Source organism: Streptococcus sp. CF8-6 (assembly GCF_024295845.1).
In the GTDB taxonomy this organism is placed as follows: Bacteria; Bacillota; Bacilli; order Lactobacillales; family Streptococcaceae; genus Streptococcus; species Streptococcus oralis_BO.
In genome coordinates, this window is record NZ_JANCOF010000002.1 from 113,071 (window position 1) to 170,741 (window position 57,671).

The following is a 57,671-nucleotide window of genomic DNA, read 5'->3' on the forward strand; positions in this document are numbered from 1 at the left end:
GTGATGGCTTGTAACCAAGTCGGTGGCTTGTCAGGTGCTTTTATCCCCGTTTCTGAAGATGAGGGGATGATTGCTGCGGTACAAGATGGCTCTCTGAATTTAGAGAAACTAGAAGCCATGACTGCTATCTGTTCAGTTGGACTGGATATGATTGCCATTCCGGAAGATACTCCTGCTGAAACCATTGCAGCTATGATTGCGGATGAGGCGGCAATCGGTGTTATTAACATGAAAACGACAGCTGTTCGTATTATTCCAAAGGGCAAAGAAGGTGATATGATTGAGTTTGGAGGCTTGCTAGGGACAGCTCCAGTTATGAAGGTCAACGGGGCTTCGTCTGTTGATTTCATCTCTCGCGGTGGGCAAATCCCAGCTCCAATCCATAGTTTTAAAAATTAATAAAAAAGCGAGAGGATTTAAGTTGAGTTTAAGGATGACTGTGTATACTATAATCATTAAATAAAGACCTCCTAACTTTATTTAATAGAAATCCTAAACTTTTTCATAATAATCTCCTAGGGAAGCTACCATGAGGGTAGCTTTTCTTTTGGATAATTTACAAATGTTGGCTTTGCTTTTGAAAGCCGAATATTTCTTTGATCCATGATATAATAGAAGAAAATGGAGGATAGAAAATGTCTAAAGTAAGATTGTATTTGGTCCGTCATGGGAAAACGATGTTTAACACCATTGGACGTGCTCAAGGATGGAGTGATACACCTCTGACTGCAGAAGGTGAGTTGGGAATCCATGAACTGGGAATTGGCTTGAGAGAGTCTGGCTTGCAGTTTGACCGCGCTTATTCCAGTGATTCAGGTCGCACTATTCAAACCATGGGAATTATCCTAGAAGAACTTGGACTGCAGGGGAAAATCCCTTACCGCATGGACAAGCGAATCCGTGAGTGGTGCTTTGGTAGTTTTGATGGGGCCTATGATGGGGACCTCTTTATGGGGTTGATTCCTCGTATTTTTAATGTGGACCATGTTCATCAGTTGTCCTATGCAGAACTAGCAGAAGGTTTGGTAGAGGTTGATACTGCTGGTTGGGCAGAAGGCTGGGAAAAACTCAGTGGTCGAATCAAAGAAGGTTTTGAAACGATTGCCAAAGAAATGGAAGAACAAGGTGGGGGCAATGCTCTCGTCGTCAGCCATGGAATGACCATTGGGACTATTGTGTATCTGATCAATGGTATGCATCCACATGGTCTAGATAATGGTAGCGTGACGATTCTTGAATATGAGGACGGTCAGTTTAGCGTAGAAGTTGTTGGTGACCGTAGCTATCGAGAGCTCGGACGTGAGAAGATGGAAGAGCCCTCTATTCAGTCAAAATAGAACGGCTTGCCATAAACTAGAGATTTGATAACCATATCAAAATAAGAAAAAACAGCCAAGGGATATCCTTTTGGCTGTTTTTGATAGGGGAAAACTAGAGGGTAATGCTATTGTTTTTAGAAATTTTCATAAATAGTAATAATGAAGTAACTGTCAAGACAGTGAGGATAGTTGACAAAGCAGCTGCTACGCCATAATTTCCACGAAGTACTTCAGTGTAGATAGCTACGGTCATAGTTTTTGTTTTGGCATTATATAGCAGGATAGAAGTAGATAGTTCTGAAATCATTGTTACCCATGATAGAATAGATCCAGAAATAATACCGGGTAACATCATTGGAACAGTGATTTTACTGAAAGTATTGAGACGGCTACTTCCTAAACTCTCAGCTGCTTCTTCAATACTAGGTGCTATTTGTTGTAAGCTAGCAACAGATGAGCGGATTGTATAAGGGAGTCTTCTTACAGATAAGGAGATAATCAAGATGAAGGCTGTTCCTGTAATCATAAGGAAGCCACTTCCGAAGATACCTGTATTGAATGAAGAGATAAAGGCAATACCGAGAACTGTTCCTGGTACGATATAAGGTACCATACTAAGGCTATCAATTAAGTTTGTAAACAAATTTCGTTTTCTAACAGCTAGGTAGGAGATAAATGATGCAAATAAAACAACTAGAATCAAAGCAATCAAAGGAATGCGAATCGTATTAAAAATAGTAGCTCCCATGCGATTGAAGGCAATCTTGTAACTGTTTAGAGAATAGCCTTTGACAAATACCATACCTGATGTTTTTAGGAAAGAGGTAAAAATCAAAAATAATTGAGGTAGAACAGAAAATAAGACAATTCCGTAAACTGTTGCATAAATTGCTGCCATTTTTCCTTTTGTAGTTTTTTTCGGCTCAATTGGATGGAGAGAATTCATGCTGAAACTATAGCGATTGGAAATATATTTTTGAATAAGAAAGATTGTTAAAGCAATGATAATCGCCATGATTGCTAAAGCAGATGCAAAAGCAGAATTTCCGCCAACCTCACTAATGAATTGATTATAAATTAAAACAGGGAAAGTTCGATATCCTTCACCAATTAACATAGGAGTTCCGAAGTCGGAGAATGCTCTCATAAATACGAGTAGGGCAGCGGCAAGTAAAGTTGGAACTAAAAGGGGCAAAATAACTGTTATCATACGTTTGAATCCAAATATCCCCATACTTTCAGCGGCTTCAAGAAGGGAATGGTCAATCCTTTTCATTGCTCCAGCCACGTATAGAAAAACTAATGGGAATAGCTGAAGTGTAAACACAAGTACAATTCCTTTGAAGCCATAAATATCAAAAGCAGGCAAATGGAGTGTGTTGGTTAGAAATTTTGTAATAACTCCGTTTCTACCAAGAAGTAGAATCCAAGAATAGGCACCTACAAAGGGAGCTGACATGGATGCTATGATAATCAATATCTGTAAAAATTTCTTTCCTTTGAAGTCATATATAGAAAAGAGGTAAGCTAATAAAGTCCCTAAAACTAGGGAAGTTACAGTAGAAGTAATGGAGACGTTAAAACTGTTTACTAGTGTCTCAGAGTAATAGGATTTACTAAAGAAATCTTCAAAATTAGCGAGTGAGAATTGACCTTCATGTATGAGTGCTTGCTTGAGTACAATAATAATTGGATAAACAAGAAAAATAAGATAGGTAAGAAAGATGAAGAATGAGGAGGCTGTCCAAATATTTAATTTTTTACCTTTCATAGCCAACTCCTGTAATAAGATTTTGGGAACCATCTGCAGAAAAGACATTTAACTTTTGAGTATTGATTCGTAGACGAATTCGATCCCCTTTTTGAAGATCTTCTTCAAAAGTTGATTCTTCGCTGACCTGTATTTTTGAAGAAAATGCAGTCTCTACAAAATATTCAGTGGTGAGTCCAAGATAAACACTATCGGAAATGATTCCTTCAATATCTCCAGATTCATCTTTGATAAACTCTTCGGGACGGATACTCACAAGAACAGCTTGTTCCTTAGCTTGATCAAGAGCTGGCATAGGGAGGGCATAGCCATCTGAGAAGACGATATAAGCACTGTCGCTCTTTTTTTGTAGTTTGGATGGGATGAGATTTGTGCGTCCAATAAAGGTTGCCACAAACTCATTAGCTGGTTTATGATAGAGTTCTTTTGGTCGTCCGACTTGTTGGATGATCCCATCTTTCATAACGGCAATCTGGTCTGAAATAGCCATCGCTTCTTCTTGATCGTGGGTCACATATACAGTTGTAATTCCCACTTCGTGTTGAATTTCTCGAATAACTTGGCGCATATCTAAGCGAAGTTTCGCATCCAGGTTACTAAGTGGCTCGTCCATGAGGAGAACACTTGGATTAACAGCTAATGCACGTGCTAAGGCGACACGTTGTTGTTGTCCACCACTGAGCTTATCGGGCTTTCGATCTGCGTATTGATCAATTTGCATTAGTTCCAGATATTTATTAGTTTGTCGAACTAATTCATCTTTTGGAACCTTTTTTTGTTTAAGACCAAAAGCAACATTATCTCGGACAGTCAAATGTGGGAAAATAGCGTAGTTTTGGAAAACCATGCCGATGTTGCGTTTGCTGGGTTCTATATTATTTATTTTAGTATCATCGAAGTAAAATTCTCCGCCTTCAATACTGTTGAAGCCTGCAATCATTCGAAGAAGGGTCGTTTTTCCACAACCTGAAGGTCCAAGAATGGTGAAAAGACTTCCTTTTGGAATCGTAATGTTTAAATTCTCAATGACAGGAATATCATGGTAGATTTTTTTTGCGTTAATAATTTTGATCTCACTCATAGTGACCCTCTTTTACTGTTTCGATTGAATGTTAGTGAAAATATCATTGTACTTTTTAAGAATAGCTGATTTATTTTGGATGACATAATCTGAATCTTCAGTAGCGATATTGATTTCTGTCATTGCTTTCATATTTTTATTGGTTTTAGCATTTTTTCGAATGGGTCTAATGGTTGTTTCAGTTCCTAGTTTATCCTGAATGTCTTGAGAAAGAAGGAAATCGATAAATTTTTTAGCGTTTTCCATGTGTTTGGCATTTTTGATAATAGCTGCGTTACCAGGCAAAAAGACGGTTCCTTCTTTTGGATAAATGACTTTTACATCAACGCCATCGTTTAAGAGTTTCAATGCAGGATCTTCATAGGTGAGTCCGACAGCCATTTCTCCGTCAGCGACTGATTTGTAGACATTTGAAGAACTAGAAGCAATTTTCCCATCTACTAAGCTAAATAGATTTTTCACATATGTCCAAGCTTGCTCATTTTCATAGCCCCCTTGATCCACAAGCATGTTTGTTAATTGAGCAAAGGCACTAGAAGAATTACTTGGATCAGCAGTAGCGATTTTTCCTTTTAATTTGGGATTGAGTAAATCATTGTAGCCTTCAATTTTAATGTCTTTTGTAAGAGCTGAATTGGCAATGATGACACTGACGTCAAGTGTATAAGGGGTGTAGAATCCGGTTTTATTTTGATATTCAGGGATAATTTGGTCGTTTTCTTGGGAAGTATACGGTTCAAAGAGCTTTTCGTTAGAAGAGAAGAGTGCGTAGGAACCTCCGAAAATGACATCGGCTACAGGAGCTTCTTTCTCAGCCTCAGCTTTCTTGAATAATTCACCAGTACTAGCTTGGACTAAATCAACCTTGATACCATATTTTTCTTCGAAAGCTGGGATTGTTTCTTCAATAAGATCTTCAGGGTTAGGCGAATAAACAACTAAAGTCTTATCCGTATCATTTTCAATGCTAGTTTCAGCTTCTGTTGTTGAAGAACATCCTGACAAAAGTAGAAATATCCAGCTGAAATAGAGAAGTGATAGTGTTTTTTTCATAATTTTTCTCCTTTTTTACGAACGTTATTCTCTGTTTGTTTACCTAATGTTTTCAATTACAGAGTTCTACATCATATAATAAAAACCTTAAAGAAATCTAAAACGAGAAATATGAGTTAAAGAAGTTAGGGGAAGTAGCTACAAGAGACAAATAGTTAATAGAAGTTAGCTCCGATTAGGAGCTAATTTTGAGTTAAAGGATATGATTTAAATCAATATTTCCGAAAAAGTAAAAATTTTTGGGGGATGTGATGTTATGAAAGGAAGGCTAGAATCATTTTGGAGAATAATACCATAAAGGAGATATAAACAGAATGAAATCAAACTAAAAGGATTGAATCTTGCATAACGCAAAGCTCAATCCTTCATTAAAAAAATATTTATCATGTTTAGCAATCAGTCAAACCTAGTTGAAAGATATGTTATATTTGAATGAAATTACCAAATATAAGGGAAAATTCGATAGCGAACCTTTTGACAGTATGTTTCATATGCTTTTCCAAAATGATTGTATAAGGCTTTTTCTTCTACTTTTAATCGAATACTGTAACCAACTACCAATAGAATGAGACAAATAATAATTGTGAGAGGATTTAATGAAACAATTGACAAGCCAAGTATGGATACGATGCTACCAGTATAGGCAGGATTTCTTACTATAGAGTAGGGACCTGCTTCTACCAACTGCTGACTATCTGTTGTTTGAACCGCAAGTGTAAAATTCTTCCCAAGATAATTAACTGCATAGATACGTAATACAAAGCCGGCTAGAGAAAGGAGAATTCCAATATAGATCAAAAAATGTGGCAATTGAGCTATAGAAGGTAGAAGTTGTTCATTCATTAATAGAAGACAACAAACAACACTACCAATAATGATGTAACGACTTCCTTTGTCTTCAGAGTTATTTTCATTGTTTGATTTTGTTTTCCTTTTAATCCACGTTTCTGTGATGATGAAAATGAGAATGAACCCATATGCAAAAATAGTTTGTAAATCCATGATTATTTCCTCCAGCTAGCATTATACAACTTTCAATTTTAGTGGTCAATTAAAAGGAAATAGTTAGAGTATGTTTTGTAATAGGTATCAATGGAAACTTCATGATTTCATCTGTAAAAATCTCTTGAAAATGGTATAATAGTAACATCATAAAATTGGAGAGAGACCATGAGTTTTTACAATCATAAAGAAATTGAGCCTAAGTGGCAGGGCTACTGGGCAGAACATCATACATTTAAGACAGGAACAGATGCATCAAAACCGAAGTTTTATGCTCTCGATATGTTCCCATATCCTTCAGGAGCTGGATTGCACGTAGGACACCCAGAAGGTTATACTGCAACTGATATCCTCAGCCGATACAAACGTGCGCAAGGCTACAATGTCCTTCACCCAATGGGTTGGGATGCCTTTGGTTTGCCTGCTGAGCAATATGCCATGGACACAGGAAATGACCCAGCAGAATTTACAGCTGAAAATATTGCCAACTTCAAACGCCAAATCAATGCGCTTGGCTTCTCTTATGACTGGGATCGTGAAGTCAACACAACAGATCCAAACTACTACAAGTGGACGCAATGGATCTTCACCAAGCTTTACGAAAAAGGCTTGGCCTATGAAGCCGAAGTACCAGTAAACTGGGTTGAGGAATTGGGAACAGCCATTGCAAACGAAGAAGTCCTTCCGGACGGAACTTCTGAACGTGGAGGCTATCCAGTTGTCCGCAAACCGATGCGCCAATGGATGCTTAAAATCACGGCCTATGCAGAGCGCTTGCTTAATGACTTGGATGAGTTGGATTGGCCAGAGTCTATCAAGGACATGCAACGTAACTGGATTGGGAAATCAACTGGTGCCAATGTAACCTTCAAAGTGAAGGGGACTGACAAGGAATTTACCGTCTTTACTACTCGTCCTGATACGCTTTTCGGAGCGACTTTCACAGTCTTGGCTCCTGAGCATGAACTAGTAGATGCCATCACAAGCCCAGAGCAAGCTGATGCAGTTGCGGACTACAAACACCAAGCTAGTCTCAAGTCTGACTTGGCTCGTACCGACCTTGCTAAGGAAAAAACAGGGGTTTGGACGGGTGCTTATGCCATCAACCCTGTCAATGGCAAAGAAATTCCAATCTGGATTGCCGACTATGTTCTTGCTAGCTATGGGACAGGTGCGGTAATGGCTGTACCTGCTCATGACCAACGTGACTGGGAATTTGCTAAACAATTTGACCTTCCAATCGTAGAAGTGCTTGAAGGTGGCAATGTAGCAGAAGCTGCCTACACAGAAGACGGCCTTCACATCAACTCTGACTTCCTAGATGGACTGAACAAAGAAGATGCTATTGCTAAGATTGTGGCTTGGTTGGAAGAAAAAGGCTGTGGTCAGGAGAAGGTTACCTACCGTCTCCGTGACTGGCTCTTTAGTCGTCAACGTTACTGGGGTGAGCCAATCCCAATCATTCATTGGGAAGATGGAACTTCAACAGCTGTTCCTGAAAGTGAATTGCCACTTGTCTTGCCTGTAACTAAGGACATCCGTCCTTCAGGTACTGGTGAAAGTCCACTAGCTAACTTGACAGACTGGCTTGAAGTGACTCGTGAAGATGGTGTTAAAGGTCGTCGTGAAACCAATACCATGCCACAGTGGGCTGGTTCAAGTTGGTACTACCTCCGCTATATTGACCCTCATAACACTGAGAAATTGGCTGATGAGGATCTCCTCAAACAATGGTTGCCAGTGGATATCTACGTGGGTGGTGCAGAGCATGCCGTTCTTCACTTGCTCTACGCTCGTTTCTGGCACAAATTCCTCTATGACCTCGGTGTGGTTCCAACAAAAGAGCCATTCCAAAAACTCTTTAACCAAGGAATGATTTTGGGGACAAGCTACCGTGACCACCGTGGGGCTCTTGTAGCGACTGACAAGGTTGAAAAACGTGACGGTTCCTTCTTCCATGTGGAAACAGGAGAAGAGTTGGAGCAAGCACCAGCCAAGATGTCTAAATCGCTCAAAAACGTTGTCAATCCAGACGACGTAGTGGAACAATACGGTGCTGACACCCTTCGTGTCTATGAAATGTTTATGGGGCCACTTGATGCTTCAATCGCTTGGTCTGAAGAAGGTCTGGAAGGAAGCCGTAAGTTCCTTGACCGTGTTTACCGTCTGATTACAAGTAAAGAAATTGTTGCGGAAAACAATGGCGCTCTTGACAAGGTTTATAACGAAACCGTTAAATCTGTTACTGAGCAAATTGAGTCCATGAAATTTAACACAGCCATTGCCCAACTCATGGTCTTTGTTAACGCTGCCAACAAGGAAGATAAACTCTATGTGGATTACGCCAAAGGCTTTATCCAATTGATCGCACCATTTGCGCCTCACTTGGCAGAAGAACTCTGGCAAACAGTTGCAGCAACAGGTGAGTCCATCTCTTACGTAGCTTGGCCAACATGGGACGAAAGTAAATTAGTTGAAGACGAAATCGAAATAGTCGTCCAAATTAAAGGAAAAGTCCGTGCTAAACTCATGGTCGCGAAAGACTTGTCACGCGAAGAATTGCAAGATATTGCTCTAGCGGATGAAAAAGTCAAAGCTGAAATTGACGGTAAGGAAATCATAAAAGTGATTGCGGTACCTAACAAACTGGTCAATATTGTTGTAAAATAAAAATGAATCCTTCAGAGTAGAATCTGGAGGATTTTTTATTTGACAGGAAGTTTCTATTTTGTTAATGTTATTAACAAAGAAAAGAGAGATTATGGATAAAAAAGAATTTATTACATTTAATAATCGTTTCAATAGATTTATTTCAGCGTTTGACCAGTTAAAAAAAAATCAACATAAAAGTGGTGTTGACAAATCCATTACTTTGAATGAGGTACATTTGATTGTTGTGATTGGGAAAAATCAGCCCTTAAATCTAGTAAAATTATCTGAATTATTAGAAGTTTCGAGAAGTGCAATAACTCAAAGTGTTAGGAGATTAATTCAAAAAAATTTAGTTGTTTTTGATTTTGCTCCGAATAATGGGAAAAATAAATATTTGAGATTATCTGACAAAGGCATCGAAGTTTTTAAAATCCATAAGGAGCAACAAGCATATATTGAAAAATCGGTCTTTTCAGTTTTAAACAACTATAGCGAGGAGGAGCTTCAAACAGTTGTGAAATTGATGGATGATATTGAAAAGGTATGGGAAGAATTACCGTGGTAAAAGTCACGGTAAATTTTAAATTTAGTTGTTAAGTATATTAACAAAAGGAGAAGATATGACTGTAAACATTGAACTGATTTCACAAACTGATTTAGCAGATGAATCTTTTTATATTACTATCAATGGTTTAGAACCAAGGACAAGGTATTGTGTAGAAATGTACCTGTCTGATTATTACTGTATAAATGCTCCCTTACTTTTAGATCATGATGTCGTGTGGAAATCAACCGCAATTTTTTTATCTGATCAGGGCGGTATGATTGATACCTCTCAGACAGCATCTATTTCGGGATCTTATAAAGGGGTTTCAGAAATGGGCTTATTCTTTAATGTGAAGCCGCTGAAGAATAGGAAAAGGAGATTACCCAGTTCTCTTGATAGAATTCCTTTACGAGATTGTTTTGGTGTTGAAATTAAAATCAGGCTGGGGAAAGATGTGGTCGCGGAGCAAAGTTTTGTAAGGCGTTATATGAATTTGGGAATAAGGTATCGAGATATTTATGATAAGCATTTTCAAGGTCGATTATTTTATGATGAAAAGTTAAAAAAGGCGCCAGCCGTGATTACTGTTAGCGGTAGTGAGGGAAGAATTGAAAAAGCTCAGAACATTGCCCAACTTTTATCTTCTAGAGGCTATATTTGCCTTGCGATAGCTTATTTTGGTTTAGAGGGATTGCCCCAAAACTTAGAACGAATTCCGATAGAATGTCTGGAGGAAGCGAAAGATTTTCTATATCATCATCCTCAAGTTGATGATACAAAAATAGGAATATATGGTCGCTCTAAGGGAGCAGAGCTTGTTCTGGCTGGACAAAGTATTTTGGATGAAGTGCAATGTTTGGTACTCAATTCCCCTTCAAATGTAATATTTGAGGGAATAAAGGGAAAACTCAACTCTCATTCATCTTCTTGGACATATTTGCAAAAAGAACTTCCGTATCAAAAATTTCAACTAGGAAATTATTTGTTAAACAAGTTTTTTGGAAAACATATTCCTGAAGATAGTAGGGCTCAGATTGATGTGAGTAAAATTGCCTCTCCTTTGTTATTACTAGGAAGCGATGTTGATGAAATATGGGATGCGTCATCTGCGATAGATGATATTATTTCACATTATAAAGGGAAATCCATTTTGTTTAAAAAATACCATGAAACAGGGCATATGTTGACGGTTGCTTATCAACCGAATCATCGTTATCGAAAAGATTGGCGCTTATTAATGAAAGAAAGTGTAGACTCTTGGTTTGCTACGATAAATTTTTTTGATACACATTTGAAAAATTTGTAGATAGTGCTGAACCGTGCTATAATAGTCCCAACTAAGATAAAAACACAGTTCTGGTTGGTAGTCCAGACATAGGCAAGCCTATCAGTAACCTTCCTCCTTGGTTGTCCATTCTTAGGGATAGATTTAAGGAGGTGCTGTCGTGGAAATCGTTTCAATTGGCTTGACAGTTTATTTTGAAGATGGATTTTGGCATGGGTTGTTTGAACAAGAGTATGAGGGAACTTATCAAGTTTGTCGTGTGACATTTGGTCAGGAACCAAAAGAGGATGAAATTTTGAAACTTTTACAGACTCAGTTTGTTCGGTTATCTTTTAGTCCAGAGGCAACAGTCAAACAGCATGTGAAGATTAAGAATCCGAAGCGTTTGCAGCGAGCTGTAAAGAAACAGGTGAAGCAGAAAGTTTCTTCTAAGTCACAAGAGCTTTTACAGTTGCAGTACGAGGAACGAAAAAAGCATTCAAAACAACAGTCTAGTCTCCAAAAGCAATTGCTCAAGCAAGAGAAATTTGAACGCAAACAGCAAAAACGTAAAGAGAAGCACAAGGGGCACTAGTGATTCTCTTTCATAAAATAGAACAGCTCTTCTTGGATAACAAGAGCTGTTTTTGCTTGTATTGAAGATTTCTTTCCTATTAGATAGACTTATCGTTAATGGCCGTTTCAAATTCAGGACCATACTTGCTTACTTCAAATTCAATCCTGCCCCATTCAGCATTTTCATTTTACTAGAAGGGAGTGTGTGCCATAATTTCTGATTCATTTTTTATTGTTTGGTTTAGCGAGAACAATACTATTGACTCTTGGATTTTTCTGCCGGATGCTATAAAACACCTCTTTTATAGCACATGTTTAAAAATATAATGTGTGGTTGTAAGTGATTTTAAACTTCCTCTAGTGATTAGATAGGAGAAAAGCGAGCCTGCTCTACTTTAATTTAACCCCCATTATTTTACCACTTGTCCTTTCATTTTAACTGCTTATCTCAAAAGTCGATTTTTCTTTCATTCTTTTTGTTAAACTAGTGTGGTTAAGAGGAGGAAAAAAGATGATTTTACAAGCGAAACATTTGACTAAACGGTACGGCAATCATATGGCTGTCGATGATATTCAGTTAGAGTTTGAAAAAGGAAGTTTCAATGCTATTTTGGGACCCAATGGTGCAGGGAAATCAACCACTATTTCCATGTTAATCGGTTTGAAAAAGCCGACACAAGGTCAGATTCGATATGCGCCAAATACGAAAATCGGAGTGGTTTTTCAAGCCAGTGTACTGGATGAGATGTTGACGGTTAGGGAAAATCTCACGATTCGTGCTCAACAGTATAAGGAGATTGCAGCAAGTCGTGTGGATGATTTGATCCATCAACTGGGTTTGACTGCTTTCCAGAAACAACAATATGGGACTTTGTCAGGTGGACAAAAACGTCGGGTTGATATTGCGCGTGCTCTTCTTTCGCGACCAGATATTCTTTTCTTGGATGAACCAACGACAGGTCTTGATATTCAGACGCGCAAATCCATCTGGGATCTACTGTATCGACTACAAAAAGATGAAGGGATGACTATTATCTTAACGACTCATTATCTGGATGAAGCAGATGAAGCGGATCAGATCTATATCGTTGATCATGGGAAAGTGATTGCGCAAGGTTCTGCGACTGCTATTAAAAGTCAGTATGCATCTAATATCCTAAAAATTCGTTTTAAGGAAATGAAGGCTCTAGAAAAATTGCTACAGGCTGGAATGACAGTAGAGGAAGAAAATGAGTTGGAATATCTTTTTTATCCAGGGACGTCACAGGAAGCCATTGAATATTTGGCAAAAGTTCGAGAAGAAATTGATTCTTTTGAGTTTCGTCCGGGTACTATGGATGATGCCTTTATTGCACTTACAGGAAGAGAGGTTCGCTAATGCTAGCTTTATTGAAACGGAATTTTATCTTATATTTTCGTAATCGTTCGGGGGTATTTTTCTCATTATTGGGGGCATTGATTTCCTTCCTCCTTTATATCATTTTTTTGCAGAAGAATTTGACGGACTCTTGGTCCCAACTCCCTAATAGTACGAACCTTTTAAATAACTGGCTGATGGGTGGGACGTTGGCTGTGACTGGGATGACAACCAGTTTTACAGCTCTTAAACAAATGGTTCAGGACCGCGAAAATCAAGTGGATCAAGATCTATACTTGACTGATTTAGGTAACTGGGGCTTACAGGCCTCCTATCTAATCAGTAGTATTGTCATTTCTTTTGTTATGCAGATGTTTATGTATGCTGTTATGAGTTTTTATTTTAAAGAGAGCCCAGTTATCAGTCATTTACCGGAAATCGCTTTGATTATGTTGTTAAGCAGTCTGCTTTCAAGTTTGGTAAATGTTCTCTTGATTTACCGTTTTCAATCTGTAGATAGCCTTGGTAAACTGGCAACGATAGTGGGAACTGCTTCTGGATTTTTAGTAGGAACTTATATCCCCATTGGAGTATTACCTGATTCTGCACAGCTTTTCATGAAATGTACCCCTGCAACTTATATTGCTTCTCTCTATCGACAAGTCTTGATGAAAGAGCGGTTAGAGACCGCATTTTCAGGAAATAGCGGTCTGTTACAGGAATTTCAAGAAAAAATGGGAATCCAAATCAACTGGCAAGAACTATTGACAAAGGAAGAAACATACTTTATAGTGGTTATTATCAGTCTCGTCGCTATTCTTCTTTGGATGTTATTTGTTAAAGTGTTTAGCAAGAGAAAATAAAGATGTATTGGAGAGAAAATGAAGATTCGTTTTGAAATGAAGACAGAGTTTTCAGAAAAAGACCCACACATTTTAATTCAGGCAGCTCAGTTAACCGATCAAGCAAGAGAAGTCATGGAGTATTTAGAACAATTTTCAACGACTAATCAGGTGGTCATTCCTATTCGAACGGATGATCATCTGGTTATGGTGAAAATTGAGGATCTTATTCTAGCAGATATCGATAAGAATTTGTTGACCATTTATACGGTAGATGGGATTTATAAAACTAAGGAAACATTGACAAACTTTCAGAATCGGGTTAACCGGCGTAATTTCATACAGATATCACGTCATTCAGTTATAAACATTGACCATTTAGAGTCATTATCGGATAGCTTTTCAGGGAACATGATGGCTAAGATGACTCGGGGTCTCAAATCGAGTGTGAGTCGGAAATACGTTAAGTCCTTAATGGATTATCTAGGTTTATAGGAGAAAATCATGAAGCGATTGATTGCTTATTTTGTATCAGGAATGCGTACGGCCTCCTTTGTTTATTTGAGTTTGGTGTTATTGGCTCAGTTTTATTCAGGTATTACCTATCCCGCACCAACGACAAAAAATATTCTAGCTTTGTTTTTGATGAGTGGAATTATGGGGGTACTGACTTTAATCCTTGAAAGACTAGAGTTTCTTGCTTATAGTATACGTGTAGGAGTTCATTTGTTAGCGACAGCTACTATTTTAGTATTAACCTACTTATTTTTTGGCTGGGGTTCAGCATTGTTGAGTCCCTTGCTTTGGTTCTTTTTTTTGTTGATTTATGGACTGATATGGTTGTACCAGATCTGGCAAACTCACAAGCTCACCCAACGAATTAATCAAGCCTTAGAAGATAAAAGAAAGAAAACGAATCACTAATGTAGTGTTGAGGATGAAGTTTGGGGAGAGTGCTAGTTTCCATATAGAGCAATTTAGGATATAGTATTTTCAGCGTAAAACAAGGAGAAAACGATGCCAGTAAATGAATATGGTCAGATGATTGGTGAGCCAATGGAAAGTTATACACCAGGTGAATTGCCTTCCATTGATTTCTTAGAAGGGCGCTACGCTCGGATAGAGGCTCTTTCGGTGGAAAAGCATGCGGAGGATTTATTAGCTGTTTATGGTCCAGATACTCCTCGGGAGATGTGGACCTACCTCTTTCAGGAGCCGGTGGCAGATATGGAGGAACTGGTTACCGTCTTAAATCAGATGTTAGCTCGTAAGGACCGTTTTTACTATGCGATTATAGACAAGGCAACTGGTAAGGCTTTGGGAACATTTTCTCTCATGCGCATTGACCAGAATAACCGAGTAATAGAAGTGGGAGCAGTCACTTTTTCTCCAGAGCTCAAGGGAACACGGATAGGAACTGAAGCTCAGTATCTCCTAGCTCGCTATGTTTTTGAGGAGCTTAACTATCGTCGCTATGAGTGGAAATGCGATGCTCTAAATCTGCCATCCAGACGAGCTGCGGAACGTTTGGGATTTGTCTATGAAGGAACATTTCGTCAGGCAGTCGTTTATAAGGGGCGTACTCGTGATACGGATTGGTTATCTATGATTGATAAGGACTGGCCTCAAGTTAAAGCTCGTTTGGAAGCATGGTTGGTTCCTGAAAATTTTGATAAAAAAGGACAGCAGTACAAGAGCTTAAGAGAATTCTGAGAGGTATTGAGATGATAACTATTAGAAAGCAAGAAGTTGTTAAGCTAGAGGATGTTTTGCATCTCTATCAGGCAGTTGGATGGACAAATTATACCCATCAACCTCAGATGTTGGAGAAGGCCTTGTCTCACTCATTAGCGATTTACCTGGCACTTGATGGCGATGCCGTGGTGGGCTTGGTCCGTTTGGTCGGAGATGGTTTCTCATCGATTTTTGTCCAGGATTTGATCGTTTTGCCTAGCTATCAGCGCCAAGGGATTGGTAGCGACTTGATGAAAGAGGCTTTAGGTGACTTCAAAGATGCCTATCAAGTCCAACTAGTGACCGAACAGACAGAAAAAACCTTGGGATTCTATCGATCTCTGGGATTTGAAACTTTATCTACTTATGACTGTACAGGAATGATTTGGGTGGATCGAAAAAGATAAAAAAATTATTTTTTATTAAGTAAAGTTTAAGTCTCCTCGTGTATTATATAGTTATTAGATAAAGACCTCCTAATACTCTTCGAAAATCTCACCAGCCTTCGTTAGAGTAGACTTAGCTAACTATCGTTATGCTTGCGTCTATCTGCCTAGTCTGATTTCGATTTTCATTGAGTACCCTTTATTTAATGAAATCCCAAACTTTTCTTTTTCATCATAATCTCCTAAGGAAGCCACCCAATCAGGTGGCTTTTTTGTTGTTTGAGAAAAAATTCCATTTGGAGAAAATTTTTAAAAAATGATAAATCATAGAAAAAGTTAAGTTAGCTTTAAGATTCATCTTGTATCATATAATCATTAAATAAAGACCTCCTAACTTTATTTAATGAAATCCTAAACTTTTCTTTTTCATAATAATCTCCCTAAAGAAGTCACCCAATCAGGTGGCTTTTTTGTTGTTTGAGAAAGGAAATCCCATTTGGAAAAATTAACAAAAAAAAATTTTAGAAATTAGAAAAAACTTTGCTACTTCTGTATCAGCTTTTTTTAGTTTCTAAAAATAAAGCGTTTACATTTCGATATAAAAGTGTTATACTTAATTGGTAATAAAATATAAATAAAAAAGCTGTAAAATAAAAATTAAATCGCAATAATTAACAAATTATAAACAAAATCAAAAAGAGGTAGAAATATGGTCAAACGATTTATTAGCTCTAATGCATCAGAGATTTTAAGTATGACAGCTAGTGAGCTGAAACAAAGCATCAAAGCTAGCGAGGGACGGATCATCTTATCAGAAAATGTGGCTTTTAAGGAATCTTATATCGGTGATATTACGAATTCTGAGATGGCTAGAGCTTTTGGTGCAGACCTTATTTTGCTAAATGGTATTGATCTCTTCAATCCTTATGTGGATGGTTTGACTGGGAAAGGAAATTTTGTAGAGGAGCTACATCACTTAGTTGGACGTCCTATCGGAGTCAATTTAGAACCGATTGATACGCAGGCGCAAATGGCCGAAGATCGTCAAGAGATTAACGAAGGTAGGCAAGCTAGTGCTGCAACCATTCAGGCAGCAGAACAATATGGTGTTGATTTTATTTGCTTGACAGGAAATCCAGGAACAGGGGTAACCAATCAGGCAATTATCGATACGATTCGAGTAGTGAAAGAGCATTTTTCAGGTTTGCTCATTGCTGGAAAAATGCATGGTGCAGGAGTAGATGAGCCAGTAGCGGACTTGGAGGCTATCGATCAATTTATTGAAGCGGGAGCAGATATTATCCTAGCTCCAGCGGTGGGAAGTGTTCCAGGATTTGATGATGCAGATTTGAAACAAATCGTTCAGTTGGCACATAAAAAAGGGGCTCTCGTAATGAGCGCTATTGGAACGAGTCAAGAGAGTTCGGATACAGATATTGTTAAGCAAATGGCAATCCGCAATAAAATCTGTGGTGTAGACATTCAGCATATTGGAGATTCAGGATATGGTTGTCTTGCCCCAGTGGAGAACATCTTTGCAATGAGCAAAGCGCTTCGTGGCCAGCGCCATACGGTTTCGATGATTGCTCGTTCGATCAATCGTTAAAATATATATATAAAAATTGAGAACCATGTAGGTTCTCAATTTTTTTTATGAAGAAAAGCTTCGTTAATACATAGGCTGATTGCAGCTCTAGCAACATTCAAATGAGAATACGGTTTGATGGTAATCTCGGGTTGTTTTTGATGTGGGAACAGTTGTACCATGTGATGTAAGCGAGAGAGGATCTGCTCTGCAATTATAGGATAAGAGAAGATTTCGCCATCTAAGTAAATGCGTTCTGTGTCAATAAGTTGGCATAGATTGGAAATCGAAATCGTCAAATATTTACAGGCGGTATTGATTAACTCAATACTACCAAGATCTCCCAATTGGTAAGCTGTAAGAAGTGTATTGAGGCTGATATCACCAGAATCGGCCACTAAGGTTCGAAGTAAAGAGACACGGGAAGAGCGATAGAGCAAGCTTGCTTTGTCAATCAGGGCGCTCTCACTGGCATAGACTTGCAGGCAACCATTTTTACCGCAAGGACACCGTTCGCCTTCAGGATTGATGACAGTGTGTCCGACTTCTCCGATCAGGAAATTTTCTTGACTATAGATACTTCCGTTATACATATATGAACAATGAATACCTCTTGCAACATGATAAACGATGAAATTACTATCTGTAGAATGATAGTTAAAGAGTCGCTCTGCCAAGGTGAGGCAGTGAGATTTATTACCAAAGTAAACGGGAACAGCAAAAGCATCCTGTATTGTTTTTAAGTTTATATTTTCCCAAAGTGGGTTTTTAGAGATGATTTGCGGGCTTTCGTCTAATTTAACGTGTCCTGGCAATCCAATCCCAATTGCTGAAATAGAAAAATTCTTATTTTTTTGTAAAAAATGTTGGATAAGTTGAATGATTTCAATATCATTAGGACCGCCTTGATGTTCTAGATGATGTGTATGCCATTCGCTAGCCAAAATATCACCTATATTATCAGCAATCACTAAAGCAAGATACTTTTCAGAAATCTCAAACCCCAAATAAAAGTGTTGGCGAGCAGTGATGTCTAGTAAAGTTTTTTTACGTCCGACACTATCGTCTTCTAATTCTCCTAGTTCGTGCACCAATCCTTCTTTAATGAGTTCGTTGATGATATTGCCTGTCGTAGCAGGAGTGATATGTGTTTCTTTTGAAATATCGATACGAGAAATCGGGCGTTTTGCATAGAGTTGATCTAGAATTGTTGCCCTGATTTCAGCTTGTTTTCGAGTTAATGTCATAATTTTTACCTCAGCTGATATATTATCAAAAAATAATTAAAAACTCAACATGAAAGCGTTGACATTTTCAAAAATTCAGTATATAATATTTATAGAAAATTAACAATAAACTTAAATAAACAAAAAAACAGCTTTTTTATTTACATATTACAAATAATAAGTTTGTTTTAATTTTTAAAATACCAAATTATTTAGGAGGGGAAACATATGGCTACAAAAGAAATCATGCTAGTCTGTGCTGCAGGTATGAGTACAAGTCTCATGGTAACAAGAATGCAAAAAGCAGCAAAAGAAAAAGAGATGCAAGCAAACATTTTTGCAGTTCCAGTTCCAGAAGCAGAAAGCTATCTAGCCGAACACCAAGTTGATGTTGTCTTATTAGGCCCTCAGGTACGCTATCTATTGGATGATTTTAGAGAAAAGTTAGCAACTACTCCAGTAGATGTCATTCCTATGACGGATTACGGCATGATGAAGGGGGACAAAGTGCTAGAGCTAGCTGAGTCTTTGATGCAATAGGAGGATGTATGGACAGACAATCATCTATAGAAGTTGCAATGCAGTTAATTATGTATGGCGGAGAAGCAAAATCTTGTGCTTTAGAGGCCATTGCAGCAGCTAAAAATCAGAAATTTGATGATGCTACAGAAAAACTCTCCCAAGCTCAGGCGGCACTTTTAGAGGCACACCATGCTCAGACAGATATGCTGACTAGAGAGGCGCAAGGAGAAAAAAACGAAATTAATTTATTTATGATTCATGGTCAAGATCACTTAATGACGAGCATCGCTTTTGTTGACTTGGCTAAGGAAATCATTGCTCTCTATCAAAAAATAGAAAAAAAAGGAGAAGACTATTATGAGTAATTTTGTCGATAAATGGCAAGCGCGCCTGATGCCGATTGCCAATAAAATAGGAAATCAAAAGTTCCTCGTTGCTCTTCGTGATTCCTTTATTGGAACCATGCCAGTCATTATGACAGGTTCATTTGCTTTAATGCTGAATGCTTTTCTGTCTGACCTTCCAGGTCAATTTGGTTGGACTTGGATCACAAGTACTTTCCAGTGGTTGATTGACATCAACTGGTTAGTCTTCAAGGGAAGTATTCCAATTGTTGTTCTTTTGTTCTTATTTACCTTCGGTGTAAACATTGCTCGAATCTACAAAACAGATAAGGTGTCAGCTGGACTGGTAGCGGTCGCTTCTTATGTTATTACGATTGGTGGTTCTATCACAAAGACATTTGAATTGGCTTCAAATAGCCAAGCGGTTGGTAAGGCAGTTGAGAAACTACCAGAGTTTAAATTAACTGGTAATAGCCTTGCAGTAACACTTAATAGTGTGATTCCGGGCGACCAAATTAGTGCTCGTGGCTATTTTACAGCAATTTTAATTGGTTTTGTCTCTGTTATCATTTTTTGTAAAGTCATGAATCGTAACTGGACAATCAAGCTTCCAGATTCTGTTCCACCTGCAATCATGAAGCCATTCTTGTCTATCATTCCAGCTGCGATTGCTATGTATGTCATCGGTATTGCGACTTATATCTTCAATACTGTGACTGGTGAATTAATGATTAACTGGATCTATAAAGTCCTTCAAGCACCACTTCTTAGCATGTCACAAAGTTTCTGGGCTGTTTTGTTAATTGTATTTTTGAATAAGATTTTCTGGTTCTTTGGACTTCATGGTGGTAATGTCTTAGCACCGGTCATGGCTAGTCTATTTGGTGTTACCATGCTTGCAAACTTAGAAGCTTTCCAAGCAGGGCAAGCTATTCCATATATGTGGACAGATAACTCATTTGGTGCTTTTGTTTGGTTTGATGCGATTGGTGTCGCAATTGCAATTCTTTGGCAAGCTAAAAATAAACATTATCGCGAAGTAGCAAAATTGGGTATTTACCCAATGATCTTCAATATCGGTGAGCCTGTGATGTACGGTCTGCCAATTGTACTGAATCCAATTATGTTCATTCCGTATGTAGTGACGCCACTTCTGATGGTGACTGTCTCGTACTGGGCAACTGCATGGGGACTTGTTGCACCTGTTACTCAGAACGTAACGTGGGTGATGCCTCCTGTCTTGTACGGATTCTTTGCGACAGCCTTTGACTGGAGAGCGATCGTTCTATCACTCATTAATATCGCTATCTCTACCTTTGTTTACTTGCCATTTGTCAAGATGGCTGACAAACAACAGGAGCAATAATATGATAAATTTTGAAATACGTGATGAATTTTATCTTGATGGGAAGCCTTTTAAAATTTTATCAGGAGCCATTCAATATTTTCGCCTTCATCCTGATCAATGGCGAGAAACACTCCACAACTTAAAAGCACTAGGTTACAACACTGTTGAGACTTATATTCCCTGGAGTTTGCACGAACCTCAAGAAGGGCAATTTGTAAGAGACGGCCTACTTGATTTTGAAGCTTACTTTGATCTTGTACAGGAAATGGGCCTTCATTTGATTGTTCGTCCGACCCCTTATATCTGTGCTGAGTTTGATTTTGGTGGAATGCCACCATGGTTACTCAATTATCCTGGCATGCGTTTCCGCGTAAATGATGCTTTGTTTTTAGAAAAGGTTAGTCGTTTTTATGATTGGCTCTTTCCAAAGCTCTTGCCTTATCAGTTTACAGAGGGCGGTCCTATTCTCATGATGCAAGTGGAGAATGAGTATGGTTCTTATGCGGAAGACAAGGAATATATGCGCAACATTGCGAAAATGATGCGAGATCGTGGAGTCAGTGTTCCACTCTTTACATCAGATGGAACTTGGATCGAAGCTTTGGAATCAGGTACCTTGATTGAAGATGATATCTTTGTAACAGGAAATTTTGGATCGCAAGCGAAGGAAAATACAGATAATTTACGTGCTTTTATGGAGCGTCATGGTAAAAAATGGCCGCTTATGTGTACAGAGTTCTGGGATGGTTGGTTTAGCCGTTGGGGCGAAGAAATTGTCCGCCGAGATGCTGAAGACCTCGCACAGGATGTAAAAGAAATGATGCAGATCGGTAGTATGAATCTCTTCTTGCTACGTGGAGGAACAAACTTTGGATTTATCAGTGGCTGTTCTGCTCGGAAAACAAGAGATTTACCACAAATTACATCCTATGATTTCGATGCACCGGTTACAGAATGGGGTGTGCCAACAGAGAAGTATTATGCTGTCCAACGTGTGACGCATGAACTTTTCCCAGAATTGGAACAAATGGATCCAATTATTCGTAAGGCCAGAACTTATGGAAGCTTTCCTGTTGAAGGAACTGCAGATCTTTTGGATGTAGCTCCACAGATCACAGAGGAAATTATACACGATTATCCACAGTCAATGGAGCGTATTGGGCAGAATCATGGCTACATCCTTTATCGTTCAGATATTAAGAATCAATATCACGAAGAGCGACTGAAAGCATTAGAAACTCACGATCGTTGTCATTTCTATATCAATCAAGAGCACTTAGCTACTCAGTATAGAGAAGAGCTGGGAGATGAAATGCTATTCTCTGCTGATACAGAGCGTATTCAAATTGATGTGTTGGTAGAAAATATGGGACGTGTCAACTATGGGTATAAATTGAATGCTCCTAGCCAGTCTAAAGGTGTAAAAGGTGGTATCATGATCAACCACCAATTCCGTAAAGGTTGGAAACACTATGCCTTGAAGTTTGATGAGGCCATGTTGTCTAAGCTAGAATGTACAAATCCTGTGCCAGATAAGATTGTATCACCCGTTTTTTACAAATTTAATGTAAAATTAGATGAGATAGCAGATACTTTTATCGACTGTTCGCAGTATGGTAAAGGCTGTATCAGTGTCAACGGCTTTAATCTAGGACGCTATTGGAGTCAAGGTCCGATTCAATATCTGTATATTCCGTCAGGATTTCTGAAGGAAGAAAATGAGTTTATCGTCTTTGAGACGGAAAATGTAAAAGTTGAAGAACTGTCCTTGATTGATCAGCCGGTATTTAAAGAAATGGGGTTGTAAAAACAATGAAATATATCCGTGTTGGGAATGAATTGGAACAAGCTAGTCAATTGGTCTTGGGCTGTATGCGGATGGCTGAAAAGTCTTCAGATGAGATTGTAACTGTGTTGAAGACCGCTCAGGAAATCGGTATTAACTTCTACGATCACTCCGATGTTTATGCAGGTGGCGAGTCAGAGGCTAAGTTTGCTAAAGGCTTGCAAGATGCGGGAATTTTACGTGATCAAGTGATCATTCAGTCAAAATGTGGCTTGCGAGATGTGCATACGAATTATCATTTTGATTTTTCAAAAGAATATATCATTGACTCAGTAGAAGCCAGTTTGAAACGCCTACAGACCGATTATATGGATGTCTTGCTTTTGCATCGTCCAGATGCTCTGGTCGAGCCAGATGAAGTAGCAGAAGCATTTGATCGCTTGTATCAAGCGGGGAAAGTGCGTTACTTTGGAGTTAGCAATCAAAATCCTTACCAAATCGAACTTTTGCAAAAGAGCGTCAAGCAGCCACTGATTGTCAATCAGTTGCAGTTTGGCCCAGCTCATACGCCTATGATTGATCAAGGTCTGAATGCTAATATGCACAATTCTTTTGCCATCAATCGTGATGGAGGCGTCTTGGATTATTGCCGATTGAAGGATATTACTATCCAGCCATGGTCGCCATTCCAAGTTGATTTGGCACAGGGATTGTTTATGGATCATCCTAAATATGTAGAATTGACAAAGACACTTAAACAGTTTGCAGAGCAGCATCAAGTTTCCTTTGAAGCGATTGTCCTTGCTTGGATCTTACGGCATCCAGCGAATATGCAACCAATCATCGGAAGTATGAATCCAGAGCGAATCCGCTCAAGTGCAGAAGCATTTAAAGTAGATTTGCCACGTTCTGAATGGTATAAAATTTATAAAAGCGCAGGAAATGCTTTGCCGTAAATATCTATGCCTCCCTATTTCAAGAGGTAAATTGTGAAAACAATTTGCTTCTTTTGTTAAAAAAATAATCAATCATAGAAAAAGTTAAGTTAGCTTTAAGATTCATCTTGTATTATATAATCATTAAATAAAGACCTCCTAATACTCTTCGAAAATCTCACCATACTTCGTCAGAGTCGACTTAGCTAACTACAGTTATGCTTGCGTCTATCTGCCTAGTCTGATTTCGATTTTCATTGAGTACCCTTTATTTAATGAAATCCTAAACTTTTCTTTTTCATAATAATCTCCCTAAAGAAGCCACCCAATCAGGTGGCTTTTTTTGTTTGTAGGCTGGATTTTTGCTATAATAGAAACATGAGTAGAATTTTAGATAATGAAATCATGGGTGATGAGGAGTTGGTAGAACGTACCCTCCGTCCCCAATATTTACGTGAATATATCGGTCAGGACAAGGTCAAGGATCAGCTACAAATATTTATCGAAGCCGCAAAAATGCGTGATGAGGCGCTGGATCATGTTCTTTTGTTTGGTCCTCCAGGTCTCGGGAAAACGACCATGGCCTTTGTCATTGCCAATGAATTGGGAGTCAATCTCAAGCAGACGTCTGGTCCCGTTATCGAAAAAGCAGGTGATTTGGTAGCAATTTTGAATGACTTGGAGCCAGGAGATGTTCTTTTTATTGACGAGATTCATCGCTTGCCCATGGCTGTTGAGGAAGTTTTATATAGTGCCATGGAAGATTTTTACATCGATATTATGATCGGTGCTGGTGAAACTAGTCGCAGTGTTCATCTGGACTTGCCACCTTTTACCTTGATTGGTGCGACGACCCGTGCGGGTATGCTCTCAAATCCTCTGCGAGCACGTTTCGGGATCACAGGTCATATGGAATACTATGCCCACGCTGACTTGACAGAGATTGTTGAGCGGACGGCAGATATCTTTGAGATGGAAATCACTCATGAAGCTGCATCTGAGTTAGCTTTACGCAGTCGTGGAACTCCTCGTATTGCTAATCGTCTCCTCAAGCGCGTGCGTGACTTTGCGCAGATTATGGGCGATGGCTTGATTGATGATGTCATTACGGATAAGGCCTTGACTATGCTGGATGTAGACCATGAAGGTTTGGACTATGTGGACCAGAAAATCCTTCGCACCATGATTGAGATGTATGGCGGCGGCCCTGTCGGTCTAGGCACTCTTTCTGTTAATATTGCTGAGGAGCGTGAGACGGTAGAGGATATGTACGAGCCTTACCTGATTCAGAAAGGATTTATCATGCGGACACGGTCTGGACGGGTTGCAACGGCTAAAGCCTACGAGCATTTGGGCTATGAGTACAATGAAAAATGAACAAGAAATCCTAGATAGTGTTAGAAAAAATCCTGATATGATGACTATTCTGGCCATCATTCGTAACCTTGGTCTAAAAGACTCGTGGTTGGCTGCAGGTTCAGTTAGAAATTTCATCTGGAATCTCTTGTCAGACAAATCGCCTTTTGACCGTGAGACGGATGTGGATGTGATTTTCTTTGATCAAGATGTTTCTTATGAGGAAACAGTATCCCTAGAGAAAAAGCTAAGAGAAGATTATCCTCAGTATCAGTGGGAGTTGAAAAATCAGGTCTATATGCATCTGCACAGTCCTCATACTGTGCCTTACACGAGTTCTCGTGATGCCATGAGTAAGTATCCCGAACGCTGTACGGCGATAGGACTCCGCTTGCATGTCGACGCAACTTTGGAGCTCTTTGCGCCTTATGGTATAGAGGATATTTTAAAGTTTCAAGTTTCTCCGACTCCTCATTTCCTAGATAATGAAGACCGAATGAAGCTCTATCAAGAACGCTTGTCCAAGAAAAATTGGCAAGAAAAATGGAAAAATCTGACTTTCTCAAAAAACTTAAGAAAAATTTAAGTTAGGGACGGTATACTAGGTTCATAAGTTAAGAGGAACTTAACTTAAACTCCTAAAACTTTTTCATAATAATCTCCCTATAAAAATAAGTCGCCCAATCAGGCGGCTTATTTTTTGTCTGTACGGAGAGCTAATAACTTAGCAATAGAAGAAAATAGGGAAATATGGTATAATGAAACGATAGATTTTTGAATAGGAATAAGAACATGTTTGGATTTTTTAAGAAAGATAAAGCTGTAGAAGTTGAGGTTCCAACACAGGTTCCTGCTCATATTGGCATTATCATGGATGGGAATGGCCGCTGGGCTAAAAAACGGATGCAACCACGGGTTTTTGGTCATAAGGCGGGGATGGAAGCCCTCCAAAAAGTGACCAAGGCAGCTAACAAGATGGGAGTTAAGGTCATCACGGTTTATGCCTTTTCAACGGAAAATTGGACGCGTCCAGATCAAGAGGTCAAGTTTATCATGAACTTGCCAGTCGAGTTTTATGATAACTACGTCCCTGAATTGCATGCAAATAACGTTAAGATTCAGATGATTGGGGAGACAGACCGTCTGCCTAAGCCGACTTTTGAAGCTTTGAAAAAAGCAGAGGAGTTGACCAAGAACAATACAGGCTTGATTCTCAATTTTGCGCTCAATTATGGTGGTCGTGCTGAAATTACGCAGGCTCTTAAGGGCTTGGCTCAAGATGTTCTAGATGCTAAAATTAACCCTGGTGACATCACAGAAGATATGATTGGGGACTATCTTTTCACGCAACATTTGCCAAAGGATTTGCGAGATCCTGATTTGATTATCCGCACGAGTGGTGAGTTGCGTTTAAGCAATTTCTTGCCATGGCAAGCAGCCTATAGCGAGCTTTATTTTACGGATACCTTGTGGCCTGATTTTGATGAAGCCGCCTTGCAGGAAGCTATTGCTGCTTTTAACCATCGCAATCGCCGTTTTGGAGGAGTTTAGGAGAAGATATGACCAAGGATTTACAAAAGAGAACATTGTTTGCGGTATTGGCCCTGGCAATTTTCCTTCCAGTCTTGTTTGCGGGAGGGCTCCTGTTGCAGATAGGGATTGGCTTGTTAGCAATGCTAGGCGTCCATGAACTCTTGCACATGAAGGGACTAAAGACTATGACCATTGAGGGCGCTTTGACTCTTTTTGCGACATTCGCTCTCACAGTCCCTTTAGAAAATTACCTAACTTTTTTGCCTGTTGATGGGAATGTGGTTGCCTACAGTGTTTTGATTACAATAATGCTAGGGACGACCGTTTTCAGTAAAAACTATACGATTGAAGATGCCGCTTTCCCAATTGCTGTGAGTTTTTATGTTGGTTTTGGCTTCAATGCCTTACTAGATGCTCGGGTGGCAGGTTTTGACAAGGTGCTTTTGGCCCTTTTTATCGTTTGGGCGACAGATAGCGCAGCCTACTTGACAGGGATGAATTTTGGTAGGCATAAATTGGCTCCGAGAGTTTCTCCTAATAAGAGTATTGAGGGCTTTGTTGGGGGTATTCTAGGTGCGGTACTGATAACAGTGATTTTCATGTTAGTGGACAGCACAGTTGCTCTTCCTTATGGGATTTATAGAATGAGTCTCTTTGCTGCCTTCTTCAGTGTGGCAGGTCAGTTTGGTGACTTGATTGAGAGTGCCATGAAACGCCATTTCGGTGTTAAGGATTCTGGGAAATTTATCCCGGGACATGGCGGTGTGTTGGATCGCTTTGATAGCATGCTGATTGTATTTCCAATGATGCACTTATTTGGCCTGTTTTAAAGAAAGGAATATTGAATGATTGGATTGCTGACCTTTATCCTGGTTTTTGGGATTATTGTGGTGGTGCATGAGTTTGGACATTTTTATTTTGCCAAGAAATCAGGCATTCTAGTTCGTGAATTTGCCATTGGTATGGGGCCCAAGATTTTTTCCCATATCGGTAAGGATGGCACTGCTTATACCATTCGGATCCTTCCTCTAGGAGGCTATGTTCGTATGGCAGGCTGGGGTGATGATGCGACAGAGATCAAGACAGGAACTCCAGTCAGTTTAACACTTGCTGATGATGGTAAGGTCAAACGGATCAACCTCTCAGGGAAGAAACTGGATCAAACGGCTCTTCCTATGCAGGTAACCCAGTTTGACTTTGAAGACAAGCTCTTTATCAAGGGGTTGGTCTTGGAAGAAGAAAAGATTTTTGCAGTAGGTCACGATGCAACGGTTGTTGAAGAAGACGGAACCGAAGTGCGCATCGCTCCTTTGGATGTACAGTATCAAAATGCTTCTATCTGGGGCAAGCTCATCACCAACTTTGCAGGTCCTATGAATAACTTTATCTTAGGTGTTGTTGTTTTTTGGATCTTGATCTTTTTGCAGGGCGGTGTTAGAGATACTCAGACCAATCTCTTTCACGTCATGCCAGAGGGCGCTTTGGCTAAGGTAGGCGTAGCTGAGACAGCTCAAATTACCAAGGTCGGCTCGCATGAGGTTAAGAATTGGCAAGACTTGACCCAGGCTGTGGAAGCAGATACCAAGGACAAGACTGCCCCGACCTTGGATGTGACTATTTCTGAAAATGGTAGCGAAAAACAAGTTACGGTGACTCCAGAAGAGAATCAAGGACGTTACATTCTCGGGGTTCAACCAGGGGTCAAGTCAGACTTTCTATCCATGTTTGTTGGTGGATTTACAACCGCTGCTGATTCAGGGCTTCGTATCCTTTCGGCTCTGAAAAACTTGATTTTCCATCCAGATTTGAACAAACTCGGCGGTCCCGTTGCCATTTTTAAGGCAAGTAGCGATGCTGCTAAAAATGGTCTTGAGAATGTCCTCTATTTCCTAGCCATGATTTCCATCAATATTGGAATTTTTAACTTGATTCCGATCCCGGCTTTGGATGGTGGAAAGATTGTGCTCAATATCCTAGAGGCTATCCGCCGGAAACCCCTTAAACAAGAAATTGAAACCTATGTCACCATGGCTGGTGTAGTTATCATGGTTGTCTTGATGCTAGCTGTAACCTGGAATGACATTATGCGACTCTTCTTTTAGATAATCGAGGAATATTATGAAACAAAGTAAAATGCTAATCCCAACGCTTCGCGAAATGCCAAGCGATGCTCAAGTTATCAGCCACGCCCTTATGTTGCGTGCTGGTTATGTTCGTCAAGTTTCTGCCGGTGTTTACTCTTACCTGCCACTTGCTAACCGTGTGATTGAAAAGGCTAAAAACATTATGCGCCAAGAGTTTGATAAGATTGGTGCGGTGGAAATGTTGGCTCCTGCCCTTCTCAGTGCCGATCTTTGGCGTGAATCAGGTCGTTATGAAACCTATGGTGAAGACCTTTATAAATTGAAAAACCGTGAAAAGTCAGACTTTATCCTAGGTCCGACACACGAAGAAACTTTTACAGCTATTGTTCGTGACTCTGTCAAGTCTTACAAGCAATTACCACTCAACCTTTACCAAATCCAACCGAAATACCGTGATGAAAAACGTCCACGTAACGGACTTCTCCGTACGCGTGAATTTATCATGAAAGACGGCTATAGTTTCCATGCTAATTACGATAGTTTGGATGTGACTTATGACGAGTACAAGGCAGCCTATGAACGTATTTTTACTCGTAGTGGCTTGGACTTCAAGGCCATCATCGGTGATGGTGGCGCTATGGGTGGTAAGGATAGCCAAGAATTTATGGCCATCACACCTGCTCGTACAGACCTTGACCGCTGGGTTGTCTTAGACAAGTCAGTTGCCTCATTTGATGAGATTCCTGCAGAAGTGCAAGAAGAAATCAAGGCAGAATTGCTCAAATGGATGGTTTCTGGTGAAGACACCATTGCCTACTCAAGTGAGTCTAGCTATGCAGCTAACTTAGAAATGGCAACAAACGAGTACAAACCAAGCAACCGTGTCGTTGCGGAAGAAGAAGTAACTCGCGTGGAAACTCCAGGTGTTAAATCCATCGATGAAGTGGCAGCATTCCTTAACGTGCCAGAAGAGCAAACGATCAAAACCCTCTTCTACATGGCAGATGGTGAGCTTGTTGCAGCCCTTCTAGTTGGAAATGACCAACTCAATGAAGTCAAGTTGAAAAACCACTTGGGTGCAGATTTCTTTGACGTTGCTAGCGAGGAAGAAGTTGCAAGTGTCGTCCCAGCAGGCTTTGGTTCACTAGGACCAGTTGGTTTGCCAGAAAATGTGAAAATCATTGCTGACCGCAAGGTGCAAGATGTCCGCAATGCCGTGGCAGGAGCTAACGAAGATGGCTATCACTTGACGGGTGTGAACCCAGGTCGTGATTTTACTGCAGAATACGTGGATATCCGTGAAGTGCGTGAGGGTGAAATTTCACCAGACGGACAAGGTGTTCTAAACTTCGCGCGTGGTATCGAGATCGGTCATATTTTCAAACTCGGAACTCGCTACTCAGCAAGCATGGGTGCAGATGTTTTGGATGAAAATGGTCGTGCTGTGCCAATTATCATGGGATGTTACGGTATCGGTGTTAGTCGTCTTCTCTCAGCAGTTATGGAACAACACGCTCGCCTCTTTATCAATAAAACTCCTAAAGGGGAATACCGTTATGCTTGGGGAGTTAACTTCCCTAAAGAATTGGCACCATTTGATGTGCACTTGATTACTGTCAATGTCAAAGACGAAGAAGCGCAAGCCTTGACAGATAAACTGGAAGCCAACTTGATGGGAGCTGGTTACGAAGTCTTGACGGATGACCGTAACGAACGTGTCGGAGTGAAGTTTAGCGATAGCGACTTGATTGGGTTGCCAATCCGTATCACTGTTGGGAAGAAAGCAGCTGATGGCATCGTAGAAGTTAAAATCAAGGCGACTGGTGACACCATTGAAGTTCACGCAGACAACTTGCTTGAAACACTTGAAATCCTCAGCAAGAAATAAAAACTTTAATCAGAAGAAAAACAAGGCAAAAATGTAACTAGTTTTTACCTTGTTTTTTCTATATAATGGGAAAAATGAGTAAACGAAGAGGTAAAGCTATGCTAAAATTTCCAAAGGATTTTGTCTGGGGTTCCTCCACTTCTGGACCACAGACAGAAGGACGAGTGCTTGGTGATGGTAAAGGAGATAATCTCTGGGATTATTGGTATCAGGTGGAACCCAATCGCTACTATAATGGAATTGGACCTGACAAAACATCGACTTTTTACGAAAACTGGGAAAAGGATATTGAGTTTCTAGTAGAAACAGGCCATACAGCCTTCCGAACTTCTATCCAGTGGTCTCGCATTTTCCCACAAGGTCGTGGAGAGGTCAATCCGCAAGGGGTGGCTTTCTACCGTCAGGTCTTTGAAGCTATTAAGGCCAAGGGGATTCGTCTCTTAGTCAATCTCTATCACTTCGACCTGCCATTCGCCCTCCAAGAAGACGGCGATGGTTGGGAAAATAAGGAAACTGTCAAGGCTTATGAAGACTATGCTCGTTTTTGTTTTGAGACTTACGGTGACTTGGTGGACCAATGGATTACCTTTAACGAGCCCATCGTACCTGTAGAGTTTGGCTATTTTTACGATGCTCACTATCCTCATAAGGTAGATGCCAAAGCAGCGGTTAAGGTTGCCTATCATACGCAACTGGCTAGTAGTCTTGCGGTGAAGGCTTGTCATGAGGTCCTGCCTGATTCTAAGATTGGGATTGTCTTAAACTTGACACCGGCTTATCCACGTAGCCAGCATCCTGCAGATGTCAAGGCTGCTCGCATTGCCGACCTCTTCCAAGCCCAATCTTTCCTAGATCCGTCTGTCTTGGGAGCTTATCCAGAAGAGTTAGTGGAGATTTTAGCAGATTATGACTTGTTACCGGAATACACAGCCGCAGAGTTAGAACTCATTCGCGAGAACACTGTTGATTTTCTAGGAGTGAACTACTATCAGCCTTTGCGTGTTATGGCGCCACGTTTTGCTAAGCATCCTGATAGCCCGCTTTTGCCAGAGCATTTCTATGAGCCTTACGTCATGCCGGGCCGTAAAATCAATCCTCACCGCGGTTGGGAAATCTATGAGCAGGGGATTTATGATATTGCCCAAAATATCAAGGAAAATTATGGTAATATTGAGTGGATGCTGACAGAGAATGGCATGGGTGTTGAAGGTGAGGATAAATTCCGTGAGAATGGCATGATTCAGGACGACTATCGTATCGACTTTGTCAAAGGGCATCTTCGTGAACTCCATCGTGCGATTGAAGACGGAGCCAATTGTAAGGGCTACTTGATTTGGACCTTTATCGACTGTTGGTCATGGCTCAACAGTTATAAAAACCGCTACGGTCTAGTGGAGCTTGACTTGGAAACACAGGAACGTCGCCTGAAGAAATCAGGCCACTGGTTCAAAGAACTCAGCGATCATAATGGATTTTAAGAATAAAAAGAGTGAGATGGTGTTCATCTCACTTTTTATTACAATATCATCACCAAGGTTCCGATCGTAATCAGGATACAGCCAATAATTGTTTTAAACGTCAGGACATCCTGTAGGAAGAAAAAGGCTAGAACGAGGGTAATGACGAGACTGAATTTATCGACAGCAGATACCTCAGTCGCGTTGCCCATCTGCAAAGCCTTGTAGTAGCAGAGCCAGGAGGCGCCAGTGGCTAAGCCTGATAAGATGAGAAAGAGCCAACTTTTTCTACTGATGTTGACAATTTCGGTCTGACTATTGGTCAAGAAAACCATGGCCCAGGCCATAAGAATGACGACGACTGTACGAATAGCGGTTGCTAGATTGGATGGAACTCCTTCAATCCCAATCTTGGCTAAAATTGACGTTAAGGCTGCAAAGATAGCTGATAAAAGTGCGAAGAAAAACCACATGGCAAATACCTCCTCTTTTTATTATAAGTAATTGATGCTGACTTGTCAGGTATCAAGTGAAATCTTGATAAAATACCAGATGGAAAAACTATACCAATTTTTATTCTTGACAAGTGAGAAAAACAAGTATATACTGTTTTTGCTGATTCCGTAAAGTGAGAATTAGACTATACCAATTTAAGGAGAAAGCACAGCTGGTCTGTGTCGTATATACTATGTGTGGAATTGTTGGTGTTGTTGGAAACACAAATGCAACTGATATTTTGATTCAAGGGCTTGAAAAGCTCGAATACCGTGGTTATGATTCTGCGGGGATTTTTGTCCTAGGTGGTGCTGAAAATCACCTGGTTAAGGCTGTCGGTCGTATCGCAGAATTGTCTGCCAAGACAGCAGGTGTTGAGGGGACAACTGGTATCGGACATACTCGTTGGGCGACTCACGGGAAACCAACGGAAGACAATGCTCACCCACACCGCTCTGAGACAGGACGTTTTGTCTTGGTGCACAATGGGGTGATTGAAAACTACCTTGAAATCAAGGAAGAATACCTTGCAGGTCACCACTTCAAGGGGCAAACCGATACGGAAATCGCTGTTCACTTGATTGGGAAATTTGCAGAAGAAGAAGGTCTCTCAGTTCTTGAAGCCTTCAAAAAAGCTCTTCACATCATCCGTGGTTCTTATGCCTTTGCCTTGATTGACTCTGAAAATCCAGATGTCATCTATGTCGCTAAGAACAAATCACCGCTCTTGATTGGTCTTGGAGAAGGCTACAACATGGTCTGCTCAGATGCTATGGCTATGATTCGAGAGACCAACCAATACATGGAAATTCATGACCAAGAGTTGGTAATCGTCAAGGCTGATAGCGTCGAAGTTCAAGACTATGATGGTAACAGTCGTGAGCGTGCTAGCTATACTGCTGAGCTAGACTTGTCAGATATCGGTAAGGGGACTTACCCTTACTACATGCTCAAGGAAATCGACGAGCAACCAACGGTCATGCGCAAACTCATCCAAGCCTACACAGATGAGGCTGGTCAAGTTGTTGTAGATCCAGCTATCATCAAGGCTGTTCAAGACGCAGACCGTATTTACATTCTTGCAGCTGGGACATCTTACCACGCAGGATTTGCTTCTAAAAAAATGCTGGAAGAATTGACAGATACACCAGTTGAACTTGGAATTTCATCTGAGTGGGGTTATGGTATGCCCCTTCTCAGCAAAAAACCACTCTTCATCTTTATCAGCCAGTCTGGTGAAACAGCTGACAGCCGTCAGGTTTTGGTCAAGGCTAATGAAATGGGAATCCCGAGCTTGACAGTGACCAACGTGCCAGGTTCAACCCTTTCACGTGAAGCCAACCATACTATGTTGCTTCACGCGGGTCCTGAAATTGCCGTGGCTTCAACCAAGGCCTATACAGCACAAATCGCAGCACTTGCCTTCCTTGCAAAAGCTGTCGGAGAAGCAAACGGTAATGCCAAAGCGCAAGCCTTTGACCTGGTTCATGAGTTGTCAATCGTAGCTCAGTCTATTGAATCAACTCTTTCTGAAAAAGAAACCATTGATTCTAAAGTTCGTGAGCTTCTTGAAACAACTCGTAACGCCTTTTACATCGGACGTGGTCAAGACTACTATGTAGCCATGGAAGCCAGTCTCAAACTCAAAGAGATTTCTTACATCCAATGTGAAGGCTTTGCGGCAGGAGAACTCAAGCACGGAACCATTGCCTTGATTGAAGAGGGGACACCTGTCTTGGCCCTCTTGTCAGATCCAGTCCTTGCTAACCACACTCGTGGAAATATCCAGGAGGTCGTAGCCCGTGGTGCTAAGGTACTTACAATCGCAGAAGAAAATGTTGCCAAAGAGACAGATGATATCGTTCTTACGACTGTCCACCCTTACCTCTCACCAATCTCAATGGTCGTACCAACGCAATTGGTCGCTTACTTTGCAACCCTCCACCGTGGACTCGATGTGGACAAACCACGTAACCTTGCTAAGTCAGTAACAGTAGAATAAACCAAGAAAGTCTAGTTCATCTAGGCTTTTTCTAATGAGCAAATCCATTGAAAGTAAAACTAATTAGTGATAAAATACTCTAAAAACTAAAAGAGATAGCGAGGAAACAGTATGGTAGAATTAGGAATTTCAACATTTGGTGAAACAACCGCTCTGGAAGCGACTGGGCAGATTTACAGTCATGATGAACGCATTCGTCAGTTGGTGGCAGAAATTGAGCTGGCTGATAAGGTTGGTTTGGATGTGTACGGGATTGGGGAGCATCATCGGGAGGACTTTGCGGTATCGGCGCCAGAGATTATTCTTGCAGCTGGGGCAGTCAATACCAAAAAGATTCGTTTGACTAGTTCGGTCAGCATTCTCTCGAGTATGGATCCGATTCGCTTGTTCCAACAATATGCTACCATCGATGCCTTGTCAAATGGACGGGCAGAGATTATGGCAGGTCGTGGTTCATTTACCGAATCCTTCCCTCTGTTTGGCTATGACTTGAAAGACTATGAAGCTCTTTTTGATGAAAAGTTAGACCTGCTTCAGCTGGCAAATGAAAGCACCAAAGTGAACTGGCAGGGACAATTGACTCAAAGCATCGCTGGAAAAGAAGTCTATCCTCGTCCTGTTCAGGACAAATTGCCATTGTGGGTGGCGACAGGAGGTCATGTAGAGTCAACAGTGAAGATTGCTCAGGCGGGGTTGCCGATTGTCTATGCCATTATCGGTGGCAATCCACGTTATTTTAAAAAGCTGATTCAAGCTTATCGTGAGATTGGTAGGGAAGCCGGTCATGCGGAGAAAGACCTGAAAGTGGGTGCTCATTCTTGGGGCTGGATTTCGGAAGATGGCGAGCAGGCTGTCAAAGATTATTTCCATCCGACCAAGCAAGTGGTGGATGCAATTTCCAAGGACCGTCCGCACTGGCAGGAGTTGACCTATGAGCAATATTTGGAGCAAGTTGGACCAAATGGTGCCATGTTTGTGGGCAATCCAGATCAGGTGGCAGAAAAATTGATTCGCATGATTGAGGATTTAGACTTGGACCGTTTCATGCTCCATCTACCGCTTGGTTCTATGCCACATGATCAAGTTTTGAGAGCTATTGAACTCTTCGGCACACAAGTGGCTCCAAAAGTACGAGCATACTTTGCCATGAAAGAGGGGTTATAAAAAAATTCAATCAGTTGAGTCGATTGGTGAGGAACACCCATGGATTCAGCAACAGGTGGAAGTGGTACAAGTGATAGAGCATACTATCTAGTGGAATATATACTAGTTTATACCAAGTACAAGATAAAATAGTAAAAAAGACGATTTCCGCTTGGAAATCGTCTTTTTTGATATTCTCACAAATACGATATCTTGTGGTTGGTGTAAACTGGTAGATAGCTCTCTTATTTTATTTATCAAAACCTTGTAAGTTTTTTTGTCGCTCTTCAGTTTGACCCTTGGCATCCAATTTATTACCATTGTAAACAGTGCTTTCCCATGATCCGTACATTGGGTTAGGGAAAATGATGAATTTCTCACCAAACTCTTTTTGTAATTCCTCTAATTTTTGGTTGCGCTCAGTTTCAGAGGTCTTTGAAAACTCTGCAAAGTCTACAAGATTGTCTCCTAGTAGCATGACTAAGTTGGTTTTTTCTTGGACTGCTTGTCTACGACCTTCTTTAGATTTGACGCCTTTTTCTAAGAACATGAGATGATCGCGGCTTTGTACAGGAATTCCTTCATTTTCTAGGTTTTTGATCGTATCATCTACCTGATCTATCGTGCGGTCAGATACATAGTAAATTTGGACACCGTTTTGGTCTGCAAATTGGAGAAAGTCTTTAGCACCTGGTACAGCCTTGGCTGCGGCTTTTTTTACCCAGACATCCCAGTTTTCTGGGGTAAATGCTGTTCCGTCTTTGACATTTTGCGCTTGATAAGGGCTATTGTCTAATACGGTTTCGTCTAAGTCCAAAACGATAGAGTAGGGTTTATCTGTCTGTGTTTTTAGTAGTTCTTTCAAACGATTAGTAGCGACATTGTAACCTTGTAGATAGAGTGCCTTGGTTTCAGCTGCTTTTTGATACCAAAGAGTTGACATAGTGTTCTCTCTTGAACGCAACTGATCATAGGTCATGGTAACCTGATTATCAGATGTACTACTTTGTGTTGTCTGTGAATTTGCCGAATTTGTGCCACAGCCAGTCAGTAAAATGACGGAAGTAAGTGTAGAAGCAATTGTAATGGTAACTTTGGATATTTTCATAATCCCATCCTCCTAATAATAGTCTATTAATATTGTAGCGTTTTCATGGGATTTGTGCAAGGAAATATCGAGAGAAAAGAAATTTTTCAGTAGTAATTTGGTATTAGGATAAAATCATGTACTTAATTTGGGAATGAAGATGGATATAAAAAAATTCAATCGGCTTGATAGAAAATCTATATCAGCTTCTTTTTGGAAAATAGATGAAAATAAAGTGAATCTTTGAAAGGCTAGTAACATCAGGCTTTTCAGGGATTTTTTCTTTATAGATATAAAAATTTCTAATCGAGTTGATAGTCAATATATATTGGGAAAAGGGGAAAAGGAGTGGTAAGATGGTTTCAATCCAAATGGAAGGAGAAAGGTATGGCAAGTAAAAGAGATTTAGTCTTTAGAGCGATTCGAGGCGATGAAGTGGAAAGAGTTCCTGTGGGATTTTGGTTTCATTTTGTAACACTGGAAGAAAAGGGGCAGGGATTAAACAATCCACGGATCTTGCAAAAAAGTGTTGATGGGCATCGCAATTATGTAGAAAGGATTCGCCCTGATTTTGTCAAAATTATGAGCGACGGTTTTTTCCTTTATCCAAGTAATGTCTATAGTCCTAAGATCGCAAGCATTCAGGAGCTGACTTCTATTGAATCGATTGGTGAGGAACACCCATGGATTCAGCAACAGGTGGAAGTGGTACAAGCGATTCGAGAGACCTTTACAGAAGAAATTGTTTCTTTCTACAATATCTTTTCCCCTATCTCCTACTTCAAGCGCTGGTTCCGTACAGAAACTTCTCGAGGAGATAGGGAAGTGGCTGATCTATTGCTTGAAAATCCTGAGCAGTTCAGAGCGATTCTAGATGTGATTGCAGGAGATATTGCTATCCTAACTCAGAAAATCATCCAGCAAGGTGGAGTCGACGGGATTTACCTCAGCACCCAGGAAATTCAAGATGAGCGCATCACACCAGCACTCTATCAAACCTATATCGAACCGAGCAATATAGCGATTTTGGAGGCAGCCAATCAGGTTGGTGGGACCAATATCCTCCATATCTGTGGTTTTGAAGGTGCGAGCAATGATGTGACGATATTTAAGGACTATCCAGCTCAAGTGGTCAACTGGGCGACTCATCATGAGGATGTTAGTTTGACAAAGGGTCAAGAGTTGTTTCCAGGTAAGACCGTTTTAGGTGGATTTGAAAATGGCAAGAAAAGCTTGCTTTATCAAGGTTCCAAGGCGGAATTGCAAAATGAAACAAGACGGTTGCTGGCTGAAGCGGGTAGTAAAGGTATTCTTCTGGGAGCTGACTGTACTGTTCCAGATGACTTTGACTTAGAGAGGTTGGACTGGATTCGGCAGGCAGCTGTTCTCTAAAAGGAGGAGCTATGAAAAGTAAAAGATGGGGCATCTTCATTGCAGTTGTCGGTTTGCTGGCCTTGGTCACCATAAGCGTCGTAAAAAATGGGCACTGCAAAAATGGAGAGAGATGTCGTGGAGTTCAGGATTTTTCCAAGTCCAGTCTCCCCTTTCTACGCTCGAATGATATCGCAAGCAGTTTATTAGTTGAAAAAGTAAGAAATGGAGAATAAGAATGTCAGAAAAAAAAGAATGGGTTTTAAAAGCATTTAGAGGTGAAAAGGTTGAACGTGTGCCAGTTGGCTTTTGGCACCATTTCACATCCGAAGACGAATGGCTACACGGTTTCTCAAATCCAGTCATTATCAAGAAGAATATCGAGGGACATAAGCGCTTTATCCGAGAAGTTCAGCCAGACTTTATCAAACTCATGAGTGATGGCTACTTTGCTTATCCAAATCCAGCGATTGCCAAAGGAAAATCACTTCAAGAATTGGCGACCATTCAACCACTCGGACCAGAGCACGCTTGGATAAAAGAGCAGGTTGACTTGGTTAAGAAAATCAAGCAAGAATTTACAGAAGATATCGTTTCGATTTACAATATTTTTGCTCCTGTGACCTATCTCAAGTGGCTGCTTGGGGAAGTATCTGGCGGGGATGACCTCATTGCTGATTTTTTGGTGGAAGATCCTGAAGCCCTTAAAAAGGTGTTGGATGTGATTGCAGAAGATATTGCGAGTCTCAGTCGAGCTGTCATCGAAGAGGCTGGTGCTGATGGAATCTACCTCAGCGTGCAGAGTATCCAAGATCAACGAGTGTCGGCAGCAGAGTATCAAGCCGTCATTGCACCTAGCGAGATAACGGTTCTGGAAGCAGCTAGTGCTGTTGATGGTGTTACTGTTCTTCATATCTGTGGCTACGAGGGAGCGCGAAATGATATTCACCTTTTTGCAGACTATCCAGCCCAAGTCTTTAACTGGGCTGTAGGACCAGAGGGAATCACTCTCAAGGAAGGTCGTGAGATTTTCAAGGGGCGTACGGTTCTTGGAGGATTCGAAAATGGCAAGACAGGCTTACTGTATACTGGTAGCAAGGATGCCATTCAGGCTGAGGCAAAGAAACTAGTTGCAGAGGCTGGGGAACAGGGCTTGGTACTTGGGGCAGATTGTACCATTCCAAGTGATATCGCAGTTGAACGTATCAAGTGGGTGAGAGAAGCGCTTGAAAACTAAAGGAGAAAAAGATGAGTAAAAAAGCATGGATTATCGGTGGTGTAGCAGTTGTTGCAGTAATTGGGGCAACGATTATCGGGAGAAGTTTAGCTGGCGCTCCAGCCAAGGAGGGAGAAACGGCTTCGTCTGCTGAAGTCATAACCTTGAAGGTTGCCCATACACAAAACTACGTACCTTATGACTTTGTCAATGAAAAAGGAGAATCAGATGGTTATGAAGTAGCTGTTTTGAAGGCTGTTGATGAGAAGTTAGAAAACTATCAATTTGAATATACGGGTACCAGTGATGACGACCTCTTGATTGGTCTGGAATCAGGCAAGTATGACATCGGAACCAAGGGAGCTTGGTACACAGATGAACGAGCTAAAAAGTTTGTCATTCCATCTGAACCAGTGGGAGCGAGCATTATCGGATTTACTGTCAGAAAAGAAGATGAACAGAAATACAAAACTATTGATGACTTTGCTAAGAATAAAGGGAAATTGGTTCCCATCTCTCCACAGAATGCCCAATGGAATGTCATCACCAGCTACAATGAAAAACATCAGGATGCACCGATTGAGCTAACAGCAGCTGAATCCTTTAAAGTGGCAGATGCCTATGCCTGGGTCTTGGAAGGACGTTATGACGCCTTCTTTGACATCAAACTGTCCTTTGAAAAAGCAGTTACAGCAGAAGATGGTCCCTACCATCAATATGCGGATAAACTCAGCTGGTTCCCATACAAGGGCATTCCAACTTATCCCTTGATTCACCGTGATGAAAAGGGTGAGAAATTCGCTAAAGAATATGAAAAAGCAATCAAAGAGTTGAAAGAAGATGGTACGCTTGCTAAGCTATCTCAGCAATACTTTAAAGAAGATGTCTTTAGTTATGTAGACAAAGACTAGGCCAGAAATTCCAAGACTAGAAAGGGTTTTGCATGGTTTCTTATGATTTTTCCAAGGTCTTTCAGTTTTTGCCGACCTTATGGCAGGCGCTTCCTATGACCTTGTCCATTCTCTTTTTTACCACTCTTCTTGGTTCCCTTTTTGGAGGTCTCTTGGCCTGGGCACAAGTAGGAGAAGACAAGAGTTTTGCAGCGATTTCCAAAGGCTATATCTTTACCCTTCGTTGTACACCGCCGATTGTCTTGCTTTTTCTAGTTTTTTATGGCTTGCCAGAATTTCTGAAATGGTGGCTTGGTTTGGATATCAACAACTGGTCTAAAACTATTTTTGTTCTCCTGACGATGATTCTCTTGTTTGCGGCTATTGTTGCCGAGGTTTTCAAGGCGGCCTATCAAGCTATTCCAAAGGGGCAGACAGAGGCCGGGCTTAGTATTGGTTTGACTCCAAGTCAGACTTTTTGGAGAATCATTTTTCCTCAAGCTTTTCAAGTTGCTCTTCCCAACATAACAACCGCTATTCTCAATCTTATGCGGGATGCTGCCTTGGCTTATACGATTGGTTTTGTTGATGTCATGGGGGCAGGCAATCTCTTGATTAGTCGCAATTTAGGGAACTACTCGCTGGAAACCTATACGGCAGTTGCACTTCTTTACTGGGGGATTGCCTTGGTTATTTCTAGCTTGAGTCGTTTGCTTGAGAAGTCTTTGGAAACAAAAGGGAGGTAAGAAATGGATATAGACTATATTGTAAAGACCTTTCTGGAGACCTTGAAAGGTGTGCCAATCACCTTGATTATCATGATTGTGGCTATGGTCTTAAGCTTTTTACCGGCTCTATTTTTAGCCTTGGGGCAGATCTACAAGGTTCGAGGGGTGAGGAGTTTTTCTCTGGTCTATCTGGCCTTTATCCGAGCGACTCCTCCGATTTTATTGATTCTCTTCTTTTATAGTTTGTTTCCAAGCCTGCTGAATCAATTTCTTAAAAGCATAGGAAGTGACTTTGATATTTTCAAGCTTGATCCTCTCTATTATGCCTTTATCATTTATAGTTTGATGACAGTCGGGAGTTTATCGGAGATTTTGCGTTCAGCGATCTTGACGGTGGACAAGGGACAACTAGAGGCGGCGCATGCGATTGGGCTGACTACGACCCAGGCCTATCTAAGGATTGTTTTTCCTCAAGCCTTGCGCTCAGCCTTGCCTAACTTGGCCAATCTGGTGATCAATATCGTCAAAGGGACCTCCCTGGTCTTTGTTATGACCATCAAGGATATCACTGCTATTGCCCGTGTGGAAGCGTCCTACGGTTACCAGTATTTTGAGTCTTATTTTGTAATCTTTTTGCAGTATATTTTGATCTGTGGTTTGATTCAGTGGGGCTTTTCTGTATTAGAAAAAGGCTATGTGAAAAAAGAAAAGAGAGCAAAAGCATCTAGCGCGCGTTTTGTATAGGAGGACAGGATGTTACAAGTAGAACATATCGCAAAAACATTTGGTGAGAGGCAGGTGCTGGAGGATGTCAATCTCCAGGTCAACCAAGGGGATGTCGTCGTTATCTTAGGACCATCAGGTTCGGGGAAAACGACCTTTCTCCGTTGTCTCAACCACTTAGAAAAAGCTGATAGTGGCTGTTTGACATTGGCAGGAAAGACCTATGACTTATCCAAATTGAGCAAGAAAGACATTCTAGAAATTCGCCAAAAAACAGCCTTTGTTTTCCAACACTACAATCTCTTTGCAAATAAAACTGCTCTGGAAAATATTCTAGAAGGCCTCATTATAGCTCGTAAAGTTCCCAAGGAAGAAGCGCTCAAACGTGCAGAATCTGCCTTAGAAAAAGTTGGTTTACTGGCCTATAAGGACTACTACCCTTCTCAGCTATCTGGAGGGCAACAACAACGAATAGGAATTGCGCGTGCCATTGCCGTCAAGCCCGAGGTCATTTTGCTAGATGAACCAACATCGGCACTAGACCCTGAGTTGGTTGGAGATGTTTTGGATGTTCTGAAACAGTTGGCGGGAGAAGGTGTGACCATGGTGGTCGTCACGCATGAAATGGGATTTGCTAGAGATGTCGCTAACCACGTTATTTTTATGGATGGAGGCCGTATCGTAGAGGAGAACAATCCCCACGATTTCTTTAGTCGTCCACAAGAAGAACGAACCAAGCAGTTTCTGGCTCGTATCTTATCAGATGCCACCTATAGTGTAGAATATATGATTTGATAGATAAGTGTATCATAAAAACAACACCCCATGGCTAGAAGAGTCTTCTAATCATGGGGTGTTTTTCTATAGGAGGGCTAGGTTATATTCTTTGAAAATCTCTTTAAACCAGGTCAGCTTCGCCTTGCCGTACTTGAGTAAAGCCTGCGGCTAGCTACCTAGTTTACTCTTTGATTTTCATTGAGTGTTAGTTCTTTTTCTTGTTTTTTATCAACCATCCAAGTCCGAGAAGGGCAAGGATACTGAATCCAGCAAGGGCAAGGAGGGATTTGCTCTCAGTACCTGTGTTTGGAAGGACTTTCTGAGAAAGAGTCTCTGTAGCAGTTTCTTGAGAGTCAGGATTTGCTACTAGGTTTTGGGCTAGGTCTTGTTCTGATTCAACTTTCAAGCTAGAAAGATCAAATTCTGGTTTTTCTTCCACAGCTGGAGCGACGATGGCACCACCTTGAGACAAGCGGAGAACAACGGCAGTGAGAGCGTTTAATTTTAAGCCTTTTTCAGTCCATTCGAGACCTTGAGGTTTAGCGATTCCTACTGGTCCGGCTTGATTTTCATCTGCGAGGACTTCAGCCTTTCTCAAGTGAGCAAAGGCAGTTCCTAGAGTAAATTCACGAGCCTTATCATCCGCATTGACAAAGACTGCGTAGACATCGCCGTTTGGAGCAGTGATTTGGTAGCCGATGACTACATCTTCTTTTTCAACACCATTTTGGCCTGGGACAGTAATGAGTTGGACGCGCTCTTTGATATCTTGTAGACTCTTGAGTCGGAAAGCGTCCGTAGATTGACGAAGAGCGATTAATCCTTTCATGTAGTCACGGCTCTTGACATTTTCAGGATAAGCTTTGCTGTCGGTAGCCTTGGTCCAATCAAACTTGTTGACAGCATCACTAGAGTCGTAAGAGTCATGGATAAAGTAAGGATAGACAAATGGTTTGCCGTCCTTATCACGCAATAAGTGAGACTTGTTTGGAACTTTATCTTCAGGAACAGGAGTCTTATAGGCTGGATCAAGGAATTGTTTGGTACGTCCGTATTCTTGACCAGAGTGGATAAACGGAGTCCCTTGAGCAGTCAAGACCATGAGGTTTCCAAGTCGCAAACGGCGATGGATTTCAGCATAGTTCTCAGCCTTGCTTGGGTCTTTTTTGATAGACTGAGCAATAATATCAAAGAGTGTCAAGTTATCATGGGCTGCAATATACTGGATAACATCTCCAGGACTGTCTGCTTCAAAGTTAGTTGGTTGGGCAATGAGATTTTTAAAGATGGTATTGATATCGCGTTTGCCACCTGTGATAAAGGCAGGTTGACCTTCGTTTGGATAGCCAGACTTGAGGTTGTTGCGGATGTCGTCTGAAAAGACAGCGACAGTATCTGTTTTCTTCATCCAATCTTGGTCAGCAGGTTGTACAGGCGTATTTTCATCACCAGTATAGGTTCTCCAGCCTTCACCTAGCATGATAAGATTTGGATTGAGGGCGCGTGCAGCCTTGTAAGCTTCTTCGATTGAAGCCGCATCATGGTCACCCATCATATCAAAGCGGAAACCATCTACTTTGTAGGTTTCAACTAGATACTTGATGGAGTCTACCAAGACACGTTTAGACATGTAGTGGGTAGTTCCCAAACGGCCGCCTCCGAAGCTAGTACGTGGAGTTCCGTCTGCATCCATAAAGTGATAGTAGTTTGGCTCAATATCCTCAAAAATGTCAACCTTTGCAGTATGGTTGTAGACCACGTCCAGGATAGCACCCATGCCACGTTTGTGGATTTCGTTGATGAGGTTTTTGAATTCGGCGATACGTTTTTCTGGATCCTTAGGATCGCTTGAGTACATACCAGTCAAGGAGAAGTAGTTTTGAGGGTCATATCCCCAGTTGTAGTTGCTGTTGCTTGAAGCGTAGGCAGACAAACGTTCATGGTTTTTCAATTCATTGACAAAGTAGTAAGACAAGACTGGAAGGAGCTGGATGTGGGTCACACCCAAGTCTTTGAGATAGTCCAGTTTTTCGATAAAGGCTTCAAAGGTACCAAATGGCTTGGTCAAGTCTTTTGCGATGGCAGGATCTGAGGTGAAGTCACGAACATGGGCTTCATAGATGACAGCATCTTCACGCGATTTGAAGTTGCGAATCTTACCGTAAGTCAAGTCTTGAGGTCCTAGTTTGGCTGGATCAACAAAGGCAGCCTTAGCGACCTTATGAGCGGCATCTGTTTTTGCTAGGTCACTGTTCCAAGCCGCTAATGATTTGGCATAAGGGTCAAGAACGAGGACAGTTTTACCTTGGCGCTCGATTTGGTAGTGGTAGTAATAGCCAGTGTAGTTGCTGATACCGAGACCAGAGTTTGCATCCAGAGTTTGTTTCCAGGTTCCTTTTTCTCCTTTTTCAAGGGCGACAGTTCCGACTACCTTTTCAGGGTCTTTCTTGTCATAGACAACAACGGAAACCTTATCAGCACTTGGAGACCAGAGGGTGAGGTCAACACGCTTGCCATCTTCTTTTAGAGTTGCGCCGAGTGGACCATCGTAACTGTAGGATTCATCCTTGAGGCGCCAGCTTGAACGTGTGGTAAAGCGGTCTGAATTGTAGCTGACAGTGTACGGGTGTTGGGTGTCAGAGAAGTTGCCGATGTAGGTCACTTTTTTACCTGCCTCATCCACTTCCACGTCTGTGATAGCTACTTTATTCCCTTGGTAATCAGTGATGCTGGAGTGTTTGAGGATATCGTCTTTCTTAGCTCCAACGAGGGTAGAAAAACTGCTTTCGATACGAGATTTAGCCACGTGTTGGGCACCAGTCATACGGATATCGTGAACGTAGTAGGGGTTGGTGTAGATGGTTTCGTCATCATCTTTGAGGAAAATCTGACTGTGATTTTTTAGATCAGTGAATTTATAATCTTCTTTTCTGATTTTCACATCATCGCCTTTCTTGCTTTCGTCTAGTAATAAAAATCCAAATTCTCTTGCAGCTTCATTGAGTGGGATATCAATGTAACGGCCATATTTTCCAGTTGCGGTAAAGTCAGTACCGTCAGGCCATTCTCCACTGCTTGGGTTTTTGACATCGCCCCAATACCAAAGAGATTTTTTGTCATAGTTGCCATCGGTGCGGTAGTAGTTGACACGAATAGTTCCTGCTGGTTGAGGGCGATAATTGTATACCTTGTAGTTTTCATCTAGCCAGGCCTCATTCATTTTTGGAGAGAGGCGCTCTACAGAACGGTCCCCTGTCAGGTTATCCCCCTTGGTATTGTTGATGAGGAAGCTGACTTTCTTGGCTTGCTCATTTTTGAGTTTGACATCTAGATAATAGCCGTAGTCATCTTGCTTGGCATCCTTGAAGGACTTGGCTCCATTGGGCCAGTTTTCAGACGGCTTTTCAACATCATCCCAAGTCCAAAGACCTTGAGAATCTTTGTTCTCTTCAGGGAGTTTTTTTACATGGATACGGAAGTGGTTGTCTGCGATGGGCTCTTCAGAAGATGTGTCAGCTTGTGGTTTTTGTTCTGAAGTTGGCGTTGCAGTGCTGTTATCTACTTTCTCTTCCTTGCTGTTAGCCTGGCTTGTAGTAGCATCTTCTGTTTTGGGTGTTTCTGGCGCTGCAGTAGTTTCCCCAGCTGGAGCTTCTTTTTTAGAATCAAGGGAAGCGTTTGCATTCTTTTGTTCAGAAATAGGCGTTTCCTTTTGAGTTTGACTCGTTTCAGTCTCAGTAGGGGCCTTGGTCACAGCGCTGGTATTTTCCTGAGTTTGAGGCAGGTTTTCGTTAGCCGAAATAGTTGGCATTGCAGCAGAAAGCAGGATAATGCTGGCACCAATAAGGACAGAACCAGTTCCGTTCTTCAAGGAACGGATACCATAAATCATTTTTTTCTCAGTTTGAGATGGGATCTTTTTCATCACAATTCTCCTTGTGTAGTTGTTCCCTAACAGTATAGCACGAGGTAAACATTAGTGCAAGCGTTTTCCTAACTTTTAAGAGAAAATATAATGATTCATTTTCTTGAAATTTTAAAATAATATATAGGAAAAGATTGTTTAAAAAATAGTAAAAAAACCTTGAAAAATCTAGCTAAATAAGGTATAATATGAGTAATCATTTGTCGTAGGTTTTGTCTGAAATATTGTCCAGACAAGGCTCACAGCAGTTAAATCTTCTGAAAAAGTCAGATTTAGCTGCTCTTTTTGTGCTTTTTTTCAGGTTTTTGAGTGCTTGTAACAAAGATTTAAAGATTCTGAAAATTTATCAAAGGGACACGGTGATAGGGGTTTCTAAAACCATATGACGATTAGAAAAGCCTGATTGACAAGGCTTGGAATTTATTTACAAAGGAGAATCATCTTGGCAGGACATGACGTTCAATACGGGAAACATCGTACCCGTCGTAGTTTTTCAAGAATCAAAGAAGTTCTTGACTTACCAAATTTGATTGAAATTCAAACGGATTCATTCAAAGATTTCCTAGACCACGGACTTAAGGAAGTATTTGAAGATGTATTGCCAATTTCAAACTTCACAGACACAATGGAGTTGGAATTTGTTGGCTATGAAATCAAGGAACCAAAATACACGCTCGAAGAAGCTCGTATCCACGATGCTAGCTACTCAGCACCAATTTTTGTAACCTTCCGCTTGATTAATAAAGAAACAGGCGAAATCAAGACTCAAGAAGTCTTCTTTGGTGATTTCCCAATCATGACTGAGATGGGTACTTTCATCATCAATGGTGGTGAACGTATTATCGTTTCTCAGTTGGTTCGCTCACCAGGTGTTTACTTTAATGACAAAGTAGACAAGAACGGTAAAGTGGGTTACGGTTCTACTGTTATCCCTAACCGTGGAGCTTGGTTGGAACTTGAAAGCGACTCAAAAGACATCGCTTATACTCGTATCGACCGTACTCGTAAGATTCCATTTACGACCTTGGTTCGTGCGCTTGGTTTCTCAGGTGATGATGAAATCTTTGATATCTTTGGTGATAGCGAATTGGTTCGCAATACTGTTGAAAAAGATATCCACAAGAATCCAATGGACTCTCGTACAGACGAGGCCTTGAAAGAAATCTACGAACGCCTTCGTCCAGGTGAGCCTAAGACGGCTGAAAGCTCACGTAGCTTGCTTGTGGCTCGTTTCTTTGACCCACGCCGCTACGATTTGGCAGCAGTTGGTCGTTACAAGATCAATAAAAAACTCAACGTTAAAACACGCTTGCTCAACCAAACCATTGCAGAGCCATTGGTAGATCCTGAAACGGGTGAAATCTTGGTAGAAGCTGGTACCGTTATGACTCGTAGCGTGATTGAAAGCATCGAGAACCACTTGGATGGCGACTTGAACAAGATTGTTTATATTCCAAACGATGCAGCTGTTCTGACAGAACCGGTTGTCCTTCAAAAATTCAAGGTTGTTGCCCCAACGGACCCAGACCGTGTTGTAACCATCATCGGAAATGCCAATCCTGATGACAAGGTTCATGTTGTAACTCCTGCGGATATCCTTGCAGAGATGAGCTACTTCCTCAACTTGGCGGAAGGTATCGGACGTGTGGATGATATCGACCACCTTGGGAACCGTCGTATCCGTGCAGTTGGTGAATTGCTTGCAAACCAAGTACGTCTTGGACTTTCTCGTATGGAACGTAATGTCCGTGAACGTATGTCTGTTCAGGACAATGAAGTTTTAACACCACAACAAATCATCAACATCCGTCCTGTAACAGCTGCAGTTAAAGAATTCTTTGGTTCATCACAGTTGTCACAGTTCATGGACCAACACAACCCGCTTTCTGAGTTGTCTCACAAACGTCGTTTGTCAGCCTTAGGACCTGGTGGTTTGACTCGTGACCGTGCTGGATATGAAGTACGTGACGTGCATTACACTCACTACGGTCGTATGTGTCCAATCGAGACACCTGAAGGACCTAACATCGGTTTGATCAATAACTTGTCATCATACGGTCACTTGAACAAGTATGGATTTGTTCAAACACCATATCGTAAGGTTGACCGTGAAACTGGTGTAGTCACAAACGAAATCGTTTGGTTGACAGCCGATGAAGAAGATGAATTTACTGTAGCACAGGCTAACTCTCGTCTGAATGAAGATGGTACTTTTGCTGAGAAGGTTGTCATGGGACGTCACCAAGGGGTCAACCAAGAGTACCCAGCAGAAGTAGTTGACTACATGGACGTTTCACCAAAACAGGTAGTTGCCGTTGCGACTGCATGTATTCCTTTCTTGGAAAACGATGACTCCAACCGTGCCCTCATGGGTGCCAACATGCAACGTCAGGCTGTGCCATTGATTGATCCAAAAGCACCTTACGTTGGTACTGGTATGGAATACCAAGCAGCCCACGATTCAGGAGCTGCTGTGATTGCTCAGCATGCTGGTAAAGTTACCTACGCAGATGCTGACAAGGTAGAAGTACGCCGTGAAGATGGTTCATTGGACGTTTACCACATCCAAAAATTCCGTCGTTCAAACTCAGGTACTGCTTACAACCAACGCACGCTTGTTAAAGTTGGCGATGTCGTTGAAAAAGGCGACTTTATCGCTGACGGACCTTCTATGGAAAAAGGGGAAATGGCGCTTGGACAAAACCCAATTGTTGCCTACATGACATGGGAAGGTTACAACTTCGAGGATGCCGTTATCATGAGCGAACGCTTGGTCAAAGACGATGTCTATACATCTGTCCACCTCGAGGAATACGAATCAGAAACGCGCGATACAAAGCTTGGGCCTGAAGAAATTACTCGTGAAATTCCAAACGTTGGGGAAGATGCCCTTAAAGACCTTGACGAAATGGGTATTATCCGTATCGGTGCCGAGGTTAAAGAAGGGGACATCCTTGTAGGTAAAGTCACACCTAAGGGTGAGAAAGATCTCTCAGCTGAAGAACGTCTCTTGCACGCTATCTTCGGAGACAAGTCTCGTGAAGTGCGTGACACTTCTCTTCGTGTACCTCACGGTGCCGATGGTGTCGTTCGTGATGTTAAGATCTTTACGCGTGCAAATGGAGATGAGTTGCAATCAGGTGTTAACATGCTGGTTCGTGTCTACATCGCTCAAAAACGTAAGATCAAGGTCGGAGATAAGATGGCCGGACGTCACGGAAACAAAGGGGTTGTCTCTCGTATCGTCCCTGTAGAAGACATGCCTTACCTTCCAGACGGAACTCCAGTCGATATCATGTTGAACCCACTTGGGGTGCCATCACGTATGAATATCGGTCAGGTTATGGAACTCCACCTTGGTATGGCAGCCCGTACTCTTGGTATCCACATCGCAACACCAGTCTTTGACGGAGCAAGTTCGGAAGACCTTTGGGACACTGTTAAAGAAGCAGGTATGGACAGCGATGCCAAGACAATCCTTTACGATGGACGTACTGGTGAGCCGTTTGACAACCGTGTATCAGTTGGTGTCATGTACATGATCAAACTCCACCACATGGTTGATGATAAATTGCACGCTCGTTCAGTCGGACCATACTCAACCGTTACCCAACAACCACTCGGAGGTAAAGCTCAGTTTGGTGGACAACGTTTCGGTGAGATGGAGGTTTGGGCTCTTGAAGCCTACGGTGCGTCAAATGTCCTTCAAGAAATCTTGACTTACAAGTCTGACGATATCAACGGACGTTTGAAAGCTTATGAAGCTATTACAAAAGGAAAACCAATTCCAAAACCAGGTGTTCCAGAATCCTTCCGAGTTCTTGTCAAAGAATTGCAATCTCTTGGTCTTGACATGCGTGTCCTTGACGAAGATGACCAAGAAGTGGAACTTCGCGACTTGGATGAAGGAATGGACGAAGATGTCATCCACGTAGATGACCTTGAAAAAGCCCGCGAAAAAGCAGCCCAAGAGGCTAAAGCAGCCTTTGAAGCTGAAGAAGCTGAGAAAGCAACAAAAGCGGAAGCAACAGAAGAAGCTGCTGAACAAGAATAAGCAGTTCACTTAGAATAGAAAGGGAAGAAATAGTGGTTGATGTAAATCGTTTTAAAAGTATGCAAATCACCCTAGCTTCTCCAAGCAAAGTCCGTTCATGGTCTTATGGAGAAGTCAAAAAACCTGAAACAATCAATTACCGTACCTTGAAACCAGAACGTGAAGGACTCTTTGACGAAGTCATCTTTGGTCCTACTAAAGACTGGGAATGTGCTTGTGGGAAGTACAAACGCATTCGTTACAGAGGGATTGTTTGTGACCGCTGTGGGGTTGAAGTAACGCGTACGAAAGTTCGTCGTGAGCGTATGGGGCACATCGAGTTGAAAGCTCCTGTATCTCACATCTGGTATTTCAAGGGGATTCCAAGCCGTATGGGCTTGACCCTTGATATGAGTCCTCGTGCCCTCGAGGAAGTTATCTACTTTGCGGCTTATGTGGTCATTGATCCGAAGGATACACCACTTGAGCACAAGTCTATCATGACAGAGCGTGAATACCGTGAGCGCTTGCGTGAGTATGGTTATGGATCATTCGTTGCCAAGATGGGTGCCGAAGCTATCCAAGACCTCTTGAAACAAGTAGATCTTGAAAAAGAAATTACTGAACTCAAAGAAGAGTTGAAAACAGCTACTGGACAAAAACGTGTCAAAGCCATCCGTCGTTTGGATGTTTTGGATGCCTTTTACAAGTCTGGGAACAAACCTGAATGGATGATTCTCAATATCCTTCCAGTTATTCCACCAGACCTTCGTCCAATGTTGCAGTTGGATGGTGGCCGTTTTGCCTCATCTGACTTGAATGACCTTTACCGTCGTGTTATCAACCGTAACAACCGTTTGGCTCGTTTGCTTGAGTTGAATGCACCTGGTATCATCGTTCAAAATGAGAAGCGTATGCTTCAAGAAGCGGTTGACGCTTTGATTGATAATGGCCGTCGTGGTCGTCCAATCACAGGACCAGGTAGCCGTCCACTAAAATCATTAAGCCACATGCTCAAAGGTAAACAAGGACGCTTCCGTCAAAACTTGCTCGGTAAACGTGTTGACTTCTCAGGACGTTCCGTTATCGCAGTTGGTCCAACTCTTAAGATGTACCAATGTGGTGTGCCACGCGAAATGGCGATTGAGCTCTTTAAACCATTTGTGATGCGTGAAATCGTTGCCCGTGACATCGTGCAAAACGTCAAGGCAGCTAAACGCTTGGTAGAACGCGGAGACGAACGTATCTGGGATATTCTTGAAGAAGTAATCAAAGAACACCCAGTCCTTTTGAACCGCGCACCGACCCTTCACCGTTTGGGTATCCAAGCCTTCGAGCCAGTCTTGATTGATGGTAAGGCCCTTCGTTTGCACCCACTTGTCTGTGAAGCCTACAATGCCGACTTTGACGGGGACCAAATGGCCATCCACGTACCGCTTTCAGAAGAAGCCCAAGCAGAAGCTCGTATCTTGATGCTCGCTGCTGAGCACATCTTGAATCCGAAAGATGGTAAACCAGTTGTTACCCCATCTCAGGATATGGTTTTGGGTAACTACTACTTGACCATGGAAGAAGCTGGTCGTGAAGGTGAAGGAATGGTCTTCAAAGACCGTGACGAAGCGGTTATGGCTTACCGCAATGGCTATGTTCACCTCCACTCACGTGTTGGTATCGCGACAGACAGCCTCAACAAACCTTGGGCTGAAGAGCAAAAACACAAGGTCTTGCTTACAACAGTTGGTAAAATCCTCTTCAATGACATCATGCCAGAGGGTCTGCCTTACTTGCAAGAACCAACAAATGCCAACTTAACAGAAGGTGTTCCAGCTAAATACTTCTTGCCACTAGGTGGAGATATCAAGGAAGCAATCAGCAATCTTGAACTCAACCCTCCATTCAAGAAGAAAAATCTTGGGAATATCATCGCTGAAATCTTCAAACGTTTCCGTACGACAGAAACTTCTGCCCTACTTGACCGCATGAAGAACCTCGGTTACCACCACTCAACTCTTGCAGGTTTGACAGTGGGTATTGCCGATATCCCAGTTGTTGAAGACAAGGCTGAAATCATCGAAGAATCACACAAACGTGTAGAACAAATCACCAAACAATTCCGTCGTGGTATGATCACAGACGACGAGCGCTACAACGCTGTTACAGCTGAATGGCGTGCAGCCCGTGAAAAATTGGAGAAACGTTTGGTTGCCAACCAAGATTCTAAGAACCCAATCGTTATGATGATGGACTCTGGAGCCCGTGGTAACATCTCAAACTTCTCACAGCTTGCCGGTATGCGTGGTCTGATGGCCGCTCCGAACGGACGTATCATGGAATTGCCAATCCTTTCAAACTTCCGCGAAGGTTTGTCAGTACTCGAAATGTTCTTCTCAACTCACGGTGCCCGTAAAGGTATGACCGATACGGCCCTTAAGACAGCCGACTCAGGTTACTTGACTCGTCGTTTGGTTGACGTTGCCCAAGACGTTATCATCCGTGAGGACGACTGTGGAACAGACCGTGGTCTCTTGATCCGTTCTATCGCAGAAGGAAAAGAGATGATCGAGTCTCTCGAAGAACGCCTCAACGGTCGTTACACTAAGAAAACTGTTAAACATCCAGAAACTGGTGCAGTGATCATCGGTCCAAATGAGTTGATTACAGAAGACAAGGCGCGTGAAATTGTCAATGCTGGTGTGGAAGAAGTGACTATCCGTTCCGTATTTACATGTAACACTCGTCATGGTGTCTGCCGTCACTGTTACGGTATCAACTTGGCGACTGGTGATGCGGTTGAAGTTGGTGAAGCAGTTGGTACAATCGCTGCCCAATCTATCGGGGAACCTGGTACACAGCTTACAATGCGTACCTTCCACACGGGTGGGGTTGCTTCAAATACCGATATCACTCAGGGTCTTCCTCGTGTCCAAGAAATCTTTGAAGCCCGCAATCCTAAAGGGGAAGCGGTCATCACAGAGGTCAAAGGACAAGTTACTGCTATCGAAGAAGATGCTTCAACTCGTACTAAGAAAGTCTTCGTTAAGGGTGAAACTGGCGAAGGTGAGTACGTGGTTCCATTTAAAGCCCGTATGCGTGTTGAAGTTGGAGACCAAGTCTCTCGCGGTGCAGCTCTTACAGAAGGTTCTATCCAACCAAAACGTCTCCTTGCTGTTCGTGATGTCTTGTCAGTTGAAACTTACCTTCTCGGTGAAGTACAAAAAGTTTACCGTAGCCAAGGGGTAGAAATCGGTGACAAACACATCGAGGTAATGGTTCGTCAAATGATCCGTAAAGTTCGTGTCATGGATCCAGGTGACACAGACCTTCTTATGGGTACCCTCATGGACATCAACGACTTTACAGATGCTAACAAGGATGTTCTTATCGCAGGTGGAGTTCCAGCGACTGGTCGCCCAGTTCTTATGGGAATCACCAAAGCCTCACTTGAAACAAATAGTTTCTTGTCAGCGGCTTCCTTCCAGGAAACAACCCGTGTCCTTACTGATGCGGCCATCCGTGGTAAGAAAGATCATCTCCTTGGACTCAAGGAAAATGTTATCATCGGTAAAATCATCCCAGCTGGTACTGGTATGGCTCGCTACCGTAACCTTGAACCACAAGCTATCAATGAAGCAGAATATCTGGCTCCAGAACAAGAAGAGGCAGAACTTGCTCCTGTAGAGGAAGTTGTGGAAATCCAAGTTGAAGAAACAGTAGAATAAAAGCAAACAAGAGAACCTTTGGGTTCTCTTTGCTTTATTTCAGAAAATTTTCTCACTTTTTCATAAAGTATGGTAGAATAGAAGAACTAAAATGCCAAGGAGGTGTCCGTATGGAACAAACATTCTTTATCATTAAGCCAGATGGTGTGAAAAGAGGGCTGGTTGGCGAAATTCTGCAAAGAATGGAGCAACGAGGTTTCAAACTCGAAAAATTAGAGTTACGTTCAGTAGTTTCAGAAGATTTGATTGACCAGCACTATCAAGACTTGGTTGAAAAAAGTTTTTATCCTCCTATCCGTCAGTTTATGACTTCAGGACCAGTAGTGGTGGGCATTCTATCAGGTCCGAAAGTGATTGAAACTTGGCGGACCATGATGGGGGCTACTCGTCCAGAAGAAGCTCTGCCAGGAACTATCCGAGGAGATTTTGCCAAGGCTGCAGGAGACAATCAAGCCATTCAAAATGTGGTTCACGGCTCTGATTCGGAAGCTTCTGCAAAACGTGAAATTGCTCTCTGGTTTAAGGATTAGACTGGTAAAAGGACAGTTCTGTGTATAACAGAGCTGTTTTTTGGTCAGTTGAGTACAAAAATAGGACACTTGAGGCGGTAACGATCATTTCAAATTCCTCACAAGGTATAATCCTATATAGGGAGGGGAAAGAAATGATAAAATCAATTCGCCTATTGTTGCTGATTGCAGTCATCCAGATTAGTTTTAGTAGTTGTCTATTATGGAAAGAATCCTTTTTATCTTTAAAACAGACCAATGCTTATTTTTTGATTTTGATAGTAGGAATTTCTGTTTTGTGTGCTGGGATTAATTATTTCCATACAGCAGACCAGTCTAGGCATAGTATTTTACATGTTCAAAAGAAAGTGAGCCTTGTTTATTGCCTCCTTTTAGTAGTCAATCTTCTGGCAACCTGTCTGGTTCTCTCGGAAAGTATCCAAACCACTAGCAAATTGCAGCAGGAACTGGTTGACCTCTTTTTACCCTCCTTCTTTTTCTTGCTAGGAGTAGATCTATTGATTTTCTTACCTTTTGATAAAATTTTTCGCGATATAGAAAATCACCTAAATAAAAAGAAAACAGTCGTCATTTCCGTTCTAGCTACGATGGTTTTCTTGAGGAATCCCTTAGTGATTTCCTCGATTCTCCTTTACATCAGTGTCGGTTTTCTATGCGCACGTTTTCTTTTTCCAAAATGTATCCAAAGGGAAATCTCCTTTTATGGACACCTGATTCGGGATATCCTGTTTGTTTTTTCAATAGTTGTATTCTTTTAAGTAGAGGAGAATTTTTCAAAATTGTTATAGTAAGTCCATAAAGAAAATTCACACAAAAGAAAACTTTTTGGTATAATAGTAGCATGCACACAAAAAATGAAGAAGAGCTTCTAGCTCTCGGAGAAAGATTAGGTCATTTGCTTCAAAAAGACGATGTTCTGATCTTGACTGGAGAGTTGGGTGCGGGTAAAACAACCTTTACAAAGGGCCTTGCCAAGGGCTTGGATATCCGTCAGATGATTAAAAGTCCAACCTATACCATTGTCAGAGAGTACGAAGGGCGTTTGCCACTTTACCACTTGGATGTCTACCGTATCGAAGGTGATGCTGATTCTATTGACTTGGATGAGTTTCTCTTTGGTGGTGGTGTGACTGTTATTGAGTGGGGGCATCTTTTGGGTGAAGATTTACCAGATTCTTACTTGGAGTTGGAAATTTTGAAAGAAGCTGAGGGTCGTTGTCTTCATTTTACGGCTCATGGCTCTCGGGCTGAACAACTCATCAAGGAGCTTCAAGATGGAGTATGAGTTGTGTATTCGTGAGGCAGAGATTTCAGATGCTACAGCCTTAATTGCATTTTTAGATTGTGTCGGTCAAGAGACAGATTTTACCAGCTTGGATGAAAATGGTATTATGATGACAGCTTCTGAAATGGCTCTTTTTATCGAAAAACAAGCTGCATCAGAGAATCAAATTACTCTCCTCGCCTTGCTGAATGATGAGATTGCAGGTGTTTTGAATATCACAGCGGACCAACATTTAAGAGTTCAACATATCGGTGATGTTTTTCTAGCAGTTCGAAAGAAATTCTGGAACCAAGGCTTGGCGACTATACTTCTAGAAGAAGGCATCGAGTGGGCTAAAGCCAGTGGTGTCTTGCGCCGTTTGCAACTTAGTGTACAAAAACGAAACGAGGCTGCGATCCACCTCTACTCAAAAATGGGATTTATCACAGAAGGCTTACAAGAAAGAGGAGCCTATTTAGCAGAAGGGATATTTTTAGATGTTTGTCTTATGGGCAAGCTGATAAATGAATAACGAGATGATTAAAAAATTAATTGGAATGGTGCTAGGTTTCCTAGCAGTAACAGTTTTAGGTGTAGCGGTTTATGGCTATACCATCTACCAACAGGGAACAGAAACCCTAAGTAAAAAGACTTACAAAAAAATCGGGGAAGAAACCAACGTTATCGAAGCGACGGAGCCACTGACTATCCTCTTGATGGGGGTAGATACGGGAAACGTGGAACGTACAGACCCGTGGGCGGGTAATAGTGATTCCATGATTCTCCTGACGGTTAATCCCAAAACAAAGAAAACCACAATGATGAGTTTGGAACGGGATATTTTGACCAAGATTGAGACTGGAAACGGTCAAGTTCAGGAAGCCAAACTCAATGCGGCCTATGCTAATGGTGGTGCAGAACTTGCAATTTCTACTATTCAAAAGATGATGAATATCCACATTGACCGCTATGTGATGGTTAACATGCAGGGGCTTCAACAATTGGTGGATGCAGTTGGTGGGATCACCGTCAACAATACACTCGGTTTCCCAATTTCGATTGCTGACCAAGAAGAGTTCAATAAGATTTCCATCGGTGTTGGAGAACAAACCTTGAATGGGGAGGAAGCCTTGGTGTATTCACGGATGCGTTACCAAGACCCTGAAGGAGACTATGGTCGTCAAAAACGTCAACGTGAAGTTATTCAAAAAATCGTTGAGAAGGTTTTGAGCCTAAACAGTGTGAGCCATTATCAAGGTATCCTCAAAGCTTTGAGTGATAACATGCAGACCAATGTGGACTTGTCAGCTAAGAGCATTCCACAATTGCTCGGCTATCAAGATTCCTTCAAGAATATCGAAACGCATCAATTGCGTGGAGAAGATGCTGAGCTACAGGGAATTTCTTATCAGATTGTCACTTCAGAACATATGCTCGAAATGCAAAATCTCTTGCGTCGTTCACTAGGTAAAGAACCAGTGACAGAATTGGAAACCAATGCGGTACTGTACGAAACAGCCTTTGGTCGGACAGCACCTTCAACCAGTACTAACGCTTCAAACGAAGAAGCAGAATAAGAAAAGAATCAAATCGTGGGAAATTTCCTGCGATTTTTTCAAAAAAATTCGAATAGATAAGTAGGAGGAAACATGAAAGCAGAAATTATTGCTGTCGGAACAGAAATTTTAACAGGGCAGATTGTCAATACCAATGCTCAGTTTTTATCAGAGAAACTAGCCGAAATCGGGGTAGATGTCTACTTCCAAACTGCTGTTGGAGATAATGAAGCTCGTCTTTTGTCCTTGCTTGAGATTGCGAGCCAACGTAGTAATCTTGTGATTTTGACAGGGGGCTTGGGACCAACCGAGGATGATTTGACCAAACAAACTCTGGCAAAATTTTTAGGAAAAGCTCTAGTGTTTGACCCTCAAGCACAAGAGAAACTGGATATTTTCTTTGCTCATAGACCTGACTATGCTCGGACACCGAATAATGAGCGCCAAGCCCAAATTGTAGAAGGGGCAACTCCACTGCCAAATGAAACAGGTTTAGCAGTCGGAGGGGTGTCGGAAGTGGATGGCGTGACCTACGTGGTCCTTCCAGGACCACCAAGTGAGTTGAAA

50 protein-coding genes (2 of these 50 only partly in view) are annotated in these 57,671 nt (G+C 41.5%); 42 read left to right on the forward strand and 8 right to left on the reverse strand.

The window, feature by feature from the left end; translation table 11 throughout:
• Both NML69_RS04190 and NML69_RS04195 read left to right on the forward strand, forming a co-directional pair.
• Nucleotides 1-399, forward strand: partial view of a PFL family protein gene (locus NML69_RS04190; RefSeq protein ID WP_254725390.1) — the 3' portion only. Its footprint begins 939 nt before the window's first position; 399 of the gene's 1,338 nt are visible here — the last part of the coding sequence; its start codon lies off the left edge, out of view; the stop codon is at nt 397-399.
• Between the two features lie 236 nt (nt 400-635).
• Nucleotides 636-1,337, forward strand: coding sequence for a histidine phosphatase family protein (locus NML69_RS04195; RefSeq protein ID WP_000049286.1), 702 nt, complete (start codon nt 636-638; stop codon nt 1,335-1,337).
• A 94-nt stretch (nt 1,338-1,431) separates the two neighbouring features.
• On the opposite strand, the gene NML69_RS04200 is transcribed toward NML69_RS04195, so the two are convergent.
• The 4 genes from NML69_RS04200 to NML69_RS04215 form a co-directional block, all read right to left on the reverse strand.
• Nucleotides 1,432-3,090, reverse strand: coding sequence for an iron ABC transporter permease (locus NML69_RS04200; RefSeq protein WP_254725391.1), 1,659 nt, complete (start codon nt 3,088-3,090; stop codon nt 1,432-1,434).
• On the reverse strand, nt 3,080-4,171 hold the full coding sequence (locus NML69_RS04205) for an ABC transporter ATP-binding protein (protein ID WP_254725392.1): 1,092 nt from the start codon (nt 4,169-4,171) through the stop codon (nt 3,080-3,082). The genes NML69_RS04200 and NML69_RS04205 overlap by 11 nt, the downstream gene beginning before the upstream one ends.
• Before the next feature lie 12 nt (nt 4,172-4,183).
• The gene (locus tag NML69_RS04210; RefSeq protein ID WP_180833708.1) at nt 4,184-5,224 is read right to left on the reverse strand and encodes an ABC transporter substrate-binding protein; all 1,041 of its coding nucleotides are present in this window, start codon (nt 5,222-5,224) and stop codon (nt 4,184-4,186) included.
• A gap of 438 nt (nt 5,225-5,662) precedes the next feature.
• Nucleotides 5,663-6,226 (reverse strand): isoprenylcysteine carboxylmethyltransferase family protein, encoded by a 564-nt coding sequence (locus NML69_RS04215; protein ID WP_000365731.1) that lies wholly within the window; start codon nt 6,224-6,226, stop codon nt 5,663-5,665.
• Between the two features lie 168 nt (nt 6,227-6,394).
• On the opposite strand from NML69_RS04215, the gene leuS reads away from it, so the two are divergent.
• From leuS to NML69_RS04270, 11 genes are all read left to right on the forward strand, one after another.
• A complete protein-coding gene (gene leuS / locus NML69_RS04220) occupies nt 6,395-8,896 on the forward strand; it encodes a leucine--tRNA ligase (RefSeq protein ID WP_254725393.1) in 2,502 nt (833 codons plus the stop codon).
• Between the two features lie 91 nt (nt 8,897-8,987).
• Nucleotides 8,988-9,443 carry a MarR family winged helix-turn-helix transcriptional regulator gene (locus tag NML69_RS04225; RefSeq protein ID WP_254725394.1) on the forward strand — a complete coding sequence of 152 codons (456 nt, stop codon included), beginning with the start codon at nt 8,988-8,990 and terminating at the stop codon, nt 9,441-9,443.
• Nucleotides 9,444-9,498: 55 nt separating this feature from the next.
• On the forward strand, nt 9,499-10,731 hold the full coding sequence (locus NML69_RS04230; protein ID WP_254725395.1) for an acyl-CoA thioesterase/BAAT N-terminal domain-containing protein: 1,233 nt from the start codon (nt 9,499-9,501) through the stop codon (nt 10,729-10,731).
• Nucleotides 10,732-10,870: 139 nt separating this feature from the next.
• A complete protein-coding gene (locus NML69_RS04235) occupies nt 10,871-11,284 on the forward strand; it encodes a YjdF family protein (RefSeq protein ID WP_061416087.1) in 414 nt (137 codons plus the stop codon).
• A gap of 492 nt (nt 11,285-11,776) precedes the next feature.
• Nucleotides 11,777-12,643 (forward strand): ABC transporter ATP-binding protein, encoded by an 867-nt coding sequence (locus NML69_RS04240; RefSeq protein WP_254725396.1) that lies wholly within the window; start codon nt 11,777-11,779, stop codon nt 12,641-12,643.
• Nucleotides 12,643-13,485: an ABC transporter permease gene (locus NML69_RS04245; RefSeq protein WP_198459146.1), complete on the forward strand. Its 843-nt coding sequence runs from the start codon at nt 12,643-12,645 to the stop codon at nt 13,483-13,485. The genes NML69_RS04240 and NML69_RS04245 overlap by 1 nt, the downstream gene beginning before the upstream one ends.
• Before the next feature lie 18 nt (nt 13,486-13,503).
• Complete coding sequence (locus NML69_RS04250) at nt 13,504-13,959, forward strand: LytTR family DNA-binding domain-containing protein (RefSeq protein ID WP_000701941.1); 456 nt, start codon at nt 13,504-13,506, stop codon at nt 13,957-13,959.
• A 9-nt stretch (nt 13,960-13,968) separates the two neighbouring features.
• Nucleotides 13,969-14,388 (forward strand): DUF3021 domain-containing protein, encoded by a 420-nt coding sequence (locus tag NML69_RS04255; RefSeq protein WP_254725397.1) that lies wholly within the window; start codon nt 13,969-13,971, stop codon nt 14,386-14,388.
• A gap of 93 nt (nt 14,389-14,481) precedes the next feature.
• On the forward strand, nt 14,482-15,177 hold the full coding sequence (locus NML69_RS04260; RefSeq protein WP_254725398.1) for a GNAT family N-acetyltransferase: 696 nt from the start codon (nt 14,482-14,484) through the stop codon (nt 15,175-15,177).
• 11 nt (nt 15,178-15,188) lie between these two features.
• A complete protein-coding gene (locus NML69_RS04265) occupies nt 15,189-15,605 on the forward strand; it encodes a GNAT family N-acetyltransferase (RefSeq protein ID WP_254725399.1) in 417 nt (138 codons plus the stop codon).
• 688 nt (nt 15,606-16,293) lie between these two features.
• Nucleotides 16,294-17,190 (forward strand): haloacid dehalogenase-like hydrolase, encoded by an 897-nt coding sequence (locus NML69_RS04270; RefSeq protein ID WP_198459150.1) that lies wholly within the window; start codon nt 16,294-16,296, stop codon nt 17,188-17,190.
• Between the two features lie 35 nt (nt 17,191-17,225).
• Here NML69_RS04270 and NML69_RS04275 read toward each other — a convergent pair whose 3' ends face one another.
• The gene (locus NML69_RS04275) at nt 17,226-18,416 is read right to left on the reverse strand and encodes an ROK family transcriptional regulator (RefSeq protein ID WP_198459151.1); all 1,191 of its coding nucleotides are present in this window, start codon (nt 18,414-18,416) and stop codon (nt 17,226-17,228) included.
• 207 nt (nt 18,417-18,623) lie between these two features.
• On the opposite strand from NML69_RS04275, the gene NML69_RS04280 reads away from it, so the two are divergent.
• From NML69_RS04280 to NML69_RS04335, 12 genes are all read left to right on the forward strand, one after another.
• Nucleotides 18,624-18,935, forward strand: coding sequence for a PTS sugar transporter subunit IIB (locus NML69_RS04280; protein WP_198459152.1), 312 nt, complete (start codon nt 18,624-18,626; stop codon nt 18,933-18,935).
• An 8-nt stretch (nt 18,936-18,943) separates the two neighbouring features.
• Nucleotides 18,944-19,282, forward strand: a complete 339-nt coding sequence (locus NML69_RS04285; protein ID WP_198459153.1) for a PTS lactose/cellobiose transporter subunit IIA — start codon at nt 18,944-18,946, stop codon at nt 19,280-19,282.
• On the forward strand, nt 19,275-20,627 hold the full coding sequence (locus NML69_RS04290) for a PTS sugar transporter subunit IIC (protein ID WP_254725400.1): 1,353 nt from the start codon (nt 19,275-19,277) through the stop codon (nt 20,625-20,627). Before NML69_RS04285 ends, NML69_RS04290 begins: the two co-directional genes overlap by 8 nt.
• A 1-nt stretch (nt 20,628) precedes the next feature.
• On the forward strand, nt 20,629-22,416 hold the full coding sequence (locus tag NML69_RS04295; RefSeq protein ID WP_198459155.1) for a beta-galactosidase family protein: 1,788 nt from the start codon (nt 20,629-20,631) through the stop codon (nt 22,414-22,416).
• A 5-nt stretch (nt 22,417-22,421) separates the two neighbouring features.
• The gene (locus NML69_RS04300) at nt 22,422-23,351 is read left to right on the forward strand and encodes an aldo/keto reductase family oxidoreductase (protein ID WP_198459156.1); all 930 of its coding nucleotides are present in this window, start codon (nt 22,422-22,424) and stop codon (nt 23,349-23,351) included.
• 357 nt (nt 23,352-23,708) lie between these two features.
• Nucleotides 23,709-24,707, forward strand: coding sequence for a Holliday junction branch migration DNA helicase RuvB (gene ruvB / locus NML69_RS04305; protein WP_302851696.1), 999 nt, complete (start codon nt 23,709-23,711; stop codon nt 24,705-24,707).
• Nucleotides 24,688-25,272 carry a nucleotidyltransferase family protein gene (locus NML69_RS04310; RefSeq protein WP_254725402.1) on the forward strand — a complete coding sequence of 195 codons (585 nt, stop codon included), beginning with the start codon at nt 24,688-24,690 and terminating at the stop codon, nt 25,270-25,272. The genes ruvB and NML69_RS04310 overlap by 20 nt, the downstream gene beginning before the upstream one ends.
• 206 nt (nt 25,273-25,478) lie before the next feature.
• Nucleotides 25,479-26,237, forward strand: a complete 759-nt coding sequence (locus tag NML69_RS04315) for an isoprenyl transferase (RefSeq protein ID WP_000466705.1) — start codon at nt 25,479-25,481, stop codon at nt 26,235-26,237.
• Between the two features lie 8 nt (nt 26,238-26,245).
• Nucleotides 26,246-27,049, forward strand: coding sequence for a phosphatidate cytidylyltransferase (locus tag NML69_RS04320; RefSeq protein ID WP_049477447.1), 804 nt, complete (start codon nt 26,246-26,248; stop codon nt 27,047-27,049).
• A 15-nt stretch (nt 27,050-27,064) separates the two neighbouring features.
• Nucleotides 27,065-28,321, forward strand: a complete 1,257-nt coding sequence (gene rseP / locus NML69_RS04325; protein WP_254725403.1) for an RIP metalloprotease RseP — start codon at nt 27,065-27,067, stop codon at nt 28,319-28,321.
• A 16-nt stretch (nt 28,322-28,337) separates the two neighbouring features.
• Nucleotides 28,338-30,191, forward strand: a complete 1,854-nt coding sequence (locus NML69_RS04330; RefSeq protein WP_254725404.1) for a proline--tRNA ligase — start codon at nt 28,338-28,340, stop codon at nt 30,189-30,191.
• Nucleotides 30,192-30,289: 98 nt separating this feature from the next.
• Nucleotides 30,290-31,669 (forward strand): glycoside hydrolase family 1 protein, encoded by a 1,380-nt coding sequence (locus NML69_RS04335; protein WP_254725406.1) that lies wholly within the window; start codon nt 30,290-30,292, stop codon nt 31,667-31,669.
• A gap of 38 nt (nt 31,670-31,707) precedes the next feature.
• On the opposite strand, the gene NML69_RS04340 is transcribed toward NML69_RS04335, so the two are convergent.
• Nucleotides 31,708-32,121 carry an EamA family transporter gene (locus NML69_RS04340; protein ID WP_000264208.1) on the reverse strand — a complete coding sequence of 138 codons (414 nt, stop codon included), beginning with the start codon at nt 32,119-32,121 and terminating at the stop codon, nt 31,708-31,710.
• Nucleotides 32,122-32,336: 215 nt separating this feature from the next.
• On the opposite strand from NML69_RS04340, the gene glmS reads away from it, so the two are divergent.
• Together glmS and NML69_RS04350 are read left to right on the forward strand one after the other, a co-directional pair.
• Entirely contained in the window at nt 32,337-34,145 is a 1,809-nt protein-coding gene (gene glmS, locus NML69_RS04345) for a glutamine--fructose-6-phosphate transaminase (isomerizing) (RefSeq protein WP_254725524.1), read from the forward strand.
• A gap of 111 nt (nt 34,146-34,256) precedes the next feature.
• Nucleotides 34,257-35,309, forward strand: a complete 1,053-nt coding sequence (locus tag NML69_RS04350) for an LLM class flavin-dependent oxidoreductase (RefSeq protein ID WP_000229782.1) — start codon at nt 34,257-34,259, stop codon at nt 35,307-35,309.
• A 229-nt stretch (nt 35,310-35,538) separates the two neighbouring features.
• Here NML69_RS04350 and NML69_RS04355 read toward each other — a convergent pair whose 3' ends face one another.
• Nucleotides 35,539-36,396, reverse strand: coding sequence for a 5'-nucleotidase, lipoprotein e(P4) family (locus tag NML69_RS04355; protein ID WP_247923958.1), 858 nt, complete (start codon nt 36,394-36,396; stop codon nt 35,539-35,541).
• A 366-nt stretch (nt 36,397-36,762) separates the two neighbouring features.
• Between NML69_RS04355 and NML69_RS04360 the strand changes: the two genes are divergently transcribed.
• The 7 genes from NML69_RS04360 to NML69_RS04390 are packed head-to-tail and all read left to right on the forward strand — an operon-like array spanning nt 36,763 to nt 42,098.
• Nucleotides 36,763-37,767 (forward strand): uroporphyrinogen decarboxylase family protein, encoded by a 1,005-nt coding sequence (locus tag NML69_RS04360; protein WP_254725408.1) that lies wholly within the window; start codon nt 36,763-36,765, stop codon nt 37,765-37,767.
• A gap of 11 nt (nt 37,768-37,778) precedes the next feature.
• Nucleotides 37,779-37,982 (forward strand): hypothetical protein, encoded by a 204-nt coding sequence (locus tag NML69_RS04365; RefSeq protein WP_084941132.1) that lies wholly within the window; start codon nt 37,779-37,781, stop codon nt 37,980-37,982.
• Nucleotides 37,983-37,984: 2 nt separating this feature from the next.
• Nucleotides 37,985-38,983 carry a uroporphyrinogen decarboxylase family protein gene (locus tag NML69_RS04370; protein WP_254725410.1) on the forward strand — a complete coding sequence of 333 codons (999 nt, stop codon included), beginning with the start codon at nt 37,985-37,987 and terminating at the stop codon, nt 38,981-38,983.
• Between the two features lie 11 nt (nt 38,984-38,994).
• Nucleotides 38,995-39,873 (forward strand): transporter substrate-binding domain-containing protein, encoded by an 879-nt coding sequence (locus tag NML69_RS04375; protein ID WP_254725412.1) that lies wholly within the window; start codon nt 38,995-38,997, stop codon nt 39,871-39,873.
• 32 nt (nt 39,874-39,905) lie between these two features.
• Complete coding sequence (locus NML69_RS04380; protein ID WP_000255460.1) at nt 39,906-40,598, forward strand: amino acid ABC transporter permease; 693 nt, start codon at nt 39,906-39,908, stop codon at nt 40,596-40,598.
• Nucleotides 40,599-40,601: 3 nt separating this feature from the next.
• Nucleotides 40,602-41,324: an amino acid ABC transporter permease gene (locus NML69_RS04385; RefSeq protein ID WP_000350565.1), complete on the forward strand. Its 723-nt coding sequence runs from the start codon at nt 40,602-40,604 to the stop codon at nt 41,322-41,324.
• A gap of 9 nt (nt 41,325-41,333) precedes the next feature.
• On the forward strand, nt 41,334-42,098 hold the full coding sequence (locus NML69_RS04390) for an amino acid ABC transporter ATP-binding protein (RefSeq protein ID WP_125840503.1): 765 nt from the start codon (nt 41,334-41,336) through the stop codon (nt 42,096-42,098).
• A 187-nt stretch (nt 42,099-42,285) separates the two neighbouring features.
• On the opposite strand, the gene NML69_RS04395 is transcribed toward NML69_RS04390, so the two are convergent.
• Nucleotides 42,286-46,002, reverse strand: a complete 3,717-nt coding sequence (locus NML69_RS04395) for a pullulanase (protein WP_254725414.1) — start codon at nt 46,000-46,002, stop codon at nt 42,286-42,288.
• 442 nt (nt 46,003-46,444) lie between these two features.
• Between NML69_RS04395 and rpoB the strand changes: the two genes are divergently transcribed.
• The 8 genes from rpoB to NML69_RS04435 form a co-directional block, all read left to right on the forward strand.
• The gene (rpoB, locus tag NML69_RS04400; RefSeq protein ID WP_198459175.1) at nt 46,445-50,056 is read left to right on the forward strand and encodes a DNA-directed RNA polymerase subunit beta; all 3,612 of its coding nucleotides are present in this window, start codon (nt 46,445-46,447) and stop codon (nt 50,054-50,056) included.
• A gap of 32 nt (nt 50,057-50,088) precedes the next feature.
• Entirely contained in the window at nt 50,089-53,754 is a 3,666-nt protein-coding gene (gene rpoC / locus NML69_RS04405; protein WP_254725416.1) for a DNA-directed RNA polymerase subunit beta', read from the forward strand.
• 110 nt (nt 53,755-53,864) lie between these two features.
• Nucleotides 53,865-54,284, forward strand: coding sequence for a nucleoside-diphosphate kinase (gene ndk / locus NML69_RS04410; protein ID WP_254725418.1), 420 nt, complete (start codon nt 53,865-53,867; stop codon nt 54,282-54,284).
• Between the two features lie 134 nt (nt 54,285-54,418).
• Nucleotides 54,419-55,042, forward strand: coding sequence for a hypothetical protein (locus NML69_RS04415; protein ID WP_254725420.1), 624 nt, complete (start codon nt 54,419-54,421; stop codon nt 55,040-55,042).
• Between the two features lie 83 nt (nt 55,043-55,125).
• Complete coding sequence (tsaE, locus tag NML69_RS04420) at nt 55,126-55,569, forward strand: tRNA (adenosine(37)-N6)-threonylcarbamoyltransferase complex ATPase subunit type 1 TsaE (RefSeq protein ID WP_000556959.1); 444 nt, start codon at nt 55,126-55,128, stop codon at nt 55,567-55,569.
• On the forward strand, nt 55,559-56,080 hold the full coding sequence (locus NML69_RS04425) for a GNAT family N-acetyltransferase (protein WP_254725422.1): 522 nt from the start codon (nt 55,559-55,561) through the stop codon (nt 56,078-56,080). Before tsaE ends, NML69_RS04425 begins: the two co-directional genes overlap by 11 nt.
• A gap of 4 nt (nt 56,081-56,084) precedes the next feature.
• Nucleotides 56,085-57,125: an LCP family protein gene (locus NML69_RS04430; RefSeq protein ID WP_000592174.1), complete on the forward strand. Its 1,041-nt coding sequence runs from the start codon at nt 56,085-56,087 to the stop codon at nt 57,123-57,125.
• A gap of 72 nt (nt 57,126-57,197) precedes the next feature.
• Nucleotides 57,198-57,671, forward strand: the 5' end (the start) of a protein-coding gene (locus NML69_RS04435; protein ID WP_254725424.1) for a competence/damage-inducible protein A. It continues 783 nt past the right edge of the window; only the first 474 of its 1,257 coding nucleotides appear in the window; the start codon lies at nt 57,198-57,200; the stop codon falls past the right edge of the window.

Bases quoted from the DNA above. Each gene is read 5' to 3' on its own strand.
- NML69_RS04195 (WP_000049286.1), top strand. From the start codon at position 636: ATGTCTAAAGTAAGATTGTATTTGGTCCGTCATGGGAAAACGATGTTT.
- NML69_RS04200 (WP_254725391.1), bottom strand. From the start codon at position 3,090: ATGAAAGGTAAAAAATTAAATATTTGGACAGCCTCCTCATTCTTCATC.
- NML69_RS04205 (WP_254725392.1), bottom strand. From the start codon at position 4,171: ATGAGTGAGATCAAAATTATTAACGCAAAAAAAATCTACCATGATATT.
- NML69_RS04210 (WP_180833708.1), bottom strand. From the start codon at position 5,224: ATGAAAAAAACACTATCACTTCTCTATTTCAGCTGGATATTTCTACTT.
- NML69_RS04215 (WP_000365731.1), bottom strand. From the start codon at position 6,226: ATGGATTTACAAACTATTTTTGCATATGGGTTCATTCTCATTTTCATC.
- leuS (WP_254725393.1), top strand. From the start codon at position 6,395: ATGAGTTTTTACAATCATAAAGAAATTGAGCCTAAGTGGCAGGGCTAC.
- NML69_RS04225 (WP_254725394.1), top strand. From the start codon at position 8,988: ATGGATAAAAAAGAATTTATTACATTTAATAATCGTTTCAATAGATTT.
- NML69_RS04230 (WP_254725395.1), top strand. From the start codon at position 9,499: ATGACTGTAAACATTGAACTGATTTCACAAACTGATTTAGCAGATGAA.
- NML69_RS04240 (WP_254725396.1), top strand. From the start codon at position 11,777: ATGATTTTACAAGCGAAACATTTGACTAAACGGTACGGCAATCATATG.
- NML69_RS04245 (WP_198459146.1), top strand. From the start codon at position 12,643: ATGCTAGCTTTATTGAAACGGAATTTTATCTTATATTTTCGTAATCGT.
- NML69_RS04250 (WP_000701941.1), top strand. From the start codon at position 13,504: ATGAAGATTCGTTTTGAAATGAAGACAGAGTTTTCAGAAAAAGACCCA.
- NML69_RS04255 (WP_254725397.1), top strand. From the start codon at position 13,969: ATGAAGCGATTGATTGCTTATTTTGTATCAGGAATGCGTACGGCCTCC.
- NML69_RS04260 (WP_254725398.1), top strand. From the start codon at position 14,482: ATGCCAGTAAATGAATATGGTCAGATGATTGGTGAGCCAATGGAAAGT.
- NML69_RS04265 (WP_254725399.1), top strand. From the start codon at position 15,189: ATGATAACTATTAGAAAGCAAGAAGTTGTTAAGCTAGAGGATGTTTTG.
- NML69_RS04270 (WP_198459150.1), top strand. From the start codon at position 16,294: ATGGTCAAACGATTTATTAGCTCTAATGCATCAGAGATTTTAAGTATG.
- NML69_RS04275 (WP_198459151.1), bottom strand. From the start codon at position 18,416: ATGACATTAACTCGAAAACAAGCTGAAATCAGGGCAACAATTCTAGAT.
- NML69_RS04280 (WP_198459152.1), top strand. From the start codon at position 18,624: ATGGCTACAAAAGAAATCATGCTAGTCTGTGCTGCAGGTATGAGTACA.
- NML69_RS04285 (WP_198459153.1), top strand. From the start codon at position 18,944: ATGGACAGACAATCATCTATAGAAGTTGCAATGCAGTTAATTATGTAT.
- NML69_RS04290 (WP_254725400.1), top strand. From the start codon at position 19,275: ATGAGTAATTTTGTCGATAAATGGCAAGCGCGCCTGATGCCGATTGCC.
- NML69_RS04295 (WP_198459155.1), top strand. From the start codon at position 20,629: ATGATAAATTTTGAAATACGTGATGAATTTTATCTTGATGGGAAGCCT.
- NML69_RS04300 (WP_198459156.1), top strand. From the start codon at position 22,422: ATGAAATATATCCGTGTTGGGAATGAATTGGAACAAGCTAGTCAATTG.
- ruvB (WP_302851696.1), top strand. From the start codon at position 23,709: ATGAGTAGAATTTTAGATAATGAAATCATGGGTGATGAGGAGTTGGTA.
- NML69_RS04310 (WP_254725402.1), top strand. From the start codon at position 24,688: ATGAGTACAATGAAAAATGAACAAGAAATCCTAGATAGTGTTAGAAAA.
- NML69_RS04315 (WP_000466705.1), top strand. From the start codon at position 25,479: ATGTTTGGATTTTTTAAGAAAGATAAAGCTGTAGAAGTTGAGGTTCCA.
- NML69_RS04320 (WP_049477447.1), top strand. From the start codon at position 26,246: ATGACCAAGGATTTACAAAAGAGAACATTGTTTGCGGTATTGGCCCTG.
- rseP (WP_254725403.1), top strand. From the start codon at position 27,065: ATGATTGGATTGCTGACCTTTATCCTGGTTTTTGGGATTATTGTGGTG.
- NML69_RS04330 (WP_254725404.1), top strand. From the start codon at position 28,338: ATGAAACAAAGTAAAATGCTAATCCCAACGCTTCGCGAAATGCCAAGC.
- NML69_RS04335 (WP_254725406.1), top strand. From the start codon at position 30,290: ATGCTAAAATTTCCAAAGGATTTTGTCTGGGGTTCCTCCACTTCTGGA.
- NML69_RS04340 (WP_000264208.1), bottom strand. From the start codon at position 32,121: ATGTGGTTTTTCTTCGCACTTTTATCAGCTATCTTTGCAGCCTTAACG.
- glmS (WP_254725524.1), top strand. From the start codon at position 32,337: ATGTGTGGAATTGTTGGTGTTGTTGGAAACACAAATGCAACTGATATT.
- NML69_RS04350 (WP_000229782.1), top strand. From the start codon at position 34,257: ATGGTAGAATTAGGAATTTCAACATTTGGTGAAACAACCGCTCTGGAA.
- NML69_RS04355 (WP_247923958.1), bottom strand. From the start codon at position 36,396: ATGAAAATATCCAAAGTTACCATTACAATTGCTTCTACACTTACTTCC.
- NML69_RS04360 (WP_254725408.1), top strand. From the start codon at position 36,763: ATGGCAAGTAAAAGAGATTTAGTCTTTAGAGCGATTCGAGGCGATGAA.
- NML69_RS04365 (WP_084941132.1), top strand. From the start codon at position 37,779: ATGAAAAGTAAAAGATGGGGCATCTTCATTGCAGTTGTCGGTTTGCTG.
- NML69_RS04370 (WP_254725410.1), top strand. From the start codon at position 37,985: ATGTCAGAAAAAAAAGAATGGGTTTTAAAAGCATTTAGAGGTGAAAAG.
- NML69_RS04375 (WP_254725412.1), top strand. From the start codon at position 38,995: ATGAGTAAAAAAGCATGGATTATCGGTGGTGTAGCAGTTGTTGCAGTA.
- NML69_RS04380 (WP_000255460.1), top strand. From the start codon at position 39,906: ATGGTTTCTTATGATTTTTCCAAGGTCTTTCAGTTTTTGCCGACCTTA.
- NML69_RS04385 (WP_000350565.1), top strand. From the start codon at position 40,602: ATGGATATAGACTATATTGTAAAGACCTTTCTGGAGACCTTGAAAGGT.
- NML69_RS04390 (WP_125840503.1), top strand. From the start codon at position 41,334: ATGTTACAAGTAGAACATATCGCAAAAACATTTGGTGAGAGGCAGGTG.
- NML69_RS04395 (WP_254725414.1), bottom strand. From the start codon at position 46,002: ATGAAAAAGATCCCATCTCAAACTGAGAAAAAAATGATTTATGGTATC.
- ndk (WP_254725418.1), top strand. From the start codon at position 53,865: ATGGAACAAACATTCTTTATCATTAAGCCAGATGGTGTGAAAAGAGGG.
- NML69_RS04415 (WP_254725420.1), top strand. From the start codon at position 54,419: ATGATAAAATCAATTCGCCTATTGTTGCTGATTGCAGTCATCCAGATT.
- tsaE (WP_000556959.1), top strand. From the start codon at position 55,126: ATGCACACAAAAAATGAAGAAGAGCTTCTAGCTCTCGGAGAAAGATTA.
- NML69_RS04425 (WP_254725422.1), top strand. From the start codon at position 55,559: ATGGAGTATGAGTTGTGTATTCGTGAGGCAGAGATTTCAGATGCTACA.
- NML69_RS04430 (WP_000592174.1), top strand. From the start codon at position 56,085: ATGATTAAAAAATTAATTGGAATGGTGCTAGGTTTCCTAGCAGTAACA.